At 63.3% G+C, this 55,606-nt stretch carries 56 protein-coding genes, 1 tRNA gene, 2 pseudogenes and 1 riboswitch (2 of these 60 cut by a window edge); of the genes and pseudogenes, 49 read left to right on the plus strand and 10 right to left on the minus strand.

Annotated features, from left to right (window positions below):
* From PCE31107_RS17575 to PCE31107_RS17595, 5 genes and pseudogenes are all read left to right on the plus strand, one after another.
* Window positions 1-634, plus strand: partial view of a PilN domain-containing protein gene (locus PCE31107_RS17575; protein WP_150610047.1) — the 3' portion only. The gene continues 26 nt to the left of window position 1, outside the view; only the last 634 of its 660 coding nucleotides appear in the window; its start codon lies beyond the left edge, outside the window; its stop codon occupies window positions 632-634.
* A complete protein-coding gene (gene pilQ, locus PCE31107_RS17580) occupies window positions 624-3,233 on the plus strand; it encodes a type IV pilus secretin PilQ (protein WP_174966711.1) in 2,610 nt (869 codons plus the stop codon). Before PCE31107_RS17575 ends, pilQ begins: the two co-directional genes overlap by 11 nt.
* Window positions 3,139-3,657, plus strand: a pseudogene (locus PCE31107_RS17585) (shikimate kinase); the annotation flags it as partial. The gene pilQ and the pseudogene PCE31107_RS17585, both read left to right, overlap by 95 nt.
* A 245-nt stretch (window positions 3,658-3,902) precedes the next feature.
* Window positions 3,903-4,979 carry a 3-dehydroquinate synthase gene (aroB, locus tag PCE31107_RS17590; protein ID WP_017235766.1) on the plus strand — a complete coding sequence of 359 codons (1,077 nt, stop codon included), beginning with the start codon at window positions 3,903-3,905 and terminating at the stop codon, window positions 4,977-4,979.
* 16 nt (window positions 4,980-4,995) lie between these two features.
* Window positions 4,996-6,132: a deoxyguanosinetriphosphate triphosphohydrolase gene (locus PCE31107_RS17595; RefSeq protein WP_150610051.1), complete on the plus strand. Its 1,137-nt coding sequence runs from the start codon at window positions 4,996-4,998 to the stop codon at window positions 6,130-6,132.
* Between the two features lie 144 nt (window positions 6,133-6,276).
* Here the strand turns inward: PCE31107_RS17595 and PCE31107_RS17600 are convergent, their stop codons facing one another.
* From PCE31107_RS17600 to PCE31107_RS17610, 3 genes are all read right to left on the minus strand, one after another.
* Window positions 6,277-6,654, minus strand: a complete 378-nt coding sequence (locus tag PCE31107_RS17600) for an ElaB/YgaM/YqjD family protein (RefSeq protein WP_174966712.1) — start codon at window positions 6,652-6,654, stop codon at window positions 6,277-6,279.
* Between the two features lie 317 nt (window positions 6,655-6,971).
* Window positions 6,972-7,721: an OmpW/AlkL family protein gene (locus PCE31107_RS17605; protein WP_150610054.1), complete on the minus strand. Its 750-nt coding sequence runs from the start codon at window positions 7,719-7,721 to the stop codon at window positions 6,972-6,974.
* A gap of 267 nt (window positions 7,722-7,988) precedes the next feature.
* Window positions 7,989-8,837 carry an OmpW/AlkL family protein gene (locus PCE31107_RS17610; RefSeq protein ID WP_150610055.1) on the minus strand — a complete coding sequence of 283 codons (849 nt, stop codon included), beginning with the start codon at window positions 8,835-8,837 and terminating at the stop codon, window positions 7,989-7,991.
* Window positions 8,838-9,035: 198 nt separating this feature from the next.
* Between PCE31107_RS17610 and PCE31107_RS17615 the strand changes: the two genes are divergently transcribed.
* The 5 genes from PCE31107_RS17615 to PCE31107_RS17635 all read left to right on the plus strand — a co-directional run bounded on the left by PCE31107_RS17615 (window position 9,036) and on the right by PCE31107_RS17635 (window position 18,634).
* Window positions 9,036-9,737 (plus strand): transposase, encoded by a 702-nt coding sequence (locus tag PCE31107_RS17615; RefSeq protein ID WP_150610057.1) that lies wholly within the window; start codon window positions 9,036-9,038, stop codon window positions 9,735-9,737.
* 381 nt (window positions 9,738-10,118) lie between these two features.
* Complete coding sequence (locus tag PCE31107_RS17620) at window positions 10,119-14,852, plus strand: glutamate synthase-related protein (protein ID WP_484549309.1); 4,734 nt, start codon at window positions 10,119-10,121, stop codon at window positions 14,850-14,852.
* Window positions 14,853-14,948: 96 nt separating this feature from the next.
* A complete protein-coding gene (locus tag PCE31107_RS17625; RefSeq protein ID WP_150610058.1) occupies window positions 14,949-16,415 on the plus strand; it encodes a glutamate synthase subunit beta in 1,467 nt (488 codons plus the stop codon).
* Between the two features lie 495 nt (window positions 16,416-16,910).
* Window positions 16,911-17,735 carry an NAD-dependent epimerase/dehydratase family protein gene (locus PCE31107_RS17630; RefSeq protein WP_150610059.1) on the plus strand — a complete coding sequence of 275 codons (825 nt, stop codon included), beginning with the start codon at window positions 16,911-16,913 and terminating at the stop codon, window positions 17,733-17,735.
* Window positions 17,732-18,634 carry an SMP-30/gluconolactonase/LRE family protein gene (locus tag PCE31107_RS17635; RefSeq protein ID WP_150610061.1) on the plus strand — a complete coding sequence of 301 codons (903 nt, stop codon included), beginning with the start codon at window positions 17,732-17,734 and terminating at the stop codon, window positions 18,632-18,634. The genes PCE31107_RS17630 and PCE31107_RS17635 overlap by 4 nt, the downstream gene beginning before the upstream one ends.
* On the opposite strand, the gene PCE31107_RS17640 is transcribed toward PCE31107_RS17635, so the two are convergent.
* On the minus strand, window positions 18,631-20,415 hold the full coding sequence (locus tag PCE31107_RS17640; RefSeq protein WP_150610062.1) for an ABC transporter ATP-binding protein/permease: 1,785 nt from the start codon (window positions 20,413-20,415) through the stop codon (window positions 18,631-18,633). The two genes, PCE31107_RS17635 and PCE31107_RS17640, sit on opposite strands and share 4 nt — an antisense overlap.
* A gap of 253 nt (window positions 20,416-20,668) precedes the next feature.
* A riboswitch (TPP riboswitch) is annotated at window positions 20,669-20,798 on the plus strand.
* 193 nt (window positions 20,799-20,991) lie between these two features.
* On the opposite strand from PCE31107_RS17640, the gene PCE31107_RS17645 reads away from it, so the two are divergent.
* The 4 genes from PCE31107_RS17645 to PCE31107_RS17660 all read left to right on the plus strand — a co-directional run bounded on the left by PCE31107_RS17645 (window position 20,992) and on the right by PCE31107_RS17660 (window position 24,440).
* Window positions 20,992-22,122, plus strand: coding sequence for an FAD-dependent oxidoreductase (locus PCE31107_RS17645; RefSeq protein WP_150610063.1), 1,131 nt, complete (start codon window positions 20,992-20,994; stop codon window positions 22,120-22,122).
* A 15-nt stretch (window positions 22,123-22,137) separates the two neighbouring features.
* The gene (gene thiS / locus PCE31107_RS17650) at window positions 22,138-22,335 is read left to right on the plus strand and encodes a sulfur carrier protein ThiS (RefSeq protein WP_130027405.1); all 198 of its coding nucleotides are present in this window, start codon (window positions 22,138-22,140) and stop codon (window positions 22,333-22,335) included.
* A 1-nt stretch (window position 22,336) separates the two neighbouring features.
* Entirely contained in the window at window positions 22,337-23,182 is an 846-nt protein-coding gene (locus PCE31107_RS17655) for a thiazole synthase (RefSeq protein WP_130027404.1), read from the plus strand.
* Window positions 23,183-23,246: 64 nt separating this feature from the next.
* Window positions 23,247-24,440, plus strand: a complete 1,194-nt coding sequence (locus tag PCE31107_RS17660) for a thiamine phosphate synthase (RefSeq protein ID WP_150610064.1) — start codon at window positions 23,247-23,249, stop codon at window positions 24,438-24,440.
* A 20-nt stretch (window positions 24,441-24,460) separates the two neighbouring features.
* On the opposite strand, the gene PCE31107_RS17665 is transcribed toward PCE31107_RS17660, so the two are convergent.
* Window positions 24,461-24,955: a GNAT family N-acetyltransferase gene (locus PCE31107_RS17665; protein ID WP_246181873.1), complete on the minus strand. Its 495-nt coding sequence runs from the start codon at window positions 24,953-24,955 to the stop codon at window positions 24,461-24,463.
* Between the two features lie 346 nt (window positions 24,956-25,301).
* Between PCE31107_RS17665 and PCE31107_RS17670 the strand changes: the two genes are divergently transcribed.
* The 26 genes from PCE31107_RS17670 to tatC all read left to right on the plus strand — a co-directional run bounded on the left by PCE31107_RS17670 (window position 25,302) and on the right by tatC (window position 44,127).
* Complete coding sequence (locus PCE31107_RS17670) at window positions 25,302-26,114, plus strand: ABC transporter ATP-binding protein (protein ID WP_130028001.1); 813 nt, start codon at window positions 25,302-25,304, stop codon at window positions 26,112-26,114.
* Entirely contained in the window at window positions 26,111-26,878 is a 768-nt protein-coding gene (gene mlaE, locus PCE31107_RS17675) for a lipid asymmetry maintenance ABC transporter permease subunit MlaE (protein ID WP_017231779.1), read from the plus strand. The genes PCE31107_RS17670 and mlaE overlap by 4 nt, the downstream gene beginning before the upstream one ends.
* A 49-nt stretch (window positions 26,879-26,927) precedes the next feature.
* Window positions 26,928-27,482, plus strand: a complete 555-nt coding sequence (mlaD, locus tag PCE31107_RS17680; RefSeq protein WP_130027401.1) for an outer membrane lipid asymmetry maintenance protein MlaD — start codon at window positions 26,928-26,930, stop codon at window positions 27,480-27,482.
* 4 nt (window positions 27,483-27,486) lie between these two features.
* A complete protein-coding gene (locus tag PCE31107_RS17685; protein WP_017231781.1) occupies window positions 27,487-28,353 on the plus strand; it encodes an MlaA family lipoprotein in 867 nt (288 codons plus the stop codon).
* Between the two features lie 188 nt (window positions 28,354-28,541).
* Window positions 28,542-29,162: an MlaC/ttg2D family ABC transporter substrate-binding protein gene (locus PCE31107_RS17690; protein WP_017231782.1), complete on the plus strand. Its 621-nt coding sequence runs from the start codon at window positions 28,542-28,544 to the stop codon at window positions 29,160-29,162.
* A 4-nt stretch (window positions 29,163-29,166) separates the two neighbouring features.
* Window positions 29,167-29,424 carry an STAS domain-containing protein gene (locus tag PCE31107_RS17695; protein ID WP_017231783.1) on the plus strand — a complete coding sequence of 86 codons (258 nt, stop codon included), beginning with the start codon at window positions 29,167-29,169 and terminating at the stop codon, window positions 29,422-29,424.
* A 351-nt stretch (window positions 29,425-29,775) separates the two neighbouring features.
* On the plus strand, window positions 29,776-30,702 hold the full coding sequence (locus tag PCE31107_RS17700; RefSeq protein WP_130027400.1) for an ABC transporter ATP-binding protein: 927 nt from the start codon (window positions 29,776-29,778) through the stop codon (window positions 30,700-30,702).
* A complete protein-coding gene (locus tag PCE31107_RS17705; RefSeq protein WP_130027399.1) occupies window positions 30,699-31,478 on the plus strand; it encodes an ABC transporter permease in 780 nt (259 codons plus the stop codon). Before PCE31107_RS17700 ends, PCE31107_RS17705 begins: the two co-directional genes overlap by 4 nt.
* 18 nt (window positions 31,479-31,496) lie before the next feature.
* Window positions 31,497-31,736: a BolA family protein gene (locus PCE31107_RS17710; protein WP_017231786.1), complete on the plus strand. Its 240-nt coding sequence runs from the start codon at window positions 31,497-31,499 to the stop codon at window positions 31,734-31,736.
* A gap of 59 nt (window positions 31,737-31,795) precedes the next feature.
* On the plus strand, window positions 31,796-33,073 hold the full coding sequence (gene murA / locus PCE31107_RS17715; RefSeq protein WP_246181877.1) for a UDP-N-acetylglucosamine 1-carboxyvinyltransferase: 1,278 nt from the start codon (window positions 31,796-31,798) through the stop codon (window positions 33,071-33,073).
* Window positions 33,070-33,750, plus strand: coding sequence for an ATP phosphoribosyltransferase (gene hisG / locus PCE31107_RS17720; protein ID WP_150610068.1), 681 nt, complete (start codon window positions 33,070-33,072; stop codon window positions 33,748-33,750). The genes murA and hisG overlap by 4 nt, the downstream gene beginning before the upstream one ends.
* Window positions 33,747-35,069 carry a histidinol dehydrogenase gene (hisD, locus tag PCE31107_RS17725; RefSeq protein ID WP_150610069.1) on the plus strand — a complete coding sequence of 441 codons (1,323 nt, stop codon included), beginning with the start codon at window positions 33,747-33,749 and terminating at the stop codon, window positions 35,067-35,069. The genes hisG and hisD overlap by 4 nt, the downstream gene beginning before the upstream one ends.
* 148 nt (window positions 35,070-35,217) lie before the next feature.
* Window positions 35,218-35,634 carry a hypothetical protein gene (locus tag PCE31107_RS17730; RefSeq protein ID WP_130027396.1) on the plus strand — a complete coding sequence of 139 codons (417 nt, stop codon included), beginning with the start codon at window positions 35,218-35,220 and terminating at the stop codon, window positions 35,632-35,634.
* 49 nt (window positions 35,635-35,683) lie between these two features.
* Window positions 35,684-36,748, plus strand: coding sequence for a histidinol-phosphate transaminase (gene hisC, locus PCE31107_RS17735; protein ID WP_150610071.1), 1,065 nt, complete (start codon window positions 35,684-35,686; stop codon window positions 36,746-36,748).
* Window positions 36,749-36,775: 27 nt separating this feature from the next.
* A complete protein-coding gene (hisB, locus tag PCE31107_RS17740) occupies window positions 36,776-37,363 on the plus strand; it encodes an imidazoleglycerol-phosphate dehydratase HisB (protein WP_017234571.1) in 588 nt (195 codons plus the stop codon).
* 113 nt (window positions 37,364-37,476) lie between these two features.
* Window positions 37,477-38,103, plus strand: a complete 627-nt coding sequence (locus PCE31107_RS17745; protein ID WP_130027394.1) for a MarC family protein — start codon at window positions 37,477-37,479, stop codon at window positions 38,101-38,103.
* Entirely contained in the window at window positions 38,100-38,738 is a 639-nt protein-coding gene (gene hisH, locus PCE31107_RS17750) for an imidazole glycerol phosphate synthase subunit HisH (RefSeq protein ID WP_017234573.1), read from the plus strand. Before PCE31107_RS17745 ends, hisH begins: the two co-directional genes overlap by 4 nt.
* Before the next feature lie 193 nt (window positions 38,739-38,931).
* Entirely contained in the window at window positions 38,932-39,681 is a 750-nt protein-coding gene (gene hisA, locus PCE31107_RS17755) for a 1-(5-phosphoribosyl)-5-[(5-phosphoribosylamino)methylideneamino]imidazole-4-carboxamide isomerase (RefSeq protein ID WP_017234574.1), read from the plus strand.
* A 38-nt stretch (window positions 39,682-39,719) separates the two neighbouring features.
* The gene (hisF, locus tag PCE31107_RS17760) at window positions 39,720-40,493 is read left to right on the plus strand and encodes an imidazole glycerol phosphate synthase subunit HisF (RefSeq protein WP_130027392.1); all 774 of its coding nucleotides are present in this window, start codon (window positions 39,720-39,722) and stop codon (window positions 40,491-40,493) included.
* 17 nt (window positions 40,494-40,510) lie between these two features.
* Window positions 40,511-40,909 carry a phosphoribosyl-AMP cyclohydrolase gene (gene hisI, locus PCE31107_RS17765; protein WP_017234576.1) on the plus strand — a complete coding sequence of 133 codons (399 nt, stop codon included), beginning with the start codon at window positions 40,511-40,513 and terminating at the stop codon, window positions 40,907-40,909.
* Window positions 40,910-40,914: 5 nt separating this feature from the next.
* Complete coding sequence (locus tag PCE31107_RS17770) at window positions 40,915-41,271, plus strand: phosphoribosyl-ATP diphosphatase (protein ID WP_130027390.1); 357 nt, start codon at window positions 40,915-40,917, stop codon at window positions 41,269-41,271.
* Between the two features lie 65 nt (window positions 41,272-41,336).
* Window positions 41,337-41,759, plus strand: coding sequence for a hypothetical protein (locus PCE31107_RS17775; protein WP_246181874.1), 423 nt, complete (start codon window positions 41,337-41,339; stop codon window positions 41,757-41,759).
* 55 nt (window positions 41,760-41,814) lie between these two features.
* Window positions 41,815-42,189, plus strand: a complete 375-nt coding sequence (locus PCE31107_RS17780; protein ID WP_017234579.1) for a histidine triad nucleotide-binding protein — start codon at window positions 41,815-41,817, stop codon at window positions 42,187-42,189.
* Between the two features lie 280 nt (window positions 42,190-42,469).
* The gene (tatA, locus tag PCE31107_RS17785; RefSeq protein WP_017234580.1) at window positions 42,470-42,715 is read left to right on the plus strand and encodes a Sec-independent protein translocase subunit TatA; all 246 of its coding nucleotides are present in this window, start codon (window positions 42,470-42,472) and stop codon (window positions 42,713-42,715) included.
* Window positions 42,716-42,727: 12 nt separating this feature from the next.
* Window positions 42,728-43,270 (plus strand): Sec-independent protein translocase protein TatB, encoded by a 543-nt coding sequence (tatB, locus tag PCE31107_RS17790; protein ID WP_017234581.1) that lies wholly within the window; start codon window positions 42,728-42,730, stop codon window positions 43,268-43,270.
* A gap of 65 nt (window positions 43,271-43,335) precedes the next feature.
* Window positions 43,336-44,127, plus strand: a complete 792-nt coding sequence (tatC, locus tag PCE31107_RS17795; protein ID WP_130027388.1) for a twin-arginine translocase subunit TatC — start codon at window positions 43,336-43,338, stop codon at window positions 44,125-44,127.
* Between the two features lie 243 nt (window positions 44,128-44,370).
* On the opposite strand, the gene PCE31107_RS17800 is transcribed toward tatC, so the two are convergent.
* A complete protein-coding gene (locus PCE31107_RS17800; RefSeq protein WP_150610072.1) occupies window positions 44,371-45,606 on the minus strand; it encodes a Do family serine endopeptidase in 1,236 nt (411 codons plus the stop codon).
* An 18-nt stretch (window positions 45,607-45,624) separates the two neighbouring features.
* Between PCE31107_RS17800 and PCE31107_RS17805 the strand changes: the two genes are divergently transcribed.
* Window positions 45,625-46,374, plus strand: coding sequence for a Nif3-like dinuclear metal center hexameric protein (locus PCE31107_RS17805; protein ID WP_130027384.1), 750 nt, complete (start codon window positions 45,625-45,627; stop codon window positions 46,372-46,374).
* A 44-nt stretch (window positions 46,375-46,418) separates the two neighbouring features.
* Here the strand turns inward: PCE31107_RS17805 and mscL are convergent, their stop codons facing one another.
* Window positions 46,419-46,865 carry a large conductance mechanosensitive channel protein MscL gene (mscL, locus tag PCE31107_RS17810; RefSeq protein ID WP_130027382.1) on the minus strand — a complete coding sequence of 149 codons (447 nt, stop codon included), beginning with the start codon at window positions 46,863-46,865 and terminating at the stop codon, window positions 46,419-46,421.
* 416 nt (window positions 46,866-47,281) lie between these two features.
* Between mscL and petA the strand changes: the two genes are divergently transcribed.
* The 7 genes and pseudogenes from petA (at window position 47,282) to PCE31107_RS17840 (ending at window position 51,464) form a co-directional block, all read left to right on the plus strand.
* Window positions 47,282-47,896 (plus strand): ubiquinol-cytochrome c reductase iron-sulfur subunit, encoded by a 615-nt coding sequence (gene petA, locus PCE31107_RS17815; protein ID WP_017234586.1) that lies wholly within the window; start codon window positions 47,282-47,284, stop codon window positions 47,894-47,896.
* 149 nt (window positions 47,897-48,045) lie between these two features.
* Window positions 48,046-49,140 (plus strand): annotated as a pseudogene (locus tag PCE31107_RS17820) (cytochrome b); the annotation flags it as partial.
* Window positions 49,080-49,316, plus strand: coding sequence for a Bbp19 family protein (locus PCE31107_RS23940; protein WP_484549310.1), 237 nt, complete (start codon window positions 49,080-49,082; stop codon window positions 49,314-49,316). The pseudogene PCE31107_RS17820 and the gene PCE31107_RS23940, both read left to right, overlap by 61 nt.
* Complete coding sequence (locus PCE31107_RS17825; RefSeq protein WP_130027378.1) at window positions 49,313-50,032, plus strand: cytochrome c1; 720 nt, start codon at window positions 49,313-49,315, stop codon at window positions 50,030-50,032. The genes PCE31107_RS23940 and PCE31107_RS17825 overlap by 4 nt, the downstream gene beginning before the upstream one ends.
* Before the next feature lie 83 nt (window positions 50,033-50,115).
* Window positions 50,116-50,727 (plus strand): glutathione S-transferase N-terminal domain-containing protein, encoded by a 612-nt coding sequence (locus tag PCE31107_RS17830; protein ID WP_023593906.1) that lies wholly within the window; start codon window positions 50,116-50,118, stop codon window positions 50,725-50,727.
* A 76-nt stretch (window positions 50,728-50,803) separates the two neighbouring features.
* Entirely contained in the window at window positions 50,804-51,262 is a 459-nt protein-coding gene (locus tag PCE31107_RS17835) for a ClpXP protease specificity-enhancing factor (protein ID WP_150610075.1), read from the plus strand.
* Between the two features lie 126 nt (window positions 51,263-51,388).
* Window positions 51,389-51,464: transfer RNA gene (locus tag PCE31107_RS17840), tRNA-Thr, on the plus strand.
* 205 nt (window positions 51,465-51,669) lie between these two features.
* Here the strand turns inward: PCE31107_RS17840 and PCE31107_RS17845 are convergent.
* From PCE31107_RS17845 to PCE31107_RS17855, 3 genes are all read right to left on the minus strand, one after another.
* Entirely contained in the window at window positions 51,670-52,722 is a 1,053-nt protein-coding gene (locus PCE31107_RS17845) for a sensor domain-containing diguanylate cyclase (protein WP_150610076.1), read from the minus strand.
* A 304-nt stretch (window positions 52,723-53,026) separates the two neighbouring features.
* Window positions 53,027-53,329, minus strand: coding sequence for a hypothetical protein (locus PCE31107_RS17850; RefSeq protein WP_150610077.1), 303 nt, complete (start codon window positions 53,327-53,329; stop codon window positions 53,027-53,029).
* A gap of 291 nt (window positions 53,330-53,620) precedes the next feature.
* A complete protein-coding gene (locus PCE31107_RS17855) occupies window positions 53,621-54,931 on the minus strand; it encodes a sigma-54 interaction domain-containing protein (RefSeq protein WP_130027372.1) in 1,311 nt (436 codons plus the stop codon).
* A 216-nt stretch (window positions 54,932-55,147) separates the two neighbouring features.
* Here PCE31107_RS17855 and PCE31107_RS17860 point away from each other — a divergent pair, with 216 nt between their 5' ends.
* Window positions 55,148-55,606, plus strand: the 5' portion of a protein-coding gene (locus PCE31107_RS17860; protein WP_130027370.1) for an MBL fold metallo-hydrolase. Its footprint extends 417 nt past the window's final position; the window shows 459 of its 876 coding nt (coding positions 1-459); it begins with the start codon at window positions 55,148-55,150; its stop codon lies beyond the right edge, outside the window.

Consider the following 55,606-nt stretch of genomic DNA (forward strand, 5'->3'; position numbering starts at 1 on the left):
CCCCACGCTCGCCCAGCGCCGGCAGCGCGAGTTTGGGCGGCAATGGCGCATATGGATGTGCGTGGCCGCGTGTGGTGGGCTCGCATCGCTCGCGCCGATGGCTCGCGACATCTCCCTGCGCCAGCAAACGCAGGCGCAAACGACGGCGCTACGTGCGGCAAGCGAGAAACTCGGCGGGCAGATCACTGCGTTCGAGACGGCCGGGCGCGCGTTGGCGGCCATGGATGCCCATCGCCGGGCGGCTGCGGCGTTGATCGAGCGTCGGCAGCCCGTCGCAAACCGATTGCTGGACATCATGCGCGCGTGCGCCGACGGCGTGCGATTGACATCCGTAAAAATCGGCGAGGATCAAGCGCGCGTCGAAGGCTATGCAACGACGCAATCACGAGTGCGCGAAACGCAGAAGCGATTGAGAACGCTGCCATGGGTGCGCAAAGTCGCGGAAGTCGAATCGAGCGTGGTCCCGGAGACCGTCAGGCGTCAGTGGGCCGGCGCAGCGACTCAGGCTTCCGTGCCGACCCTTCGCCGCTTCACATTGCGTATCGAACTCAAGCGCGCACCGAGGCCCGTTGCGCTTTCGGTCAACGCGGAGGTCGATGGGCTGCCGAGTGAGGAGGTGCCCGATGTACGGTGAACGCCCTCCGCCGGATGATGTCCGCGACATTTTTCGTGATGTAACAGACCGCTGGCGTGCGCGATGGACGGCGTGGACGTCGGTCTCGCCGGCCGAGTGGGCGCCGTCGGTGCGCTGGGGGCTGGCCATCATTGCCTGGCTGGTGGGGCTGCTGATGGCGTGGTCGGTCTGGTGGCTGGTCGGCCTGCCCGTAAGGGCAACCTTGCTGAGGGATCTTGACGCCGAGCAGCAGAGGTGGGATCGGGCGAACGACGCCGCGCGTCGCTTACCTGCGTTGATGGCAACGCTGCGTGACGCCGAGGCCGAGACGATGGCGTGGCATCGCCGGCTTCCGCTCGCTGCACAGATCGTGGGGGACGCGGTAGCTGAGACGAGCGAAGGCGCGGGCGCGTCGGCACAGCACCCGGCGGCATCCTCGCTACCGGACCTCGCTGACGACACGCGCTCGGCGTGGCGTGCCGATCTCGAGCGCCTTGCTGCACGTTCGGGCCTGACGCTGGAGGCAGCGCGGCCGGGGCCCGCCGCGTTGAGCGGAGACCTCGAAATCGAGCGTGCCGAAATGCGTGTCGGGGGGCGCGTCGCGAATCTGCTCGATTGGCTCGCCGAGGTCGACCGGATGCCTCGGCATCTATCGATCGAGCACCTGTCGCTTCAGGGCCCAGCGTTGGGAACTTCCGGTGCGACGGCAGTGGCGGAGGCCGAGGCGGGGGGCACGGTCATGGTGGCCGCCTACGCGTGGCGACGTCCCGCAGACCTCCCCGGTATGCCCGCTGGGCGGTCCTTGCCGGCGTTACCGCCGCCGGCCCCTCCTTGGCAGATGCCGGCGGACACGATCGACGTGTTTCGTACGCCACTGACGCGCCGCTCAGGACAGGACGCCGTGACGATGGCGGCCTCCGGCCCGCAGTCGCCGGTCGACGACGGCACGCCTGTCGGGTCGATGCGTGCGGGATCGCGTCGGGTCGTGCTTCACCGGACGTCGGCTGCCGGATTGGCGGCGACCTGGAGCGAAGGTCCGCCGCGACAGGGGCCGGCGGCGGAAGACTCCGACACGTTGAGCGTCGACGTAACGCTTCATGGCGTGGAGGCCGCCGATGCGCTACGGGCGTTCGCCCGTCTGACCGGGCGCAGCGTGGTGATTGGCGAGCGCGTCGTCGGGCGTCTCGACATGGAAGTGCAGCGCGTCTCGGCGGCCGTGGCGTTTGACGTCATGGTCCGGAGTGCTGGTCTCGGCGTTCAATCGTTGAGCGGCGTCGACTGGATTGCCCCGCGTGCCGATCTGCTGGCGGACGAGCAGACGCAACTCGAAGCGGCCGCCAAGCGCGAGGCGTTGCTGCCGCTGGCCAGCCGTCGCTTCACGCTGAACTACCCGCGTGCGTTGGCGCTGCGGGAGATCATCATGGGCGAGAAGGACCGCAAGGGGCAACGATTGTTGTCCGTGCGAGGCAGCCTGATTGCCGATCCGCGCACGAACCAATTGTTCGTGACCGATTTGCCGGAAAAGCTCGATGCGCTGGCTAAATTCATCGCACGAATCGACGTTCCGGTCCGTCAGGTGCTGATCGAGGCTCGCATTGTCGAGGCCGACGACCGCTTCAGCGAGTCGCTCGGTGTCAGGCTCACGGGACACCACGGTCGCGGCGAAGGCCAGCAAAAGCCCGGCGAGCGGCAGGCCGCGGAGGGTTCGCGGGGTGTCGGGGGCACGAATAACGGAGGTGGAACGCCATCGGGTAGTGTGCTCGACATTGGCTTGCCTGCGGCGGCGCTGGCCGGCGTGGTGCCGCCGAGCTTGGCGATCACGCTTTTTGGCCGCTCCGCCACGCGCTTCCTGCAACTGGAACTCTCGGCATTGGAGACAAGTGGGCGCGGTCGCGTCGTCTCCCGGCCTCGCGTGGTCACGGCAGACAAGGTTCAGGCACTCATTGAACAGGGCACGGAGCTGCCTTACCAGACGCAAAGTGGCCGCCGCAATGCAACGTCGATCCAATTCCGAAAGGCGACGTTGAGGCTCGAAGTGACACCGCTCATTACCCCGGACGGTCAGGTGATTCTGGATGTCGACGTGCGCAAGGACAGTGTCGGGCAGGCGGTGGCACAGGGATTCGCCGTGGATACCCGACATGTCAAGACGCAGGTGCAGGTCGAGGACGGAGGGACGGTGGCCATCGGCGGGATCTACCAGGAAGAACGGCGCGACAGTCGAGCCGGCGTGCCGTGGTTGAGCGATGTGCCGTTGCTGGGCGCGCTGTTTCGCAACCGCGCCAACGAAGACCGCCGTACGGAGCTGCTGGTGTTTCTGACGCCCAGTGTGGTGCCCGAGGGCCGGAAGGGCGGCGAGGCCGAGGATAAGGGGGCCTCCTCAGGCGCCTCGCCCGAGCCCTCGAAAAACGACCTGCCGTCCGGTCATCCCCGGCTCACCGGAGTGCGCTCCGAGTTGACGCGTTCCGCACGCCCGACGCATATCCCGGTATCATCGGGGGCTGGAACCCAAATATCAGCGATTTATGCTGGAAAACGTAATACTTGTCGGACTGATGGGGGCGGGCAAGACCACGGTTGGGCGCGCAGTGGCGCGACGTCTTGGGCGACAGTTCTATGACTCCGACCATGAGATTGAAGCGCGCACGGGTGTGCGCATTCCGATCATCTTCGAGCACGAAGGCGAGGACGGCTTCCGTCAGCGCGAAGCCCAGACCATCGACGAACTCACCCAACGCAGCGGAATCGTACTCGCCACCGGCGGGGGCGCTGTGCTGCGCGCGGAAAATCGCGAACACATCAAGTCGCGCGGCACGGTGGTCTATTTGCGCGCCAACCCGCATGACCTCTGGCTGCGCACACGTCGTGACAAGAACCGCCCGTTGCTGCAAACGGCCGATCCACGCGCGCGTCTCGAGCAGCTGTTCAAAGAGCGCGACGCGCTATATCGCGAGTGCGCTACCTTCGTCATCGAAACGGGGCGGCCGAGCGTGAATGCGCTCGTCAACATGGTGTTGATGCAACTGGAGGTCGCGGGAATCGTTCCCAGCAGCGCCGGTCTGCCATCCGATTCGCCTGACGATCGGCATGACAGCGTGCATGACAGCGTGCATGGCGACGAGCCGGACGGTGCGCACGGTGACGGTGAAGCCCCTCGGCCGGCCGGGGGCGACGCGAAGCTGGCGCATACCGACCGCGATGACGCATCGCAGACAACGTCCGTATCGCCTGCGCCCGACACCTTTCCTCGCTGATAGCGCCGATATCGCTGACCATGACAACAAGCGGCATGAAGACCCTCAAACTCGATCTGGGCGAGCGCGCCTATCCGATTCACATCGGCACCGATCTGCTCACGCAGGAGGCCTTGTTCGCGCCGCACGTGCGCGGCACGCACGCCGTGATCGTGACGAACACGACCGTCGCCCCGCTTTACGCCGAGCGCGTCGCGGCAACGCTCCAACGGCTCGGAAAGCGTGTGGTCACCGCTGTGCTGCCCGACGGCGAGGCGCACAAGAACTGGCAAACGCTCAACCTGATTTTCGACGAACTGCTTGGCGCTCAGGCGGACCGCAAGGCGACATTGATCGCACTGGGCGGCGGCGTCGTCGGCGACATGACCGGGTTTGCCGCGGCCTGCTACATGCGCGGTGTCCCGTTCGTGCAGGTGCCAACCACACTGCTTGCGCAAGTGGATTCGTCGGTCGGCGGCAAAACGGGGATCAACCACCCACTCGGCAAGAATATGATCGGAGCGTTCTGGCAGCCGAGCGCCGTGCTGGCCGACATCGGCACCTTGTCCACGTTGCCGGATCGCGAGCTGGCCGCCGGTCTGGCGGAAGTGATCAAACATGGCGCGATCGCCGATGAACAGTACTTCGACTGGATCGAAGCGAATATCGAAGCGTTGAATGCCCGCGATACGGCGGCACTTACCTACGCCGTGCAGCGCTCGTGCGAGATCAAGGCGCAGGTCGTCGCCAGCGACGAACGCGAACAAGGCCTGCGTGCCACGCTGAATTTCGGTCATACGTTTGGCCATGCCATTGAAGCGGGACTCGGGTATGGCGAATGGCTGCATGGCGAGGCGGTCGGGTGCGGCATGGTCATGGCGTCCGATCTGTCGGCGCGTCTGGGCTTTATCGACGCGGCGTTTGTCCCGCGAATCAAGGCGCTGATCGTGGCGGCCAAGCTGCCGGTCACGGGGCCGGATCTGGGAGAGGATCGCTACATCGATCTGATGCGCGTCGACAAGAAGGCGGAAGGCGGGGACATCCGCTTCGTACTACTCAATCGGCTGGGGCAGGCGTTCATGACGGGCGTTCCCGAGGCCGAGCTTCGCGCGACATTGCGCGCCAACATCTAGGAAAGGAGGGCTGGCGATGATTGATTACGAAGCGTCGCTTGCCTCCTACGCGGCGCGCTCGAGCGCGTCACGCGGACGGCGGTTTGCGGAACCTGCGCCTACGACGCGGACCGAATTTCAACGCGACCGCGACCGCATCATTCATTCGACGGCGTTCCGCCGGCTCGAATACAAGACGCAAGTGTTCGTGAATCACGAGGGCGACCTGTTCCGCACGCGCCTGACACACAGTCTGGAAGTGGCGCAGATCGGCCGGTCGATCGCGCGAAATCTGCGCGTCAGCGAGGATCTCGTCGAGGCGATCGCACTGGCGCACGACCTCGGTCACACGCCCTTCGGTCACGCCGGGCAGGACGCACTCAACGCCTGCATGCAAGACTACGGCGGCTTCGAGCACAATCTGCAGAGCCTTGTCGTTGTCGACGAACTCGAAGAGCATTACGGCGGCTTCGACGGGTTGAACCTTTGTTTCGAGACGCGCGAGGGCATTCTCAAGCACTGTTCGCGCGCGAATGCGAGAGGGCTGGGTGAGCTTGGCGAGCGATTTCTGAAGGGGCGGCAGCCTGGGATGGAAGCGCAGATCGCCAATCTTGCGGACGAGATCGCTTACAACAATCACGATATCGACGATGGTTTGCGCTCCGGCTTGTTGTCGCTCGATCAACTCGACGACGTGCCGCTCTGGAAACGCTATTGCGCCGAGGCGCGGCTTGCATGGCCGGAAATTTCCGGCCGGCGGCTGGTGCACGAAACGACGCGGCGGATTATCAATGCGCTGATCGTCGACCTGATCACGACCACGCGTCAACGCGTGGCCGACGCTTCGCCGTTCTCCATTGACGATGTGCGTGGCGCGGGACCGTTGGTGGCCTTTAGCGGCGAGATGCGCGAGCAGGCCGGGCGACTCAAGCGGTTTCTGTTCGAGAATCTATACCGGCACTATCTGGTGATGCGCATGGCGGCGAAAGCGCAGCGCATCGTTCAGGAGTTGTTCAACGCGTTTCTTGCCGATCCCCGCTTGCTGCCACCCAACTACCGCACCGAGCACGCCGCGGATCAGCCACGCTGGATCGCGCACTACATTGCCGGGATGACGGATCGCTACGCAATCAAGGAATACAGCCGTCTCTTTACCATCGAGCCGACGCTCTGACGCTTGCCTTGGGAGACGATGCGAAACAGCCGGCTTTCGCCGGCTGTTTCGCTATTGCCACCTCGCGTGTGACGATGAGGGCCGGTGTCCCGACGCGTCACGTCACATGTCTGCAGGTGCACAACGGCACCGCCGGCAAGTGAGTTAGCTGCGTCCGGCAATGAATCCGAGCACGAGCGCCACAGCCGCTACCGTGCCAACGGTCTGCCATGGGCGCTCGTGGACATAACCGTCGGCTTCTTCCCAGACCTCGTTGGCGCGACGGCGCAGGTTGGCGCGGGCATCGCCAAACTCGCTGCGCGCTTCACGAAGCTTGTCGCCGATCTCGGCGCGCAGAGCCTCAACATCCGATGCCGACTTCGCGTTGGACAGCGCGTGGTCCAGATCGTCGAGTAGATCGCGCACGCGTGACGAGACGTCCTGACTCGCCAGACGTGCTGCGCGTACGGTACGTCGGCCGGCAAAGCGCGCATCGTCGAGGCTGCTGTTGAGTACCGTTTCCGCTTTCGAGGCAATTCCCATTTTCAGACTCCCAAGAGGTGGTATTGAAATGCGGCGTCCGTCAGAGTCGGAGAACGACGACGCCGGTGGAACCCTGAGGCGAACGGCCATTATGGCGCGACCGTTCGCGTGCGTACACCTTCAGAGACTTGCGGGAAACGAAGAAAGTTGCGTCGCGTTGGCTGAAGATCGTGTAAGACGGGGCTGACATCGAGGCCGGAAATGCGAAAACGCCGCACGGGGCGGCGTTTTCTGAACAGCTTGAATCGATTTCGTTGCGCCGAGACAGACCGAATGCAAGCGCCGGCGCGAGCCGGAACGCTGGCTTGGCGCGGAACTTAGAAGCGGTAACCGAGCGACAGGAACGTGACCACCGGGTTCAGCTTGACCTTGGCTTCGCTGGTCGTAGTGATCGGACCGCGGGTGGTCGTCAGCTTGGCCGTGGTGCTGACCGGGATGTACGACACGGAGAATGCGAGCGTCCAGTGCTTGTCCATGTTGTAGTTGATACCCGCATTGAACACCGGCGCCCACGAATTGGTCAGCTTGGCCGTTGTGTTGCCGCCTGGGCCGCCCGTCAATGCATTGCTGGCCAGCGATTGGAAGCCCGGTGTCAGTTCAATGTTCGTGTACCAGAAGTAGCTGACGCCGAGGCCGACGAAGGGACGCCATGTGTCGTTTGCTTGTCCGAAGTAATACTTCAGCAACAAGGCAGGGCTCCACTGCTTGGCCGATGCCAGCGAACCGCCACCTGGCAGCGCGAGGTTGCCCTGTCCGTAGAGGCGGAACTTCGGCGCGAAGCCGGTGACGGCTTCCACGGCGATGTTGTCGGTAAAGAAGTGGGCAAACGTGAGGCCCGCGGTGTCGGCGTCGTCGACTTGAGCACCCGTATTGCCCAGTCGGCTGTTCACTGCTGCGGCCAGACCCGGAACGTTCGATCCGGTCACGTGCAGCGGATCGCTGGAAACCTGGGGCGAGAGGTGGAACCAGCCAAGGTTGACAACGTTATCGCCGGCTTGCTGTGCAAACGCGGCCCCGGACACCGTGAGCGTGGCCACGGCAGCCATCGTCAAATGCTTCAACTTCATCGATTCGTCTCCTGCTCAAGATTCTTTATTGTCGAGAATTTCGGTAAATGAAATTCAGGGCCATTATGCCGACGGGGCATAGCAGCGGAAAGCAAGAGTCTGGAGTGCGCGCTCTAAAGGTGTTGTTTCCATGCATCGACTCATGGAATGCCCCTAGAAAAATGCGCTGGACGGGCGAAAAGCGTGCCCTGACGCCCAGGGCACGCCTTTAGGATTTCACTGCGGAGTCCGATATGTCGAACGCATTATGCGTCCCGCACGCTGAGTCTAGAACTTGTAGCCGAGCGAGACGAAGGTGACAATCGGGTTCAGTTTGATCTCGGCGTCGGAGGAGGAGAGGACCGTTCCGTCCTGTGCCTTGATCTTGATGTTCGCGGTGGTCTTGAGGGGAACGTAAGAAACTGAGGCGCTGGCGACCCAGTGTTTGTCGAAGGCATAGGACACGCCGGCATTGAAAACGGGTTGCCACGACGCCGACGATTTCGCTTCGACGGTGGTCGGCCCGTTATGCCCGGAAGTGAACGCGAGCACGCTGCCGAAATTCTGATTCAACGCCGCTTCGAAATTCGGATTGAGATTGACGTTCGTGAAGAACGTATAACTCACGCCGACCCCCAGAAACGGGCGCCAGGTGGAATTCGCCTGGCCGAAGTAATACTGGAACACAAGCGCCGGACTCCATTGACGAACGCTCTGCACAATCGGATTGTTTTGTGGCGCGCCAAGGTCGATACTCGTGAGCGCGCCGGCGAGTCCCGGGGGAGCGATCACGCCTTGTCCGGTAAGCTTGAACTTGGCGGGAATGCCGGCAACCGTCTGCACGGCAATGTTGTCGGTGACAAAGTGGGTGATGACGAGGCCGAGCGTGTCGGCGTTACTGACCTTCGCGCCGCTGCCGGGGGACGTGAAGCTCGACGGCACCAGGCTGGGGGTCAGCCCTTCCTGGGTGACGCGAGTGGTCATCGGCTTGCTGGAGTCTTGCGGCGCGATGTGAAACCATCCGAGATTGACGACGTTGTCGCCGGCTTGTTGTGCAATGGCGCGGGTAGGCGCCAGGGAAACGAAGAGTCCGAGCGCGCACAAGCACGCCACGGACCGATAGGCCCGAGTTGTCATTTGTCTATCCTCCCAAGATTATTTATTTATTTTTCGATGCATTATGCGCTTGGGATTTCACGGCGCAATCGCCGTATCTAGAGCTTTTGTACGAATCAACGGGGTTTGGCTAGATATCAGTATTTAAAGGGGTTTTTTATGATGAAAGTCCCTCGACGATCGTGATATCGAGCTTTAAAGAATTACATTTGAATCCGCATGGCCCGATTACCGCGACTTTTCATTCCACGCCAACCGCAGCATGTGATTCTGCGCGGCAATAACCGGCAGGCGATCTTCGTCGACGACGAGGACCGGCGTGTATTTCACGACCGGTTGCGCGACGCCGCGCGCGCCAACGGACTGGCGATTCACGCCTGGTGCATGATGCCGAACCACGTGCATCTGGTTGCCACGCCCGCCGACGAGCGCAGCCTTCCGGCCACGCTTCAGGCCGTTGGTCGCTACTACGTGTTGTACTTCAACCGGCGTCACCAGCGCACCGGCACGCTTTGGGAGGGCCGGTATCGCGCCACGGTCATCGAAGCGGAACACTATCTGCTGCTTGCCAGCCGGTACGTCGAGCTCAACCCGGTGCGCGCGGGGCTGGCAGATGCCCCCGGGAATTACCGATGGTCGAGTTACCTCCATCACGTCGGCCTCACGGTCGATAGTCTGGTAACGGACCACGCGCTGTATTGGGCGCTCGGCAATACGCCGTTCGAACGTCAACGTGCCTACGCCGAGGGGTTCTCGATCCCGCTGCCGGCACGTGAGATTGACGCATTGCGTACGGCAACGCAGAAAGGATGGCTGCTCGGCGGGCCCGATTATCAGGCTCGCATGTCACTTGCCGCCAACCGGCGCGTGAGTCCTCTCACGCGCGGTCGTCCACGCAAAGCGATCTCGGACGCCCTCTGACGCTTGCTGGCCGCAGGCCCGTCCCGGTCTGCTTCGCTTTCTCTAGCTATTTGAAATCACAGAATTTTTTCGTGGGCACAGGTCGGGCGAAATTAATCTGACCCTAATAAAAAGCAATCTTCGGTCGGCGCGGTTTTTAATGCGAATCTGACCCTATTAAAATGTTTTGTCTTTGTGAATTCCTTGGCGTATATTCCAACTTCGGCCGATTGGTGCGATGCGCAAAAGCGTGCGCGCTGAGTTGGCTCCCTGTGGCGACGCCCAAGAACGACCTTCGACGCGCGCGAATCCGCAGTCCTGGCCCACCCGGCCACCCCCACTTAACCCGGTCGAGCGCGACGAGCATGCGCGCGGCGACCTCGCCAAGAGACGGTGTAACTCGTGGAAAAGAAACAGCAACCGATTGCAGCGGCCGTAGCGATGCCGGGTGAGGCGTACTTGGCGCCGGACGCTCAGGGCATGTACGACCCGGCCAACGAACATGACGCCTGCGGCGTCGGCTTCGTGGCCCACATCAAGGGCGTGAAGAGTCATGCCATCGTCGAGCAGGGCCTGAAGATTCTCGAAAACCTCGATCACCGGGGCGCCGTGGGCGCCGACCCGTTGATGGGCGACGGGGCCGGCATCCTGCTCCAGATCCCCGATCAGTTCTACCGCGAAGAGATGGCCCGGCAAGGCGTGACCCTGCCGCCGGCCGGCGAATACGGTGTCGGCATGATCTTTCTGCCGAAGGAACACGCGTCGCGTCTGGCCTGCGAACAGGAACTCGAGCGGACCGTGAAGGCCGAGGGGCAAGTCGTGCTGGGCTGGCGCGACGTCGCGATCGATCGCGACATGCCGATGTCGCCCAACGTGAAGGCGACGGAACCGGTGATTCGTCAGATCTTCATCGGCCGTGGGCAGGACATCATGGTGACGGATGCCCTCGAGCGTAAGCTCTACGTCATTCGCAAGACGGCAAGCCATCGCATTCAGGCGCTCAAGCTCAAGCACGGCAAGGAATACTTCGTGCCGTCGATGTCGGCACGCACGATCGTCTACAAGGGGCTGCTGCTGTGCGATCAGGTGGGGCGCTACTACCGCGACCTGGCCGATCCGCGCACCGTCTCCGCGCTCGCCCTCGTTCACCAGCGTTTCTCGACCAACACGTTCCCCGCATGGGAACTGGCGCACCCGTACCGCATGGTCGCGCACAACGGTGAAATCAACACCGTCAAGGGCAACGTCAACTGGATCAACGCCCGCACGGGCGCGATCTCGTCGGCCGTGCTCGGCGACGATCTGCAGAAGCTGTGGCCGCTGATCTACCCGGGCCAGTCGGACACCGCATCGTTCGACAACTGCCTCGAAATGCTCACGATGGCCGGTTATCCGCTTGCCCACGCCGTGATGATGATGATCCCGGAAGCCTGGGAGCAGCACACACTGATGGACGACAATCGCCGCGCGTTCTACGAGTATCACGCCGCGATGATGGAGCCGTGGGACGGCCCCGCCGCCATCGCCTTCACCGACGGTCGTCAGATCGGCGCGACGCTCGACCGTAACGGTCTGCGTCCGGCGCGCTTCGTGATTACCGACGACGACATGGTCATCCTGGCCTCGGAATCGGGCGTGCTGCCGATTCCCGAGTCGAAGATCGTCAAGAAGTGGCGCCTGCAGCCGGGCAAGATGTTCCTGATCGACATGGAGCAGGGCCGCATCATCGACGACAAGGAACTCAAGGACAACCTCGCCAACGCGAAGCCGTACAAGAGCTGGATCGACGCCGTGCGCATCAAGCTCGACGAGATCGAGCCGAAGGTCGAAGAGGCCAGCGCGCATCACGATTCGGCCACGCCGCTGCTCGACTTGCAGCAGGCGTTCGGCTACACGCAGGAAGAAGTGAAGCTGCTGATGACGCCGATGGCGATCAACGGCGAAGAAGCCGTGGGCTCGATGGGCAACGACAGCCCGCTCGCGGTCATGAGCAACAAGAGCAAGACGCTCTATCATTACTTCCGCCAGTTGTTCGCCCAGGTGACGAACCCGCCGATCGATCCGATCCGCGAGAACATGGTGATGTCGCTGGTGTCGTTCATCGGCCCGAAGCCGAACCTGCTCGACACGAACAACATCAACCCGCCGATGCGTCTTGAAGTGTCGCAGCCGGTGCTGGACTTCAAGGAAATCGCGAAGATCCGTCACATCGACAAGTACACCGGGGGCAAATTCCGCTCGTACGAGCTGAACATCTGCTATCCGGTCGCGTGGGGCAAGGAAGGCATTGAAGCGCGCCTCGCGTCGCTGTGCGCCGAAGCCGTTGACGCGGTGAAGTCGGGCTACAACATCCTCATCGTGTCGGACCGCCTGACGAATCGCGAACAAGTCGCCATCCCGGCGTTGCTCGCGACCTCGGCCGTGCACCAGCATCTGGTCGCGCAAGGTCTGCGCACGAGCACCGGCCTCGTGGTCGAAACCGGTTCGGCGCGCGAAGTGCACCACTTCGCATTGCTCGCGGGCTACGGCGCGGAAGCCGTTCACCCGTACCTCGCGATGGAGACGCTCGCACAGATCGCCCGCAAGCAAGGCGGCGACCTCACGCCCGAGAAGGCGGTCAAGCACTTCGTCAAGGCGGTCGGCAAGGGCCTGCACAAGGTCATGTCGAAGATGGGCATCTCGACGTACATGTCGTACACCGGCGCGCAGATCTTCGAAGCCATCGGCTTGTCGCAGGAACTGGTCAAGAAGTACTTCCAGGGCACGGCGTCGAACGTCGGCGGTATCGGCATTTTCGAAGTGGCCGAGGAAGCGGTGCGTCTGCATCGCGACGCCTTCAGCGACAACCCGGTGCTCGCAAATATGCTCGACGCCGGTGGCGAGTACGCGTTCCGCATTCGTGGCGAAGACCATATGTGGACGCCGGACGCCATCGCCAAGCTCCAGCACTCGACCCGTTCGAACTCGTACCAGACGTACAAGGAATACGCGAACCTCATCAACGACCAGAGCAAGCGTCACATGACGTTGCGCGGTCTGTTCGAGTTCCGCGTCGATCCGCAGCGCGCGATTCCGCTCGATCAGGTTGAGTCGGCCAAGGACATCGTGAAGCGTTTCGCCACCGGTGCCATGTCGCTCGGCTCGATCTCGACCGAAGCGCACGCCACGCTGGCCGTTGCCATGAACCGTATCGGCGGCAAGTCGAACACGGGCGAGGGCGGCGAAGATGCGCGCCGTTATCGCAACGAGCTGAAGGGAATTCCGATCAAGAAGGGCGAATCGCTCGCATCGATCGTGGGGCACGACGTCATCGAGGCCGATATCGAACTCCAGGACGGCGATTCGCTGCGCTCGAAGATCAAGCAGGTGGCCTCGGGCCGCTTCGGCGTGACGGCCGACTATCTGGTCTCGGCCGATCAGATCCAGATCAAGATGGCGCAGGGTGCGAAGCCGGGCGAAGGCGGTCAGTTGCCGGGTCACAAGGTGACCGAATACATCGGCAAGCTGCGTTACTCGGTGCCGGGCGTCGGCCTGATTTCGCCGCCCCCGCACCACGACATCTACTCGATTGAAGATCTGGCGCAACTCATCCACGATCTGAAGAACGTGAACGCCTCGTCGTCGATCTCGGTGAAGCTCGTGTCCGAGGTGGGCGTGGGGACGGTCGCCGCCGGTGTCGCGAAGGCCAAGGCCGATCACGTGGTGATCGCCGGTCACGACGGTGGCACGGGCGCTTCGCCGCTGTCGTCGGTGAAGTACGCCGGCACGCCGTGGGAGCTGGGCCTGGCCGAGACGCAACAGACGCTGGTGCTCAATCGCTTGCGCGGTCGTATCCGTGTGCAGGCCGACGGTCAGATGAAGACCGGTCGCGACGTGGTGATCGGCGCACTGCTGGGTGCCGACGAATTCGGCTTCGCGACGGCGCCGCTCGTCGTCGAGGGCTGCATCATGATGCGCAAGTGCCACCTGAACACCTGCCCGGTGGGCGTGGCGACGCAAGACCCGGTGTTGCGCAAGAAATTCCAGGGCAAGCCGGAGCACGTGGTCAATTACTTCTTCTTCGTGGCCGAAGAAGTGCGCGAAATCATGGCGCAACTGGGCATCTCGAAGTTCGACGATCTGATCGGGCGCGCTGACCTGCTCAACACCCGAGCGGGCGTGGAACACTGGAAGGCGAAGGGCCTGGACTTCGCGCGCATCTTCCATCTGCCGGAAATGGAAGCGGACGTGCCGCGTCTGCATGTCGAAACGCAAGATCACGGTCTGGCCGCCGCACTCGATCACGCGCTCATCGAAAAGGCGCTGCCGGCGCTCGAGAAGGGCGAGCATGTCTCGTTCATTCAGCCGGTGCGCAACCGTAACCGTACGGTCGGTGCGATGCTTTCGGGCGAAGTGGCCAGGCGTTACGGCCATGACGGCCTGCCGGACGACACGATCCACGTGCAGTTGAAGGGCACGGCCGGCCAGAGCTTCGGGGCGTTCCTCGCACGCGGCATCACGCTCGATCTGGTAGGCGACGGCAACGACTATGTGGGCAAGGGCCTGTCTGGCGGGCGCATCATCGTGCGTCCGACCAACGACTTCCGCGGCAACGCCGAAGACAACATCATCGTGGGCAACACCGTGATGATCGGTGCCATCGAAGGCGAAGCCTTCTTCAATGGCGTGGCAGGCGAACGCTTCTGCGTGCGGAACTCGGGCGCCACCGCCGTGGTGGAAGGCTCGGGCGATCACGGTTGCGAATACATGACCGGCGGTACGGTGGTCGTGTTGGGTGAGACCGGGCGTAACTTCGCGGCGGGGATGTCGGGCGGTGTGGCCTACGTGTACGACGCTGACGGCACGTTCGCCGCCAAGTGCAACACCGCGATGGTCGCGCTCGACCCGGTGCTGCCGCACGGCGAGCAGGAGCGCACGGTGAGCCAGGGATTGTGGCATCGCGGCCAGACCGACGAGGCGCAACTGCGTGAGCTGATCGAGCGTCACTTCCAGTTCACGGGCTCAACGCGTGCCAAGGCGCTGCTCGAAGACTGGGACGGCGCGCGCCGCAAGTTCGTGAAGGTGTTCCCGAGCGAATACAAGCGGGCCCTCGGCGATATGGCCAAGGCCAACGAAAAACAAGCACTGGCGGCCTGAACTCGCTAGCGCGGCGGCGCCACGGGGTGAGGGCCCCGATGGCGTGCCGCGCGCGGGTGAGGCACGGTAACCACAAAACTTTCCGACTGAAGAAACATGGGCAAGGTCACAGGTTTTCTCGAATTCGAGCGCCAGGGCGAGTCTTACGAAGCACCGCTGGCACGCGTAAAGCATTACAAGGAGTTCGTGCTCGCACTCTCCGACGAGCAGGCAAAGGTGCAGGGCGCGCGCTGCATGGACTGCGGCATTCCGTTCTGCACCAACGGTTGCCCGGTCAACAACATCATTCCCGACTTCAACGACCTGGTGTATCGCCAGGATTGGAAGTCGGCCATCTCGGTGCTGCACTCGACGAACAACTTCCCCGAGTTCACGGGCCGTATCTGCCCGGCGCCGTGTGAAGCCGCCTGTACGCTGAATATCAACAGCGACGCGGTGGGCATCAAGTCGATCGAACACGCGATCATCGACAAGGCGTGGAGCGAAGGTTGGGTCGAGCCGCAGCCGGCGAAGCACAAGACCGGCAAGACGGTCGCCGTCGTCGGCTCGGGCCCGGCGGGCATGGCCGTGGCGCAGCAACTTGCGCGTGCCGGTCACGACGTCACCGTGTTCGAAAAGAACGACCGTGTGGGCGGACTGCTGCGCTACGGCATTCCCGACTTCAAACTGGAGAAGTGGCTGATCGATCGCCGCATGCGTCAGATGGAAGCCGAGGGCGTGACGTTCCGCACGGGTGTCTACGTCGGCAAGGACGCGCCGGAAGCGCACGTCAACAACTTCTCCAAAGAGACGATCTCGCCGGAGCAGTTGCAGGCGCAGTTCGACGCCGTGGTGATCGCGGGCGGTGCAGAACAGCCGCGTGATCTGCCGGTGCCGGGGCGCGAGCTGGAAGGCATCCATTTCGCGATGGAATTCCTGCCGCAGCAAAACAAGGTCAATGCGGGCGACAAGCTGGCCAATCAGTTGCTGGCCACGGGCAAGCACGTGATCGTGATCGGCGGTGGCGACACCGGCTCCGATTGCGTGGGCACGTCGAACCGTCACGGCGCAAAGAGCGTGACGCAGTTCGAACTGCTGCCGCAGCCGCCCGAGCAGGAAAATAAGCCGATGGTATGGCCGTACTGGCCGACCAAGCTGCGTACATCTTCGAGCCACGAAGAGGGTTGCGAGCGCGACTGGTCGGTGGCAACGAAGCGCTTCGAAGGCAAAAACGGCAAGGTCGAGAAGCTGATCGCCGTGCGTCTCGAATGGAAGGACGGCAAGATGCAGGAAGTACCGGGCTCGGAATTCGAGCTCAAGGCCGATCTGGTGTTGCTCGCGATGGGCTTTGTGTCGCCGTTGCAGACCGTGCTCGACGCGTTCGGCGTGGACAAGGACGCGCGCGGCAACGTGCGTGCCTCGACCGAAGGCGAGCGCGCCTACACGACGAACCTGCCGAAGGTGTTCGCGGCCGGCGACGTGCGTCGCGGTCAGTCGCTGGTGGTGTGGGCGATTCGCGAAGGCCGTCAGTGCGCCCGTGCGGTGGACGAGTTCCTCATGGGCTACTCGGAACTGCCGCGCTGAGCGCGTGAGAGGGTAATGCCTGCCAAAACCACAAATACGGGGTTGAGAGGAGGGGCGCGGAGGTAGGTCTCTGCGTTGCCGTGAAGAAACCGTCCGGGCGACAACGTCCGGGCGGTTTTTTCTTGCCCGATCGCTTTGCATGTCTTCGTTTGCACGGTATTCGGGCGGCCGGGAAATGCACAAGATCGATAAATATAGGATGTCGTATGACACGGTCGATCTTGCATTATTGGCCTTCAGGAAAACATTCCTGGCATTGGTGGGTGCCAATGAATACAAGGCTTATAACGTCGATAAGAGGCATCGAGCGAAATACTAGGGATTCTCCGTAAACCGACCAATTGACCATTGTCATCGTACATCGTCTGACGTAGGATGCCTCTCCATGCGACCCCCACGTTCGCGATGAGCGTCGAGCGCGCCGACGCGGCGCCGGGTTTGTTGTGGCAAGGCGTCGTCGCATGCCCTGCGATCTACCGATGAACAAGGACTGATATGAGCCAGACATCCGGCAAACCCTTCCGTCGTCTGCTGCTGACCGGCGCAGCGGGCAATCTTGGCAAACAACTGCGCGGCAAGCTCGCCGAGTGGGCGGATATCGTGCGCGTGAGCGACATCGTGCCGCTCACGGCCGATGCGCCGCACGAAGAAGCCATGCAGGTCGACCTCGCGGACCGCGCCGCCGTGCACGCGCTGCTCGAAGGCGTCGACGCGCTGGTGCACCTGGGCGGCATCTCCGTCGAGGCGCCGTTCGACGACATCATGCAAGCCAATATTCTAGGCATGTACAACGTCTATAGCGCGGCGCAGAAGCAGGGGGTGAAGCGCATCGTCTACGCCAGCTCGAATCATGCGGTGGGTTTCCATCCCGTGACGGAAGTGCTCGATGTCGACGCGCCGCACCGTCCGGACAGCATGTACGGTATCTCGAAATGTTTCGGTGAAGACCTGTCCCGCTACTACTTCGATCGCTTCGGTCTGGAGACCGTGTGCCTGCGCATCGGCTCGTCGTTCGAGCAGCCGAAGAATCCGCGCATGATGGTGACATACCTGAGCTATCGCGATTTCGTCGAACTCGTGCGCTGCTCGTTGTTCACGAATCGCGTGGGCCATGCCATCGTCTACGGCGTGTCGAACAACCCGACGCTGTGGGTCGACAATACGAAGGCCGCGTTTCTTGGCTTCCGAGCGCAAGACAGCTCGGCGGAATTCGCCGGCCTGTTTCCGGCGCAGGCGCCCGATCCGCGCATGGACGATGTGACGCAGCGCTACCAAGGCGGACCGTTCGTACTGCTGGGTCCGATGGAACCCAAGGCATGACGGTATCGATCGAACGGCTTGAGCCGTCGCGACAGGCGCCTCATGCCGTTGGCGAGAGCCCATTGTGGCGCGCCGACGAGCAGGCGCTCTACTGGGTGGACATCCCCGCGAAGCAACTGCATCGCGTAACGCCCGCCGACGGCGATCATCGGCAATGGACATTCCCCGAGCAGATCGCGTGCTTTACCTTCGACGCCTCGGGCATGTTGCTGGCGGGCTGCGAAACCGGGCTGTTCGCGGCGCGACTGGGGCTGCCGGGCACGCTTGCACCATCTGATTGGCAGCGACTGGCCGCGCCGGTGTTCCCGTTGCCGGGCATGCGCTTCAACGACGGACGCTGCGATCGGCAGGGCCGCTTCTGGGCCGGCACCATGGTGCAGGACATGTCGCTCGCGAGCGACGCAGGCGCGCTCTTCTGTTTCGACGCGCAGGGCCGTCTGTCGGCGCCGCTCGTCGAGGGCCTGGTGACGCAGAACGGTTTGGGCTTCTCGCCGGACAGCCGCACGATGTACCTGAGCGATTCGCATCCGACGCGCCGTCGCGTGTGGGCGTTCGACTTCGACGCCGATAGCGGGGCGATCAGCGGGCAGCGGCTGTTCGTCGACATGCATGACTATCCGGGCCGCCCAGACGGCGCGGCCGTCGATGCCGACGGCGCTTACTGGACGTGCGCCAACGACGGCAGCCGCTTGCTACGCTTCACGCCCGCGGGCGTGCTGGACCGCGAGATCGTGTTGCCGGTGTCGAAGCCGTCGATGTGCGCGTTCGGCGGGCGCGATTTCGACACGTTGTTTGTTACGTCGATTCGTCCGGCAACCGGCGCGACCGAACACGACGGCCATGTGTTGGCCGTGCGTTGCGGTGTGCAGGGATTGCCGGAGGTGCCTTATGCCGGCTAGGCCGCGTCGACCACCCGTGGCGGCGCGACGTCGCCCGCGGCATGCAGCGTCATGGTGTGTTGATGGAAGCGGCCGAGCGTTTCCCGATGGGCCACGCTGACCATCGTGGTGCTCGGTAGGCGCGCATGCAGCGCTTCATACACCGCCTCCTCGGTTTCCACGTCGAGCGCACTGGTCGCTTCGTCGAGGAACAGATAATTCGGCTTTTGCAGCAAGGCGCGCGCGGTGGCGAGTCGTTGTTGCTCGCCGCCGGACAAGCGGCGAGCCCAGTGAGCGACGGTCAATAACTCGTCACGATACTGCCCGAGGTTGACGGCACTCAGCACGTCTCGGCATTCGTCGTCGGTAAAAGTATCGGCATGCGAAGGAAAGGCCAGGGCCGCCTTCAGTGTGTCGATCGGCAAATAGCTTTGTTGCGACAGGAACAGCACGCGGGCGTCGGCGGGAACTTCGATGCGTCCGCTGCCGAACGGCCACAGGCCGGCAAACGCGCGCAGCATGGTGCTCTTGCCGCAGCCTGAGCGGCCACGGATGAGCCAGCGCGAGCCAGGCGCGAAGGCAAACGACCCGGCGACCGCGAGCGGCGCACCGTCAGGGAGCGCGAGGCGAAGATCGGTGGCCGTGAAGGCTGCCGAGGGCGAATGGGCGGCCTTCACGAGCGCAATGCCACCGGTGCTCGGTGCTTGCGGCGGTGCGTCGATGACGCGCGTGAATTCGCGCAGCCGGTTGATCGTCGCTTTCCAGTCGGCCAACGTCGAGAAGCTGTTCACGAACCACGAAAAACCGTCGCTCACTTGCCCGAACGCACCGATGATCTGCATGAGCACGCCGAGCGTGAACGCCCCGGCGAAATAGCGCGGCGCGGCCGCCATGATCGGGAACACGATGGCGATCTGCCCGTAGATCGAATTCGCGAAGATCAGCCGTTTCGTCACGACCATGATCTGCCACCAGTTGTCGCGCACGGCCCCGAAGGCCGACGTCAGTCGCGACAATTCAGCCCCTTCGCCGCGATAGAGCGCGACCTGCTCCGCCGACTCGCGCAGACGCACCAGCAGAAAGCGGAAATCCGCTTCCACCTGCTGCTGCCGATAGCTCAGCCCCACGAGCGGCCGGCCGACCTTGAAGATGAAGAACGATCCCACCAGGGCGTAGAGCGCCGCGACCCAGACCATGTAGCCGGGAATCGTCACGTTCATGCCGCCCAGCACAAATGACACGGCGCCCGAGATCGTCCAGAGAATGGTGATGAACGAAAACAGCGAGACCAGCGTCGTGAGCAAATCGAGCGACAGCGCCAGCGATGAGCTGACCAGCGTGCGGATGTCTTCCGAAATACGTTGGTCCGGGTTGTCCGCCAGATGGTCGCGCTCAATGCGGTAATAGGCCTGATGCGAGAACCACTTCGACAGGTTGGCATCGGTCACCCACTGCCGCCAGCGGATTTCGAGCATCTGGCGAAAGTAGGTACGGAAGGTCGCGATAACGATGAAACTGAACGCGAGTACCGCGAATTCGAGCAGCGACGACTTGAAGACAGGCCAATCGCGCTTGTCGAGGGCGTCATAAAAGCCGGCGTTCCACGCATTCAGTCGTACGTTGATGAACACCACGGCAAGATTGAGCGCCACGACGAGTGCGAGCAACCGACGGCCCTCCCAGCGCTTCTCCGACGCCCAGTAGGGCCGGATCAACTGCCATGCGGTGGGGTGCTTCGGTGGCTTGGGGGCCGGGGCGGCCGTGTTGCCGGGAGACGGCGCCTCGGGAGGCGGTGAAGACATCGGCGTGTGGGCCATGATCGTCTGGCGGGGTTGCCGCGGAAATGCAACGTGTTATTAGGATCGACGGCCCATTTGACCGCAGTTCCGGCGGGTGCGTTGCACGATTTCCGGATCGGGGCGCTTGTCACGTCGGTTTTCAGTTTACGTGGGGTTACACGGCTCGGGGGATTCATCAAAAAACGAGACGCATCGCGCGTGCAACCGTCCGGGGCTCCTGCTTGCACGGGCGTCGGCATCTATGTTGTAATGGCTGCGGGCGAAACAGGGGTGCTCCGTGTCGAACGCAGGCGTTGACCATGCGTAACCATTCGACGTGGGGCTGAGAGAGACCCTTTGCACCCGACCCGGGTAATACCGGCGTGGGAAGTTTCCGACTCCTCCAGTGGGGTAAGGTGTTCAACACCGTTTCGTCCTTTTGCTTTCATGAGGAAAGGACCCCATGCGCTGCCTTCCGCAGATTCCTGCGCTTGTCCCTGCGGTTTTCGCCGCAACGACTTCCGAGATTCCGCTCGCGAGTCTATCGTTGCCTGCTTTCGAGTGCCTGCGCGCCGTCCCGGCTTGCGCGGCAAAACGCGTATGAGCGCTTGCGCTTCGCGTCCCGACGTCGCGGTGCTCGGCGGTGGCCTGGCCGGGCGTCTTCTGGCGTGGCAACTGATTCGTGCCGGCGCACGCGTGGCGCTCTACGAGCGTGGCGATGCCGACGGGTCGTCGGCTGCCGGATGGGTGGCAGCGGCCATGCTCGCGCCCTTGGCCGAAGCCGCCGTGGCCGAGCCGAGCATCGTCGAGATGGGCGCCGTCGGCCTGGGGCGCTGGCCGGCATTGATCGACGGCCTGCCCGAACACGTCTTCTTCCAACGCAACGGCACGCTGATCGTGTGGCACCAGCCCGATCGCGCCGAGGCGGTGATGTTCGACCGACGCATGCGCGCCAATGCCCCGCCGGCCTTGCTGCGCGAGGGTGTGCGCCGCGTGTCGGGCGCGCAATTGGCCGAGGTCGAGCCGGCGCTGGCCGGACGCTTTCAGGAAGGCTGGTGGCTGCCGAACGAGGGCCAGCTCGACAACCGGCAACTGTTGCGCGCGCTGGCGGCGGGTCTTGCGAAGGCGGGGGCGGCGCTGCATTGGCATACCGAGATCGCCGAGGGCGCGTATCCGGACGCCGGTCTGGTCATCGATTGCCGCGGGCTGGGTGCGCGCACCGCGCTCACGCAATTGCGCGGTGTGCGGGGTGAGGTGGTGCGAATTCACGCGCCGGGCATTGGGCTGCGCCGGCCGGTGCGGTTGCTGCATCCGCGCTATCCGATCTATATCGCGCCCAAGGAAAACGACCTGTATGTGATCGGCGCGACCGAACTCGAGTCGGAAGATATGTCGCCGATGACCGTGCGCTCCGCGCTCGAACTGCTCTCGGCGGCCCATTCGCTGAACCCGGCGTTCGGCGAGGCGCGCATTGTCGAGCTCAATGTCAACTGCCGTCCGGCATTGCCCGACCATCTGCCGCGCGTCCAGTGGGACGGTGCACGGGTGCTGCGCGTGAACGGTTTGTACCGGCACGGTTATTTGCTCGCGCCGGCGGTCACGGGAGAGGCGTGCGCGCTGGCGCAGGCATTGATGCAAGCGACGAGCGCGCGAGTGGGCCTTGGGCACGCGTTCGACTGGGAGATGTGGCGAGCCAGCCGGCCGTGGCCGGACCTGTTCCGTCAGGCATGAGAGGGGAGGGACACAATGGACATTCATATCAATCAACAGACACTGAGCGTGGCCGAGGCGTCGACGCTGGCCGAGGCGCTCGCCGCCTACGGCGCCAAGCCGCCGTTCGCCGCGGCGATCAACGGGCAGTTCGTGCCCAAGACGCAATATGCCGCCCGCGCGCTCGCGCATGGCGACAAAATCGATGTAGTGCAACCGGTGGCCGGAGGCTGACATGAACGCATTCACCGAATCGGCCAACGTGGCCGCAGGCAGCGTGCGCGACGCGCTCACGCTGTATGACACGCGCTTCGGCAGTCGCTTCCTGCTCGGCACGGCGCGCTACCCGTCGCTGCAGGCGCTCAATGATTCCATCGACGCCGCCCGCCCGGGCATGGTGACGGTGGCGTTGCGCCGACAACTCTCGGGCACCGGGGCGCAGGCGTCGGAAGGCCATTTCTGGGACACGCTGCGCCGTCTCGCGGTGCCGGTGCTGCCCAATACAGCGGGTTGCCACTCGGTGCAGGAAGCGGTGACCACGGCGCAAATGGCGCGCGAAGTCTTCGAGACCGACTGGATCAAGCTCGAACTGATTGGCGACGACTACACGCTCCAGCCCGACCCGTTCGGTCTGGTGACGGCCGCCGAACAACTGATTCGCGACGGCTTCAAGGTGCTGCCGTATTGCACGGAAGACCTGGTGCTGTGCCGTCGCTTGCTCGACGTCGGCTGTCAGGCGCTGATGCCCTGGGGGGCACCGATCGGCACTGGCAAGGGCGTGATCAATCCGTACGGCCTGCGACTGCTGCGCGACCGTCTGCCGGATACGCCGCTCATCGTCGATGCCGGCCTCGGTCTGCCGTCGCACGCGTGTCAGGTGATGGAGTGGGGCTTCGACGGCGTGTTGCTCAACACGGCCGTGGCGCTTGCGGCCCAGCCGGTGGAGATGGCCGGCGCGTTCGCCGCCGCGATCAAGGCGGGCCGCGCGGCGTGGCTCGCCGGACCGATGGCCGAGCGCGAGAGCGCCGAAGCCAGCACCCCGGTCGTCGGGGTGCCGTTCTGGCATCAGACGGGCGCGTGACCCCCGAGGAGACGCGCTTGAATTCCACCGCAACCTCGCACCGCCTGACCCACCGGGAATCTTCATGACGACGCATAGCGGCGGCGCCACCCTGTCTCACGTGCAATGCCTGCCGGCTGACGCACCCCTCGCCACGGCATGGCAACAGGCCGCCGTCGGCATCCGCGCGCGCCTCGCGCCGTGGCCGGACGACCCCGCTACGCCAAGTTGGCGTGTGCACGCGCAGACGCCGGACCGCGCGGGGGCAGGGGACGTGGTCTGGTGGCCGCTCTCGCCGCAGGGCGCTCCCGGAACCGAAGCCGCCGTGCAGATCGACGCATGGCGGGCGGCGCACGCCGTTGTCCTTTGCTCGCGGGCGTTGCCGGCGGGGCAGGTGGAAGACACCTTGTACACGCACGACGCCGTTTATCGTGTCGCGGGCGCGGACGATCCGGCCTTCTTCCCCGCGTTCGCCGCGTTCCTCGACTGCGGATTCGCCCCGCACGACGCGCTCGTGCTCGCGCGCGCATGGCGCACTGACGGCAGCCACGCGCGCGCGGCCGATGCCGACACCCTCGGGGCATGGCCGACGGTGCTCGAAACCTTCCCGGTCGTGCTCGGCCAAGTGTCGTCACCCGGCCGGTTCCCGGCCTGCCCGTCACGCCTCGGTCTGTATCCGGTGCTGCCAGATGCCGGCGCTTGCGAGCGCATGGCCGATCTTCAGGTCGGCACCGTGCAGCTGCGGATCAAGGATCCCGCGGATCCGACGCTGCGCTCGGAGATCGAACGGACGGTGGCGGCGGCGCGGCGCGTGATGCACGACAGTGCCTGGTTCATCAACGACCATTGGCGCGAAGCCGTGCAAGCGGGTGCCTATGGCGTGCACCTTGGACAAGAGGATATGGCGGCGCTTTCCGCCGACGAGGTCGCGGCGCTGTTTGCGACCGGCATGCGCCTGGGCATCAGCACGCACGGCTATTACGAGATGCTGGCGGCGCATCACTTCCGGCCTAGCTATCTGGCCGTGGGGGCCGTGTTTCCGACAACCACCAAAGTGATCGCGACCGCCCCGCAGGGACTCGCGAAGTTGGCGCGGTACGTGAAGCTCATCGCGCCGCACTATCCGCTTGTCGCCATTGGCGGCATCGATGCGGACAACCTCGCGCAAGTGCTGGACACCGGGGTGACCAGCGCGGCCGTGGTGCGAGCCGTCACGCAGGCCGTCGATGTGGCGGCGGCGGTGAAGGGAATGCAGCAGGCGTTCGCGCAACGCGCGTGATGTCTGCCGCGCGCGGCCCGTTATAGCGCGCGCGTCATGAACATGGCGCCGTCGCCATATCCGGACAACTTCGCGGCCATCTGCGGCGAGACGTCGCTCGTTGCGGCATAACCGAAGCTTGCCCAGAACCCCTGCGATTGCTGCACCGCCACGAGGGCCGACGCGCGCAATCCCGACGACCGTGCCACCGCCAGGGCCGCCGCGTAGAGTTGGCGAGCCACGCCCGCGCCGCGCGTGCGTGGGGCCAGCGCCATGTCGTGCACGTACCAGCAATCGGCCGTGTCAGGCAGGGCCTTGAGGACGGTATCCAGTGGCGGCGGGGCGGCCATGCGCCACGGGTGCGTCAGTAGATAGCCGACCACGGACGTATCCGTCGGCCCTGTGCCCTCCGCAACCCAACACGTTGACGGCGACAGCGCATGACGTGAGGCCAATGTGGCCTCCGACTCACGCATCGGACCGCGATACGCTGCTGCCTGTACCGTCAGGACTTGGGGAATATCGCAGGATTGCATCGGACGAATCCGAAATTCGATCTTCTCCGTATCTTGCGGCAGAAGGGGACGGAAAGGCGTTTGGGTGGTGCGCGGCATCGGGGTCAACGATTTGTTGCGTGAAACGGCGTATTGTAGCAACGGCGCAACACCCGGCACCCCGAGGTCTCGATAAGTCCTTGCTGGCGTTACGTTTTTTGTTCGTTGTGCCGGTCGGCGCGCGACAAGGCGAATGGACGCCGGCCCTGTAGAATGCCGCGGGGCAGCGCCAATCCTCGATTTCGTCCATCGCCGTTGGGCGGCATCAATCGGCATTCCCCCCTATAATTGGCGTTTTGCGCCGCACTATAAGACCCGAAACGTGCCTATCCCGAATCCGGAAAATTTGCTCGAATTGCGCGACGTCAGCTTTGGTTATGGCGAACGATTGGTGCTTTCCGGGTTGAATATGCGGTTCCCCCGCGGCAAGGTCGTTGGGGTGATGGGGGGATCCGGCTGCGGCAAGACGACCGTGCTGCGCCTGATCGGCGGGCTCGTCCATGCCAGCCGTGGCACCGTCGAATTCGACGGGACGGATGTCGCATCGCTCGATCACGCTGGCTGGTACCGCCTGCGGCGTCGCATGGGCATGTTGTTCCAGTTCGGTGCGCTCTTTACCGACATGACGGTGTTCGACAACGTGGCGTTTCCGCTGCGCGAACACACCCGGCTCGACGATGCGCTCATTCGCGACCTCGTGCTGATGAAGCTCAACGCCGTGGGCCTGCGCGGCGCACGCGACATGAAGCCGGCCGAGATTTCGGGGGGCATGGCGCGACGTGTGGCGCTGGCACGCACGATGGCGCTGGACCCGGACCTCATCATGTACGACGAGCCGTTCACGGGGCTCGACCCGATCTCGTTGGGCATCACCGCGAATCTGATCCGTAAGCTCAACGACGCGCTGGGCGCCACGTCCATTATTGTGTCGCATGATGTGACGGAGACCTTTGCCATCGCCGACTACATCTATTTCATTAGTGAGGGGCGCATCGGTGCCGAGGGGACGCCGGAGGCGCTGCGAGCCTCGAATGACCCGACGGTGCGCCAGTTCATCGATGCGCAACCGGACGGGCCCGTAAAATTTCAGTATCCCGCGCCGCCGCTTGCGGACGATTTTGGGATGGGAGCGCGTGCATGATCACGACCCTCGGCAGTTTTGTTCGCGGTCACGTAGAGCGCCTGGGGTACGGTGCGCGAATGTTTTGGCGCGTGCTCGCGTCGAGCGGGGCGATGCTGCGCCGGCCGCGTCTGGTGACCGACCAGATCCATTTCGTCGGCAACTATTCGTTCGTCATCATTGCGGTCTCGGGCCTGTTCGTCGGCTTCGTGCTGGGCCTGCAAGGCTATTACACGCTGAACCGGTACGGATCCGAACAGGCGCTGGGTCTGCTCGTGGCGCTGTCGCTGGTGCGTGAGTTGGGGCCGGTGGTCACCGCACTGCTGTTCGCGGGACGCGCCGGAACCTCGCTCACCGCCGAAATCGGTTTGATGAAGGCGGGGGAGCAATTGACCGCCATGGAGATGATGGCGATCGATCCGATCGCGCGCGTGGTGGCCCCCCGCTTCTGGGCAGGCGTGATCGCCATGCCGATTCTCGCGGCCATCTTCTCGGCGGTGGGTGTGTTTGGCGGTTACCTGGTCGGCGTGAAGTTGATCGGCGTGGACCCCGGCGCGTTCTGGTCGCAGATGCAAGGCGGCGTGGACGTGTGGTCGGACGTCGCCAACGGCGTCATCAAAAGCGTAGTGTTCGGGATTGCCGTCACCTTTATCGCCCTGTATCAGGGGTTCGAGGCGCAGCCGACACCAGAGGGCGTGTCGCGTGCGACTACCCGTACGGTGGTGCAGGCGTCGCTCGCGGTACTCGGTCTCGACTTCCTGCTCACGGCCCTCATGTTCAGCTAACGGGCCTGCGTGCCCGCCAAGACATAGATAGATTGCGCACACTGACACAATGAAAAAACACCCCCTCGACTTCTGGGTTGGCCTGTTCGTCGTTCTCGGCTTCGCAGCGCTGCTGTTCCTCGCGCTCAAGGTGGGCAACATGAGTTCGCTGTCGTTCTCGAGTTCGTATCCGGTGACGGTGCGCTTCGACAACATCGGCGGCCTCAAGCCGCGAGCGCCTGTCAAGAGCGCGGGCGTCGTGGTCGGACGCGTGGCGTCGATCAACTTCGACGACAAGCGGTACGTGGCCGACGTGACGCTCAACATCGATTCGCAATATCACTTCCCGAAGGACTCGTCGGCGAAGATCCTGACGTCGGGGCTGCTCGGCGAGCAATACATCGGGCTTGAGGCGGGCGGCGACGATCAAATGCTCAAGGCCGGTGATACGATCACGCTCACGCAATCCGCAATCGTGCTGGAAAATCTGATCGGCCAGTTCCTGTACAACAAGGCGGCAGATGCCGGGGGCGCCCAACCGGGCGGGGCATCGGCCGCACCGGTATCGACCGCACCCGCTGCTTTGCCGGCGTCTGGGGCGGCCACGGCAACCCAAGGAAAATAAAAAGATGACCCGCTTCCGTACTTCGGCAGTGCTGGCCGCCGGCGCGATGGCGCTGGCAGGGTGCGCCACTGTCACGAATCCGAGTCCCGCCGACCCCATCGAAGGGTTCAACCGTTCGATGTACACGTTCAATGACACGCTCGACAAGACGGTCATGACGCCCGTGGCCAAGGGCTACCGCTTCGCCGTGCCGCAACCGGCGCGCGACATGGTCACGAACTTCTTCTCGAACGTGGGCGATGTGTACAACTTCGCCAACAACCTGTTGCAACTGGAAGTCACGGCTGCCGTGCAGGATCTGATGCGCCTGACGATCAACACCTTCCTCGGTGTGGGCGGTCTGGTCGACTTCGCCACGCCGGCCGGCTTGCCCAAGCACAGCCAGGACTTCGGTGTGACGCTCGGCAAGTGGGGCCTGCCTGACGGCCCGTACCTCGTGCTGCCGGTGCTCGGCCCGAGCACGGTGCGCGACAGCGTCGGCATGGCCGGCAACATGTTCATCGACCCGACGTCGTATATCAATCCGACTTGGGTCAGTTACTCGATCTTCGGCGTTCGCATCGTGAATACGCGAGCGAACCTGCTCGACGCATCGAACCTTCTCGAAGCCGCCGCCCTCGATCCATACTCGTTCACGCGCGATGCCTATCTGGCACGACGCAAGTATTTGATCAATGGCGGGGCCGCGGGCAACGCGGCGTTGCCGAATTACGAAGAGGAAGACGGCGCTGGCGGCACGAACGCGCAGCCGATGCCTGCCTCAGGCGTTCAAGCCGAACCTGCCTCGGGCGTCAAAGCCGAACCGGACGCGCCGCAAGGTTCGCCCGTACCGGGCAAGATCGTGCCGGGCGGATTGCCGTTCCGCCGGTGATCGGCGCGAGTCGCCTGCCGCAAGGCATCGATGCCTCCTGATGACAGGGCGCCCCGCCTTACGGGGCGCCGTTGGCAGGCCTGTCGGGCAACAGTTTGTTACACGACACTGCCGGTATTTCGCGAACTCCAGACACAACACGGGTATCCAATCCCGCAACACCCGTCACTCGAAAGAGGAAGTCCACAATGAAGAAGTTCTGGCTCATTCCCGTCATGGCTTTGATGACGTACACCGCCGCCGGCGCCGCCGTGGCCCAGGCGCAAGCCCCTGACGTTCTGGTCAAGCAGACCGTGAACGAAGTGATGGCCGCCGCCAAGTCCGATCCGAACATCCAGAAGGGTGATCTGAACAGCATCACCAAGCTGGTCGAGCAGAAGATCTTGCCGCACGCCGACTTCGCGAAGACAACGCAGCTGGCGACTGGCGCCGCATGGCGCACCGCCACGCCGCAGCAACGGCAGCAGCTGACCGAGCAGTTCAAGACGCTGCTGCTGCGTACGTACGCGGGCGCCATCGCGCAGATTCGTGACCAGCAGGTCAACTACAAGCCGTTCCGTGGTCAGCCGGGCGACACCGACGCCGTGGTCTATACCGATGTGCTCAACAACGGTCAGCAGATCGAGCTCGACTATCGTCTGTACAAGTCGGCCAGCGGCGAATGGAAACTGTATGACCTGAACGTGCTGGGCGCCTGGCTCATCCAGACGTACCGCAATCAGTTTGCCGAGCAGGTGAACAAGTCGGGCGTCGACGGTTTGATTCAGTTCCTGACGCAGCGCAACCAGCAACTGGCCGGCGGCAAGTAAGCGCATGCTCGCGTTGCAGACCGACCTCACGCACGACACCGCCGGCGACGTCCTCGCGCAGGCCATCGATCGCATCGACGCGGGCGAAACCCAGATCGATTGCGCCGGGCTGAAGCAGTTCGACTCATCGGCGCTCGCCGTGTTGCTGGCCCTGCGCCGCCACGCGGTCCGGCGTGGTGCGACGTTGGCGTTCACTAACCTGCCAGCGGGACTGGCCAGCCTTGCGCTGGTGTACGGCGTCGACCAGTTGCTCTCGATCTGATTCGCCTGGCCGGGCCGCCGTCCCGCAGGAAAGCGCCGTCTCGCAACGGCGCTTTTTTTATGTGCAATGCGGTGACGCCGGCCGAGCGCGACGCATACCCGGCCCGAAGGGGCTTGCGGGCGTCGCGCGCGTGATCGACGTTTCCCTGGGTGCGCTGGACCGGGCGTGAGCACGGCCGCCACCGGCTTCCTTTATAATCAGGGGTTTTCTGCCGACTTTTGGGCAGTTACCCTCATCCGGGCACCCACGCCGCCGATATGGCTGCTGCCGCGATCCCCGCGGTTGCGCCGACGCGCGGGCGTGGCCGGAGAATCTATATGGCGCGCTCGCCAAGGCGGGTGCGTGCAGTCCATGGCCGCCATCGAAATCCGTAACGTCAAGAAACGCTATCAGGCATTGCAGGCGCTCAAAGGCGTCAGCTTTTCGATCGAAGAAGGGGAATTCTTCGGTCTGCTCGGTCCCAACGGTGCCGGCAAAACCACGCTGATCAGCATTCTCGCCGGCCTCGCGCGCGCGGATGCGGGCAGCGTCAGTGTGCTTGGCCACGACGTGGTGCGCGACTACCGCAATGCTCGCCGCAAGCTCGGCGTGGTGCCACAGGAACTCGTCTTCGATCCGTTCTTCTCCGTTCGCGAAACGCTGCGTATCCAGTCCGGCTACTTCGGCCTGACGCGCAACGACGACTGGATCGACGAAGTCATGGCGAACCTCGACCTGACCGACAAGGCCGGCGCGAACATGCGCCAGCTCTCGGGCGGCATGAAGCGGCGCGTACTCGTCGCGCAGGCGCTCGTGCATCGCCCGCCGGTGATCGTGCTTGACGAGCCGACCGCCGGGGTCGACGTCGAACTGCGCCAGACGCTCTGGAAATTCATCTCGCGTCTGAACCGTGAAGGCCACACCATCGTGCTGACCACGCACTATCTCGAAGAAGCGGAAGCGCTGTGCGACCGCATCGCCATGCTCAAGCGCGGCGAAGTCGTGGCGCTCGAGCGCACCGCCTCGCTGCTGCAGCGTTTCGCGGGCACGCGTCTCGTGCTGCGCTTCAAGCACGGCACGCTGCCCGACGCACTACGCCCGTTGCTGGTCGACCCGCAGGATACGAACGGACCTCAGTTCGCGCTGCGTCTGGCGGGCTGCGATGAAGTCGAATCGATTCTCGCCACCTGCCGGGCGGCGGGCTGCATCGTTGAGGACATCGACATCCAGAAGGCCGATCTCGAGGACGTGTTCGTGCAGATCATGTCCGGTTCGCGCGCGCAGGAGGTGGCAGCATGATCGGCGGATGGGTTGGCGGATGGGTCGGATTCCGCACGCTGTTCTACAAGGAAGTGTTGCGTTTCTGGAAGGTCAGCTTCCAGACCGTGGCCGCGCCCGTGCTCACCGCGCTGCTGTACCTGATGATCTTCGGCCACGTGCTCGAAGACCGCGTGAAGGTCTATGACCAGATCACGTACACATCTTTCCTCGTGCCGGGCCTGGTGATGATGAGCGTGTTGCAGAACGCGTTCGCGAACAGCTCGTCGTCGCTGATCCAGTCCAAGATCACGGGCAACCTCGTGTTCGTGCTGTTGCCGCCGCTGTCGCATTGGGAGATGTACGGCGCGTACGTGCTCGCCGCCGTCGTGCGTGGGTTGTGCGTGGGCGCGGGCGTCTTCGCGGTCACGGTCACGTTCACGCATCTGACGTTCGCCGCGCCGCTGTGGATCGTCGGCTTCGCGTTCCTTGGGGCGGCGATTCTCGGCACGTTGGGTCTGATCGCAGGCATTTGGGCGGAGAAGTTCGACCAACTCGCGGCGTTCCAGAACTTCCTGATCATGCCGGCAACGTTCCTGGCGGGCGTGTTTTACTCGATTCACTCGCTGCCGCCGCTGTGGCAGGCTGTCTCGCACTTCAATCCGTTCTTCTACATGATCGACGGGTTCCGTTACGGCTTCTTCGGTGTGTCCGACGTTGCCCCGCAGACCAGCCTTGCCGTTGTGGGTGCGACTTTTCTGATACTCGCAACCGTGGCGCTGACTTTGCTGCGCCGTGGTTATAAATTGCGTCACTGAACTTCTCTAGGATCGGCCATGCTGCCTACCCCCGAACAAATCAAACAGTACATCGAAGCCGGTCTGGCTTGCGAGCACGTGGCCGTCGAAGGCGATGGCCAGCACTTTTACGCGACCATCGTGAGCGAGCAGTTCGACGGCAAGCGTCTCATCGCCCGCCATCAACTCGTGTACGCCGCGCTGGGCGATCGCATGAAGGCTGAAATTCACGCGTTGTCCATGAAGACCCTCACGCCTGCGGAGTATCGGGCGCAATGAGGATTACGCAAGAAAGCGCCGGCGTCGCCGGCAACGGCGAGACCGCCCCCGGCGAGCGCATGGCCGCAGACCACCTGGTGATCGAGGGCGGCGAGCGGCTGGCGGGAGAGATTACCGTATCGGGCGCCAAGAACGCGGCGCTGCCGATCCTGTGTGCGTGCCTGCTGACGGCCGAGCCGGTGGTGCTCGGTAACGTGCCCGATCTGCACGACGTGCGCACCATGCTGACGCTGCTCGCACGCATGGGCGTGAAGGTCGAGCGTCACGGCGAATCCGTGACGCTCGATGCGTCGCAGATCACCGAGCCGGCGGCCCCCTACGAGCTCGTAAAGACCATGCGCGCGTCGATTCTCGTGCTCGGCCCCCTGCTGGCCCGTTGCGGCGAGGCGCGCGTGTCGCTGCCGGGCGGGTGTGCGATCGGGGCGCGACCTGTCGATCAGCACATCAAGGGCCTGCAGAAGATGGGCGCCGAAATCACGCTGACGCACGGCGACATCGTCGCCAAGGCAACACGTCTGCGTGGCGAGACGCTCGTGACCGACATGATCACCGTCACTGGCACCGAAAACCTGCTCATGGCGGCCACGCTGGCCGACGGCGTTACGGTGCTGGCCAACGCCGCCCGCGAACCCGAAGTGACGGACCTTGCCGAGCTGCTCGTGAAGATGGGCGCGAAGATCGACGGCATCGGCACCGATCGTCTGGTCGTGACGGGCGTGCCGCGCCTGTCGGGCGCGACACACGATGTTGTGCCCGATCGGATCGAAGCCGGCACGTTCCTATGCGCGGCGGTGGCGACGCGTGGCGATATCACGCTGCATCGCGTTGTGCCGGGCACCCTCGACGCGGTGATCGAGAAGTTGCGCGAAACCGGCGCAAACGTGACGGCCGGCGCGGATTGGCTGCGCGTGACGATGGATCGGCGCGCGCGGGCGGTCAGTTTCCGAACGTCGGAATATCCGGCGTTCCCGACCGACATGCAGGCCCAGTTCATGGCGTTGAATTGCGTTGCCGAAGGGGCGTCGCAGGTCGTCGAAACGATCTTCGAGAACCGCTTCATGCACGTGCAGGAGTTAACGCGTCTGGGCGCGAACATTGGCATCGACGGCAACACGGCGCGGATTTCCGGCGTGAATCGCCTGTCGGGTGCGCATGTGATGGCGACCGACCTGCGCGCTTCCGCCAGCCTGATCGTCGCGGGTCTGACGGCCGAGGGCCGCACGCTCGTCGACCGTATTCATCACCTCGATCGCGGCTATCATCGCATCGAGGCCAAGTTGTGCGCCGTGGGCGCGCAAATCCGGCGCGTCGAATCGCGCCAGGGAGAGATTGCATGAGTTCCGCCAAGCCCGTCCAGCCGCTCGCTCAACCGCTGACGCTGGCGCTCTCGAAAGGGCGTATCTTTACCGAGACGCTGCCGTTGCTGGCGGCCGCCGGTATCGAAGTCACGGAAGACCCCGAGACCTCCCGCAAGCTGATTCTGCCGACGACGGATCCGAACCTGCAGGTCATCATCGTGCGCGCGACCGACGTGCCGACCTACGTGCAATATGGTGCCGCCGACTTCGGCGTGGCCGGCAAGGACGTGCTCATCGAACACGGCGGCGGCGGTCTGTATCAGCCAATCGATTTGAACATTGCGCGTTGCCGCATGTCTGTTGCTGTACCGAAGGGCTTCGATTACGCGAATGCCGTACGTCAAGGGGCACGTTTGCGCGTGGCGACCAAGTACGTGCAGACGGCGCGCGAGCACTTTGCGGCCAAGGGTGTGCACGTCGACTTGATCAAGCTGTACGGCTCGATGGAGCTGGGCCCGCTCGTGGGTCTGGCCGACGCGATTGTCGATCTGGTGAGCACCGGCGGCACGCTGCGGGCCAACAATCTGGTGGAAGTGGAAGAGATCATGGAGATCTCCTCCCGCCTCGTGATCAATCAGGCTGCACTCAAGTTGAAGCGCGAGTCGTTGCAGCCTATTCTGGATGCCTTCGAGCGGGCGTCCCGGCAAACAGCATGAAACTCGATATTCGCAAACTCGATTCCTCCGCCGAAGGCTTCGCGGCGCAGCTTCGCGATGTTCTGGCGTTCGAGGCGAGCGAAGACGCCGCCATCGATCGTGCGGCGGCCGACATTCTCGCCGACGTGAAGGCGCGCGGCGATGCGGCCGTCATCGAATACACCAACAAGTTCGACCGACTGAGCGCACCCGGCATGGCGGCGCTGGAGCTGCCCATTGAAGCGCTGGCGGCGGCGCTCGAGAGCCTCGAGCCGAAGCGTCGCGCGGCGCTCGAAGCCGCGGCCGCCCGCGTGCGTGCCTATCACGAGAAGCAGCGCATCGAGTGCGGCAGCCATAGCTGGCAGTACACCGAGCCGGACGGCACGGTGCTGGGCCAGAAGGTTACGCCGCTCGATCGCGTGGGCATCTATGTGCCGGGCGGCAAGGCGGCTTATCCGTCGTCGGTGCTGATGAACGCCATTCCGGCGCGCGTGGCGGGGGTGAAAGAGATCGTTATGGTGGTGCCCACGCCGGATGGCGTGCAGAACCCGCTGGTGCTTGCCGCTGCGCAAATCGCCGGGGTGGACCGCGTGTTCACTATCGGCGGCGCACAGGCGGTCGCCGCGCTGGCCTATGGCACCGCGACGGTGCCGGCCGTCGACAAGATCGTCGGCCCGGGCAACGCTTTCGTGGCCGCCGCCAAGCGCCGCGTGTTTGGCACCGTCGGCATCGACATGATCGCCGGGCCGTCCGAAATCCTCGTCATCTGCGACGGCACGACCGATCCCGACTGGGTCGCCATGGACCTGTTCTCGCAGGCCGAACACGACGAACTCGCGCAGTCGATTCTGCTGTGCCCGGACGCCGCTTATATCGCGCGCGTGCACGCCTCGCTGGAGCGCCAGATCGACGAGATGCCGCGCCGCGAAGTGATTGCCGCCTCGTTGCGAGGCCGTGGCGCGCTGATCAAGGTGCGCGACATGACCGAAGCGTGCGAAATCGCCAACGTGATCGCACCGGAGCACCTCGAGATTTCGGCCGAAACCCCGCAGCAGTGGGGCGACAAGATTCGCCATGCCGGCGCGATCTTCCTCGGCAAGTTCACGAGCGAGAGCCTGGGCGATTACTGCGCCGGTCCCAACCATGTGCTGCCTACGTCGCGCACGGCGCGGTTCTCGTCGCCGCTGGGCGTGTACGACTTCATCAAGCGTTCCAGCCTGATCGAAGTGAGCGAGGGCGGGGCCCGCATGCTTGGCGAGATCGCCGCGGAATTGGCCTACGGCGAAGGACTGCAGGCGCACGCGCGCAGCGCCGAATACCGTCTGCATCGCGAGTCCTGACATGCGCGACGACGCCCTGCGGCCCGCGTATTGTCCAACGACGTCGGCCACCGCTCGGCGTCGGCCCCGCACCATCGCGCCGTCCCCGGGGTCATTGTCGTGGCCGCTGCCGGCACGCCTCGCGCGCGCTGTGCGCAGAGTGGCTGTCGTGTGCGCCCTCGCGGCCGCGAGCAGTCCCTCGGCCTACGCCGCCGGTCAGTATTGCCAGCACGCCACCTTCGAGGGCACGTCGGTCGAGCGTATGACCGTGTGCGTGAGTCGTCAGGCGTTCGACAACGATATTTACGTGCTGCGACTCGGCGGCAAGACCGCGCTGCGCGGCACGGACGACGAAGTGGCCCACGGCGTGTTCGGCCGCGTTGGCAACCGCCTGGTCGCGATGCGTTGCGAGGCGGATGCCGCGCGCGCGCATGTGAGCCCGGCGGCGGCGCAGGCGCTGTCCTGGCAGACCGGTGTGCGGTTGCAGCGCATTACCGATGCCCTCGGCAGTGTGGAAACCGGCCGGCGCTGCGTCGTCAAGATCGACGGTGCCGACGCCGGACGGCTGACATTCGCCTTCAACTGATCCTTTATCAATGATTCCGCGCGATGTCGCGCGATCCTCCTCTACTGCCATGTCCGTCGACTCAGTGATCCGCTCCGATGTGCTCGCCATGAGTTCCTACGCCGTCCCTGACGCCAGCGGTTTCCTCAAGCTCGACGCGATGGAGAATCCGTACGGTCTGCCGCCGGCGTTGCGCACTGCGCTGGGGCAGCGACTGGCCGACGTGGCGCTCAATCGGTACCCGGCGCCGCGTCCGCGGGTGTTGCTTGAGACGCTCGCCCGCACGATGGGTGTGCCGGCCGGGGCCAAGTTGTTGCTGGGCAACGGCTCGGACGAGATCATCAGCATGATCGCAATGGCCACCGCTCGGCCGGGGGCCACGGTGATTGCGCCGATGCCGGGCTTCGTCATGTATGAGATGTCGGCGCGCCTGGCGGGCATCGAGTTCGTCGGTGTGCCGCTGCGCGCCGATTTCTCGCTCGACATGCCGGCCATGCTGGGCGCTATTGCGTCGCATCCGGGCGCGGTGGTGTACCTGGCCTATCCGAACAATCCGACGGGAAATCTGTTCGCCGACGACGACATCGAGACGCTGGTGCGTGCCGCCAGCCGCGGCCTTGTGGTGATCGATGAGGCGTACCAGCCGTTTGCCGGGAAGACCTGGATGCCGCGTCTGCCGGAGTTCCCTCAACTGCTGGTCATGCGCACCGTCTCGAAGCTCGGGCTGGCGGGCATCCGGCTGGGCTACGTGGCGGGCAGCGCCCAATGGCTCGACCAGATCGACAAGGTGCGTCCGCCCTATAACATCAATGTGCTCACGCAGGCATGCGCCGAATTCATGCTCGATCACCTTGGCGTGCTCGACGCCCAGGCGGCCGAATTGCGCGCCGAACGCACGCGGCTGGCCGCCGCCGTGGCGGCGCTGCCCGGGGTGAGCGTGTTCCCGAGCGACGCGAATTTCCTGCTCGTTCGCGTGCCGGATGCCGACAAAACCCACGCGGGCCTGCTCGCACACAAGGTGTTGATCAAAAACGTGGGTAAAATGCACGTATTGCTGGCCAATTGCCTGAGATTGACGGTCGGCACCCCCACGGAGAATGCGGCAATGGTGAAAGCCCTGGCCGCATCACTCTAACAAGCCATACGACGAGAACTCACCACCATGCGCATTGCGGAAGTCGTTCGCGATACCAGCGAAACGCAAATACGCGTCAAGATCGACCTGGACGGCACCGGCCGCAAGGCCCTCGATACCGGCGTGCCGTTCCTGGACCACATGCTCGACCAGATCGCGCGCCACGGCCTTATCGACATGGATGTCGAAGCCCGCGGCGATACCTTTATCGACGATCACCACACGGTGGAAGACGTCGGCATCACGCTGGGCATGGCGGTGGCCAAGGCGATCGGCGACCGTAAGGGTATCGTGCGCTACGGCCACAGCTACGTGCCGCTCGACGAAGCGCTGTCGCGCGTTGTGATCGATTTCTCGGGTCGTCCCGGTCTCGAATTCCACGTGCCGTTCACGCGGGCGCGTGTCGGCAATTTCGATGTGGATCTGACCATCGAGTTTTTCCGTGGCTTCGTCAATCATGCGGGCGTCACGTTGCATATCGACAATCTGCGCGGCATCAACGCCCACCACCAGTGCGAAACGGTGTTCAAGGCGTTCGGTCGCGCGCTGCGCATGGCGGTTGAGATCGATCCGCGCGCAGCGGGTGTCGTGCCGTCCACGAAGGGAAGCCTGTAACGCGAGACGGGTCGGCGCAGCCGGCCCGGTAGCCCGATAGCCCGCCGGCCCGCAAGGCCGGCGCCCCTGCGACGATTCATCGACCGGCCGGCCGCCGGCGCCGCGTGCCCCCTATGACGCTCGACGCCTTCAAGTTCTTCATCTCGCTGCTGGCCCTGATCAATCCGCTCGGGGCGATCCCGCTTTTCATCAGCTTGACGTCCACCCAGACGCGCGATGAGAAGCGCCGTACGATCAATGTCGCGGCGATTGCGGTCGCGCTGGTGGTCGCGGGCTCGGGGCTGTTCGGTGAAGCCATCATCCGCTTCTTCGGTATTTCGATCGCGTCGCTTGAAGTTGGCGGCGGCATCATCATGTTGCTCATGGCAGTGAACATGATCAACGCGCAGACCGGGAACACACGCTCGACGGCCGAAGAGCGCGACGAAGCGGAGGAGCGGCCGAACATCGCCGTGGTGCCGCTCGCAATCCCGCTGCTCACTGGCCCGGGCACGATCAGTACCGTGATCATCTACTCCGGGCGTGCACACGGCTGGGCGCAGATCCTGATGCTCCTGGCGATCGGCGTGGGCCTGGGCGCGGTGTGCTGGGTGGCGCTGCGCAGCGCCGGGCGCCTTGAAGGCTGGCTCGGGCGTACGGGCATCAATATCGGCACGCGTCTGATGGGGTTGATCCTCTCGGCGCTGGCCGTGGAATTCATTATCGATGGTTTGAAAATACTGCTGCCGGGTTTGAGATGAATAAGATTGCGATTGTCGACTACGGAATGGGCAACCTGCGCTCGGTCTATCAGGCGCTGCGTGCCGCCGCGCCGGAGGCCGATGTGAGCATCAGCAGCGACGCCGCCGAGATTCGCGCCGCCGACCGCGTGGTGCTGCCGGGGCAGGGCGCGATGCGCGACTGCATGGGCTGCCTGAACGAGTCGGGCCTGCGCGACGCGGTCGTCGAGGCCGCCGCCACCAAGCCGATGTTCGGTGTGTGCGTGGGCGAGCAGATGCTGTTCGACATGTCGGACGAGGGCAACACGCCGGCGCTCGGCCTGCTGCCGGGCCGCGTAGTGCGCTTCGACCTCGAGGGCCAGTTGCAGGACGACGGCTCGCGCTTCAAGGTGCCGCAGATGGGCTGGAACCGCGTGCGTGAGACGCGGCCTCACCCGATCTGGGCCGGCGTGCCCGATGACAGCTATTTTTACTTCGTGCACAGCTATTACGTTGTGCCTGCAAGGCCCGAGTTGACCGTCGGCGAGACGGTCTACGGGGTGCCCTTTACCTGTGCGGTGGCCCAAGATAATATCTTTGCCACCCAGTTCCACCCGGAAAAGAGCGCTCAGGCGGGCCTTACCCTTTATCGCAATTTTGCGCAGTGGAAGCCTTGAGCGTGACCCGTCTGGCGCATTCGCGCCCGGATGTCACTCGGAGCATGCCCTGCGTCACGGCTTATACTGTGTGTCATGTTGATGAATCCGATCCCGACGTGCCGATGCCCGGCAAGGCAGGGGTCGGTTTTGTATTGTCCGCGTAATTTGCGAATTTCTTTTACCTCCCTCTAGCGACGTTTCACGATTGCCTATGCTGCTCATTCCGGCCATCGACCTTAAAGACGGTCAGTGTGTTCGCCTCAAACAAGGCGACATGGATCAAGCCACCGTATTCTCGGAGGACCCCGCCGCCATGGCTCGACATTGGGTCGAGCAAGGCGCCCGCCGCCTCCATCTGGTGGACTTGAACGGCGCATTCGTCGGCAAGCCGCGCAACGAAGCGGCCATTCGCGCCATCATTCAGGAAGTCGGCGCCGATATCCCCGTGCAACTGGGCGGCGGCATTCGCGACCTGGCCACCATCGAGCGCTATCTCGACGACGGTTTGTCGTACGTCATCATCGGGACGGCGGCGGTGAAGAATCCCGGGTTCCTCCGGGACGCATGCACGGCATTCGGCGGGCACATCATCGTCGGTCTCGACGCCAAGGACGGCAAGGTCGCCACCGACGGCTGGAGCAAGCTCACCGGCCACGAAGTCGTGGATCTGGCGCGCAAGTTCGAGGACTACGGCGTCGAATCGATCATCTACACCGATATCGGCCGCGACGGCATGCTCCAGGGCATCAATATCGACGCGACCGTGCGCCTCGCGCAGGCCGTGACCGTGCCGGTGATTGCCAGCGGCGGCCTGTCGAACCTGGGCGATATCGACGCGCTGTGCCAGGTTGAGCGGGAAGGCGTCGAAGGCGTCATCTGCGGCCGCGCGATCTACTCGGGCGACTTGAATTTCTCGGCGGCGCAAACGCGTGCGGACGAGCTTTCCGGAGGAGCGGCATAAGCGAGACCACGGCTTCGGCCGCCTCGCCTGCCAACATCATGGCTCTCGCTAAACGCATCATCCCGTGTCTGGACGTGACGGCCGGCCGCGTGGTCAAGGGTGTCAATTTTGTCGAACTTCGCGACGCGGGCGACCCCGTCGAGATCGCCCGCCGCTATGACGAGCAGGGCGCCGACGAATTGACGTTCCTCGACATCACGGCGACCTCCGACGGGCGCGACCTCATTCTGCCGATCATCGAGGCGGTGGCCGCGCAAGTCTTCATTCCGCTGACCGTGGGCGGTGGCGTGCGCGAAGTGGCCGACGTGCGCCGCCTGCTCAACGCCGGTGCCGACAAGGTCAGCATGAACTCGTCGGCCGTGGCCAATCCGCAACTGGTGGCCGACGCGGCCGCCAAGTACGGCGCGCAGTGCATCGTCGTGGCAATCGACGCCAAGCGTGTGTCCGCCGACGGCGAAACGCCGCGCTGGGAAGTCTTCACGCACGGTGGCCGCAAAGCCACGGGCCTCGACGCCGTGGCCTGGGCCAAGCGGATCGAGGCCCTGGGCGCGGGCGAAATCCTGCTCACCAGCATGGACCGCGACGGCACCAAGAGCGGCTTCGACCTCGCGCTCACGCGCGCTGTGTCAGATGCCGTGAGCATCCCCGTGATCGCCTCGGGCGGGGTGGGGTCGCTGGCCGATCTGGCCAACGGCGTGACCGAAGGCCATGCGGATGCCGTGCTCGCCGCGAGTATCTTCCACTACGGCGAGCACACGGTCGGTGAAGCGAAGCGCTTCATGGCCGAGAAGGGCATTTCGGTGCGGCTCTGAACGGAATTCCACGGATCATGACGCAAGATTGGCTGGACAAGGTAGCTTGGGACGCGCAGGGCCTCGTGCCCGTGATCGCGCAGGAACTCGGCAGCAACGATGTGCTGATGTTCGCGTGGATGAATCGCGAGGCGCTCGCGCGCACCGTCGAGACCGGCGAGGCCGTTTATTATTCGCGCTCGCGCAAGCGCCTGTGGCACAAGGGCGAGGAGTCGGGCCACGTACAGAAGGTGCATGAGATTCGTCTCGATTGCGACGAAGACGTGGTGCTGATCAAGGTCGAGCAGATCGATGGCATTGCCTGCCACACCGGTCGCCATTCCTGTTTCTTCCAGAAGTTCGAGGGCAGCGTCGAGGATGGCCATTGGGCATCCGTCGAACCGGTGCTCAAGGACCCGCACAAGATCTACAAGTGAGCACCATGAACGATACGCTGGAGCGTGTGGCCGAGGTCATCGCCTCGCGCAAGGGAGCCGACCCCGACAAGTCGTACGTTGCCCGTCTGTTCCACAAGGGTGACGACGCCATCTGCAAGAAGATCGGCGAAGAAGCCACCGAAGTGGTGCTCGCGGCGAAGGATATTCGCATTGGCGGGGCCGACAACCTGCGCCAGAAGCTCGTCAACGAGACGGCCGACCTGTGGTTTCATTGCATGGTACTGCTCGCGCATCACGACCTGAGCCCGAACGAAGTGCTCGCCGAACTGGCGCGCCGCGAAGGGTTGTCGGGTCTCGTCGAAAAGGCGCAGCGCGGCATCCGCGGCGAACACGCGGACTGATTTCCGTTGGCCTCCATGGCCGTGATCATCGATATGCCGCGCTGGCTCACGCGAGGAGACGCTTCATGAACGATTCGCAGCCCCCGGGCGCGACCGGATCGCCCGGCAGCCCCGGCAATCCTTACCTCGCGACACCCCCGGGTGCGCCCAGCGCCGAGCAGGAGCGCGCGTTGCGCAAGCTCACGCACGTGCTTTATGCGCTCTATGCGCTGTTCTGGCTCACGGGCGGCGTGACCGCCATCGTGGCGATCATCATCAACTACATCAAGCGCGATGACGCCGCCGGCACGCTCTACGCCTCGCATTTCACGTGGCAGATCCGCACGTTCTGGTGGTCGGTGGTCTGGGGGGTACTCGGCGTGGCGCTTGCCATCGTGATGGTCGGCTTCGCGATTCTCTGGGTGCTGGGCATTTGGGCGCTGTATCGGATCGTCAAGGGCTGGCTCTACCTGAACGACAACAAGCCCATGTACGCCGCGCGCGCCTGAACGATACCGAGCGGCACCTAAGCTCCCTACACGCATTCGAGAGGAAGACACACGCATGACGCACGACAACTGTATCTTCTGCAAGATCATTGCCGGGCAGATCCCGAGCGCGCAGGTCCATGCCGACGACGATGTCGTGGTGTTCAAAGACATCAATCCGGCGGCCGACCTGCACCTGCTCATGGTGCCGCGCAAGCACATCGCCACATTGCAGGACTGTCAGCCGGAAGATCAGGCGCTGCTGGGCAAGATGATGCTGCTCGCGCCGAAGCTGGCCGCCGAGCAAGGCTATCGTTTCGACGGCGATGCGTCGAACATCGAAGGCAACGGATTCCGCGTTGTGATGAACACCGGGCCGGGTGGCGGTCAGGAGGTTTATCATCTTCATATGCACATTCTGGCCGGACCGCGGCCGTGGAAGCGCATGTGAATGCCGCCGGCGGCACGACGCGACGCTTTGCCGCGCTGTGCTGCCGGAGCGTGCAAGTGTTCCGCATCGACGACGGTTTCACGAAACATTTATTTCTACCCGGTGTCCGACCCGGTTACGATGCAGGACGTGCCGCGCAATGTGCCACAATGGGGCACGTTGCTGCGGGCACAGCGGCAAACATGGAGCGATTGTTCGTGGCTGGCACGCCCCGGGCAACCGTGCACGACAAGATCCCGTCGCGACGCGGCAGGGGTGGGGAAACGCAAGGAGAGTGGTCATGGGTTCGTTGAGTATTTGGCACTGGCTGATCGTGCTGGTGATCGTGATGATGGTTTTCGGTACCAAGAAGCTGCGCAACATCGGCACCGATCTGGGAGGGGCCGTCAAGGGGTTCAAGGACGGCATGAAGGAGGGCGAAGGTGCCCCGGCCGCCAAGGATGACCCGGCGACTGCCAAGGAACTGCGCGACTCGACCACGATCGACGTGCAGGCCAAGGACACGAGCGATCGCAAGCAAGGCTAAGCCGGCGTCGACATGATCGATCTCGGTCTTTCCAAACTGATGTTGATCGGCGTTGTTGCGCTGGTCGTGATCGGGCCCGAGCGCTTGCCTAAAGTGGCGCGCACGGCGGGCGCGCTCTTTGGCCGCGCACAGCGCTATATCAACGATGTGAAGGCTGAGGTGAGCCGCGAAATGGAACTCGACGAGTTGCGCAACATGCGCACACAGTTCGAGGACGCGGCCCGCAGCGCCCAGAACACCATTCAGAAGCAACTGCACGAGCAGGAGGCGTCGCTCAACGACGCCTGGGCGAGTGCCACGGGTACGTCGTCCGGCGAGATCGCCGGCGGCGGTACGGATGCGGCGACCGGGTATTCCGACAGCTACCTTTCCGAACCCGTCGTGACGTCCGGTATCCGCGCATCGACCAAGCGCCGCAACTGGCGCGTACGCCGGACTGCTACGCCGATCTGGTTCAAGCAGGCCAGCGCCACGCGCACGCAGGTGCAGTCGGGGGCGGCGCGTGTGGCGCGTCACACACCGGCCAAGCTGCGCCGGCCCGTCAAGTTCTTCTGAGGCGCTTGCGCACCGAACTTCCCGCCATCTGGCACTGTGCCGGCTTCATTCCTGGATAAGTCGACGTGAGCGACGACAAGCAAATCCCCGACGGGGGCTCCGAAGAGACCTTCATCTCGCATCTGATCGAGTTGCGCAATCGCATCATTCGCGCGGGCGCGGCGGTGATCGTGGCGTTCCTCTCGCTGGTCTACTGGGCACCGGACATCTTCCGCCTGCTCTCCCGCCCGCTGATGCAAGCGCTGCCCGCGGGCGGCAAGATGATCGTCACCGATATTACCGGCTCGTTCTTCGTACCGATGAAGGTCACGATGATGGTGGCGTTCGTCATCGCGCTGCCCGTTGTGCTTTACCAGGCCTGGGCGTTCGTGGCGCCAGGGTTGTATCAGCACGAGAAGAAGCTGGTGATGCCGTTGGTTGTGAGCAGCTACACGCTGTTCCTGTTGGGCATGTCGTTCGCCTACTTCCTGGTGTTCCCGACCGTGTTCCACTTCATGGCGCATTACAACGCGCCATTGGGCGCGGAGATGAATACCGATATCGACAATTACCTGAGTTTTGTTCTCACGATGTTCCTATGCTTCGGGGTGACCTTCGAAGTGCCGGTGGTCGTCGTGGTGCTCGCGCGCATGGGCGTGGTGAGCATCGAGAAGCTCAAGCAGATTCGGCCGTACGTGGTGGTGGGTGCCTTTGTGCTGGCCGCCGTCGTGACGCCGCCGGACATGCTCTCGCAACTGATGTTGGCGATCCCGCTCTGTATCCTTTATGAGTTGGGCCTGATCGCGGCGCGGCTGTTCGTCAAACAGGGTCATCGGCAAGACGAAGGCAGCGAGGGGAACGGCGAGGCGACGCCGTAACCTTGGCGTGACTTGCCGCGGCACAGTCGGCTCGCGACATCGAGAATGCAGATACAGGAAAGCACGGGTCTCATGGCCCGTGCTTTTTTTGTGGGCGATCGCCGCGGGTAAGGGCTGAAGACGCGCGAGGGCAGGCGTGACGATGAGCGAGGCCCGTCGCGGCGATGAAAATGAAAACGGCCGCGCCCAAGCGCAGCCGTTGTGTCCTTCCACTTCCAGGCCGTCCTACGTGGTCCGGTGCCCTCAGTCGGCGCTGTTCCCGTCGGTGCCATCGCCGCCGTCGGTACCGTCTCCACCGTCCTGCGCCGGTCGCTTGGGCGGCGGTGGGCGCTTGCCGATCGTCACGGTAAGATCCATCGCTTTCTTCTTGCGCGTGACGTTCAGCTTGGCCTGCGTGCCCGGCTTGATCTGGGCGATGACGTTGAGCAATTCGGTGGTGTCGCGAATCGATGCGTCGTTCACCTTTGTCAGGATGTCGCCCGGCTGGACGCCGGCCTTGTCGGCGGGGCCACCCTGCACGACGCCGGCGATGATGACGCCCGAATCCTGCTGCAGGCCAAACGACTCGGCGATATCCGAGGTGATGTCCTGCGGCTCGACCCCGACCCAGCCGCGCGTGACCGAACCGGTGGTGATGATGCTCTCGAGCACCGAGCGCGCCGTCGATACGGGGATCGCGAAGCCGATGCCCATGTTGCCGCCGCTACGCGAGTAGATCGCCGTGTTGATGCCGAGCAGGTTGCCGTTTGCGTCGACCAGCGCGCCGCCCGAATTGCCGGGGTTGATGGCGGCGTCCGTCTGGATGAAGTTCTCGAACGTGCTGATATCGAGGTGATTGCGCCCCAGCGCGCTGATGATGCCCATCGTAACGGTCTGGCCGACGCCGAACGGGTTGCCGATGGCGAGGACCACGTCACCCACGCGCACCTGTTCCATGCGGCCCAGCGTGATGGCGGGAAGGTTGTCGAGCGTGATCTTGAGCACCGCGAGGTCGGTCTCGGGGTCGCTGCCGACCAGCTTGGCGCGGGCCTTGCGGCCGTCGGCCAGGGCGACTTCGATCTCGTCGGCCCCGTCCACCACGTGATGATTCGTGAGAATATAGCCTTCGCTGCTCACAATCACGCCCGAGCCGAGGCTCGAGACCGGGTCTTGCCGCATTGTGCCGCCGCCGTCGCCAAAGAAATACCGGAACAACGGATCATCGAGGCGCGGATCGCGATTCTGCTTTTGTTCCTTGCTGGAAAAAATGCTGACGACCGCGGGCATCGCCTTTTGTGCGCCATCGGCGTACGAGCCGGTCGACGGCTTCTCGGACAGACTCGGCGCGACTTCCTGCAGGGCGATGATGGGATTGGCCAGTTGCTTGCCGAACGAACCCTGGCGTTGCAGCCACTGAGGCTTGAGGGTGGCGACGATGAAGAGCAACGCAAGCAGCACGGTGACCGCTTGCGCGAACAGTAGCCAGAAGCGTCTGAGCATGAAAGAGCGAGACCTTATATGAATCGTGTTGAACTCGAATTGTATCTGAACGATACCCTGCAAATCGCGCAATTTCGCGATTACTGCCCGAATGGCCTACAGGTCGAAGGGCGCGGCGAAATTCAGAAAATCGCCAGTGGCGTGACCGCCAGCCTGGCTTTTCTCGAAGCCGCCCGCGACTGGGGCGCCGATGCCGTCCTCGTTCACCATGGTTACTTCTGGAAGAGCGAAGATGCCAGAATTACCGGGATGAAGCGACGTCGTTTGGGGGTGTTGATCGGTCACGACATCAATCTGTTCGCCTACCACCTACCGCTCGACGCCCATCCCGAACTGGGCAACAACGCGCAACTCGGCAAGTTGCTGGGTTTCACCGACGACGGCGGTCGTTTTGGCCCGGATCAGCTTGGATGGCTTGGCGCGCCCGCCGCGCCGACGACATTGGCGGCGCTTGCGGCGCACGTTGAAGCACGGCTGGGGCGCGCGCCTCTGTTGCTGGGCGACCCGAACCGCGAGGTGCGCCGTATCGCGTGGTGCACCGGCGGGGCGCAGGGCTTCTTCGAGGCCGCCATCGGGGCGGGTGCGGATGTCTATATCAGCGGCGAAGTCTCCGAGCCCACCCAGCATCTCGCGCTCGAGAGCGGCGTGGGCTATCTGGCGGCGGGTCATCATGCGACCGAGCGTGGCGGTGCCAAGGCGGTTGGCGAGCACATCGCGGCGCGGTTCGGGCTCACGCATCGATTCTTCGATATGCCGAACCCGGCCTGACCTGAGGCGCCTTCCGGGGCGGCGCGTGGCCGCCCTGCGCGGCCTTACCCGTTCTGCTTCTTGAGGCTGTCGCGGATTTCGCGCAGCAGAACGATGTCTTCCGGCGTGGCTGCGGGGGCCGCCGGGGCTTCCGGCGCCGGACGCTTGAGCCGGTTGATCTGCTTGACCATCAGGAAAATGATGACGGCCAGGATCAGGAAGTTCAGGGCCACGGTGATGAAGTTGCCGTAACCGAAGACGGCCACGCCGGCTTTGGTCAGATCGGCGTAGGACGTCGGGTTGCCCTTGAACTCGGGCGGGATGGTGCCGAGCAGAATGAACTTGCTCGAGAAATCTAGGCCACCGAAGATTGCACCGACGATCGGCATGATCAGGTCTTTGACGACCGAATCGACGATCTTGCCGAAGGCCCCGCCGATGATCACGCCGACGGCCAGATCGATCACATTGCCCTTGACGGCAAATTCCTTGAATTCCGACATGAAGCTCATGCCATTTCTCCCTGTTATGTTGAGTGACCCGGGGAGCATCGCGCTACACCGGCACTCACGAACTGGCATTGATTGACCGGTAATTCCATGCGGGCCGCACGGCTGCGGCGGGGGTCGCGTCAAATAATGTCACGCGAATGCCACAGGCCGCGCACGATGTCACCGGGACGAGACAGGGAAAATGATGACTAAATGTCGTGCACGCGTCAACGAAAGCGGCGATCATGACGGTTCTCGTGCAGCATCCCAGAAGCGAAACCCCGGGTGAGCGCTGGCCACCCGCAGGGTACGTTAATCCTTTGAAAATACGCGAAAACCACTAGGAGGCTGGGGCGTTTTGCCGTTGTTTCAGGCATTCACGCTCGCGTATGATTTAAGGTTGACGGAAATACCAATTCAACCGTGTGGGGCTTGTGATGAGTGACAATCAAGAAAAGGCCGTCGACAGTAGCCGTCGGAATCTGTTGATTGCAACGTCCGTAGCGGGAGGCGTGGGCGGCGTTGCAACGTTGGTTCCCTTTGTCAGTTCGCTCGAACCCTCGGAGCGCGCCAAGGCGGGCGGGGCGCCGGTCGAGGCAGACATCAGCAATCTCAAGCCGGGCGACAAGATGACCGTGTCCTGGCGCGGCTTGCCCGTGTGGATCGTGCGTCGCACGCCTGACGAGATGGCTTCGCTGTCCAAAGTGACGGCGGAGTTGGCTGATCCGGACTCCAAGGAAACGTTTTCCTATCCGATGCCCGACTATTGCAAGAACGCGTTCCGTGCGCGTGTCGAGCACAAGGATCTGCTTGTGGTCGTCGGCATCTGCACTCACCTCGGTTGCATCCCTTCCGGCCCTTACCAGGCGAACGCCAACGCCGCGCTGGGCCCCGATCCGGGCTTCCTGTGCCCGTGCCACGGGTCGACCTACGATATGTCTGGCCGTGTCTTCAAGAACAAGCCGGCGCCAAAGAATCTCGACGTTCCCCGGTTCATGTTCGTGAACGACACCAAGCTCGTGATCGGTAAAGACGAAAAAGGAGAAGCGTAATCATGGCCGCCGACAAACAGGTCGACACGACGGGCTTGCTGGGCTGGATCGATCGCCGGTTTCCGCTCAGCCAGCTCTGGAGGGAGCACGCGTCCGAGTATTACGCGCCCAAGAATTTCAACTTCTGGTATTTCTTCGGATCGCTGGCCATGCTGGTGCTGGTGATTCAGATCCTCACCGGTATTTTCCTGGTGATGAACTACAAGCCCGACGCCAACCTCGCGTTCGCGTCGGTCGAGTACATCATGCGCGAAGTGCCGTGGGGCTGGCTCATTCGCTATATGCACTCGACGGGCGCATCGATGTTCTTCGTCGTGGTGTATCTGCACATGTTCCGCGGGCTGTTGTACGGTTCCTACCGCAAGCCGCGTGAGCTGGTGTGGGTGTTCGGGTGTTTGATCTTTCTGTGCCTGATGGCTGAAGCGTTCATGGGCTATCTGCTGCCGTGGGGGCAGATGTCGTACTGGGGCGCGCAGGTGATCGTGAATCTGTTCTCGGCGATTCCGTTCATCGGTCCGGACCTGTCGCTGTGGATTCGCGGCGACTACGTGGTGTCGGATGCCACGCTCAACCGCTTCTTCGCGTTCCACGTAATCGCCGTTCCGCTGGTGCTTATCGGGTTGATCGTCGCGCACATCATCGCGCTGCATGAAGTCGGGTCCAACAACCCCGACGGCATCGAGATCAAGGACAAAAAAGACGCCAATGGCCGGCCGCTCGATGGCATTCCGTTCCATCCGTACTACACGGTGCACGACATCATGGGCGTGGGCGTGTTCCTGATGGTGTTCTCGGCGATCGTGTTCTTCGCGCCGACGATGGGCGGTTACTTCCTTGAAGCGAATAACTTCATTCCGTCCGACTCGCTCAAGACGCCGCCGCACATTGCGCCGGTGTGGTACTTCACGCCGTTCTACTCGATGCTGCGTGCCACGACCGACGACTTCAAGCATTTGTTGATGGGGCTGGCGGTGATCGTCACGGCGATCTGGTGGATCAAGGGCAAAGCGGCCGCGACCACGAAGGTGGCGGCGTCTGGCGGTGTCGTGTTGCTGCTGCTGGCGATGTATCTGACCGAGGCCAAGTTCTGGGGCGTGGTGGTGATGGGCGGCGCGGTGGTCACGCTGTTCTTCCTGCCGTGGCTGGACCATAGCCCGGTGAAATCGATTCGTTACCGTCCCGGATTCCACAAAGTGTTGTTGGGCATTCTCGTCGTCGTTTTTGCGGTGCTGGGGTATCTGGGCATTCAGGAACCGACGCCCATGAAGACCGCGATTTCGCAGGTCGGCGCGCTGTACTACTTCGGATTCTTCTGGCTGATGCCGCTGTGGAGCAAACGCGGCACGTTCAAGCCGGTGCCGGATCGCGTGACCTTCGCGGCGCATTGAGCGCCCGCCAACGACTAGGGATATCACGATGAGAAAACTGTTGCTTGTCCTGGCGCTCCTGAGTGGTTTCGCGGCGCCGGTCTTGGCTGAAGAAAGTATGGCGCTGGATACGGCGCCCAATCGGATCGACGACCTGGCCTCGCTGCAGCGAGGCGCGAAGCTGTTCGTGAACTACTGCCTGAACTGCCATTCGGCGGCGTCGATGCGGTATTCGCGCCTGAAGGATCTGGGATTGTCGGATGCAGAGATCAAGAACAATCTGCTTTTCACGACGGACAAGATTGGCGACACGATGACCGTGGCCATGCGTGCGGCGGATGCCAAGGAGTGGTTTGGTGCACCGCCGCCGGATCTGTCGGTCGAGGCGCGGGCGCGGGGGACGGACTGGTTGTATACCTACTTGCGTACGTTCTATCGGGACGATGCGCGGCCGACGGGGTGGAACAACCTGGCGTTCCCGAATGTGGGTATGCCAAACCCGCTCTGGCAGTTGCAGGGACAGCGGGGATTGAAGCATGGGGAGGGGGCGGAGCATGGTCCGGCCCAGTTCGTGCAGATCACGCAGGGGACGATGAAACCGGTGGAATTCGATGCTGCCGTGGCCGATCTGGTATCTTATCTGGATTGGATGTCGGAACCGGCGCAACGCACACGCCGGCAGTTGGGTGTCTGGGTTTTGTTGTTCTTGGGACTCTTTACGGTACTTGCCTGGCGCCTGAATGCGGCCTATTGGAAGGACGTGAAGTAAAATAACGTCTGTACGACGGGGCCAGGGTTTGGGGAGCGTCGATTTCCCGCCCCGGCCCCGTTGGTTTTTAAGGAAGACGCGCTATGATGGTTTTGTACTCGGGCACTACGTGCCCCTTCTCCCAGCGTTGCCGGCTGGTTCTGTTCGAAAAAGGCATGGATTTCGAAATCCGTGACGTCGATCTGTTCAACAAGCCGGAAGACATTGCGGTGATGAATCCGTACGGTCAGGTGCCGATTCTTGTTGAACGCGACTTGATTCTGTACGAATCGAACATCATCAATGAGTACATTGACGAACGATTCCCGCATCCGCAGTTGATGCCGGCCGATCCGGTGCAGCGTGCGCGTGCGCGGTTGTTCCTGTTCAATTTCGAGAAAGAGCTGTTCGTGCATGTGAGCGCGCTCGAGAACGAAAAGGGCAAGGCGGCGGAGAAGACGCATGAGAAGGCGCGTGCGTCGATTCGCGATCGTCTGACGCAGCTTGCGCCGATCTTCGTGAAGAACAAGTACATGTTGGGCGAGGAGTTCTCGATGCTCGACGTGGCGATTGCGCCGTTGTTGTGGCGTCTGGATCACTACGGCATCGAGTTGTCGAAGAATGCCGCGCCGTTGATGAAGTATGCCGAGCGGATTTTCAGCCGTCCGGCGTACATTGAAGCGCTGACGCCGTCCGAAAAGGTCATGCGTCGCTGATGCGTTGATTGAACCGCTGGCGAGGCTGGCCTGCCGAGTGCGGTGGGCGGGTTTCGCGGCGGGATGAGTTGGTCATATGCCTGAAACGTCTACCAAGCCTTACCTTTTGCGCGCGCTGTACGAGTGGTGTACCGACAACGGGTACACACCGTATTTGGCCGTGCATGTCGATGCCAGGACGCGAGTACCGCGCGAGTTTGTGAAAGATGGCGAGATCGTGCTGAACATCAGCTTCGATGCCACGAGCGGATTGCAGATGGGCAACGACTGGATTGAATTCAGTGCCCGCTTCGGCGGCATCTCGCAGAAAGTGGAAGTGCAGGTGCCGAACGTGCTGGCGATTTATGCTCGTGAGAATGGACAGGGGATGGCGTTCCCGGTCGACAAGCAGGCGTCTGCGGAAGAGGGGGCCGAGTTGGAAGCGGTGCCGTCGATGCAGGCCCCGGGCGATGACGATTCGGATCCGACGCGCCCGGGCGGCAATGGCGCGGCGGGCGGCAGTGCTGGACGCGCTCGCCTGAAGGTGGTGAAGTAATTCGCGAGGGTAGGTGTGCGGGGTGAGCGCTTTGTGCGCATTACCCCAATCGCTAGCGTCCACGAACAATTTTGCCCTGACAGGGAGTCGTCAGTGACCGATGAATCGGTTACAATACACGACTTCGCCGGCTTAGCTCATCTGGTAGAGCAGTTGATTTGTAATCATCAGGTGGCGGGTTCGAGTCCTGCAGCCGGCACCAATCAATTCGAAGGGCCACGTGATTTTCACGTGGCCCTTCGACGTTTTCAATAGTTCCCGCGCTGCCAGTGTGCCGCTTGAGACGGCTCACTAACGTTCCCGGTGCAGGTCGCCGCAGTGACGCCCGACGACGCTCAGTCGCGAGGATCAGCCCGGCGAAGCAAATAACGCCACGCCAAAACAATCGCCGCACCCAAACCAGCGGATCAACGCGACTGCCGCTTGTATCCTTCGCCGCCGATGCGTGCTCGGTCTACCGCCGCAATTCGGTTGCGTCCCTGGTCTTTTGCCTGATAGAGCTGCGCATCAGCCAGATTGATAAATGCGGTGACATCGATGTCTCCGGTCGGCACGACGGTGGCTACCCCGAAGCTTGCCGTGACTCGCTGACCGTGCGGGGAGCGCAGGTGAGCGATGGCTTCCTCCGCGATCAGCGCGCGGCAACGCTCCGCGACACGCACGGCGTCATCGGCATTCGTATCTGCGAGCACGAGTATGAATTCTTCCCCGCCAAACCTGCCCAGGAACGCATTCGGCCCAACTGCCTCTTCGAGCACGCGCGCAAGGCGTTTCAGACATTCGTCGCCTTGAAGATGACCGTAATAATCGTTGTACGATTTGAAGAAATCGATGTCGATCATCACGAGCGAAAGCGGGTTGCCCGATGCCGCCGCGCTCGCCCATTCGCGGGCAATGACCGTGTCGAACATGCGACGGTTGCCGACCCCGGTCAAACTGTCTGACAACGAGAGCCGCTCCAGTTCGCGCTGGAGTTCAGCGAGCCGAGCCTCGGTGCGCTTACGTTCACTGATGTCGAACATAAAGCCGATCAGCGCGTCAACGTCACCGTTCTCTTTGCGCACGACGTGGACAACGTCGCGAATCCACACATACCCGCCGTCCGCAGTCAGCGCACGATAGTCCGCCTCATGATCGGCGCCCGCTTGCGACTGTGCGACGCAAAATTCCACAACCGCCTCCCGGTCCTCCGGATGCATCCGCGAGGCCCAGTCCTCGACCGTTCTCCATGTCGACGGCGCGTAGCCGAGCAGTTCCTCAATCTGCGGGCCGATATAGGTGAACTGCATGGTCGCCCAGTCGATCTTCCAGGGGATCGCTCGGGTTGACTCGAGCAACGTGCGATAAACCGCGGGGTTGTCCTCGCCGGGCTGGTGTCCGGACGATACCAGGCTGTCCTCGTGGCGCAGGAATGCGGCTTGAAGCGAGCTGGGTGCTAAATCCTTTTCTTCGTGACTCATCGTGATCTTCCAATACCCTGTAAACCCATTATCGGCAGGTCCGGCAGAGCCTTGAGCACAGCGCGAAGATTGAGCGCCCGCAGACCTGTGACCTGTCCGGAAAATCTCCTACCAACCGAATCTAGAGATTACGGCTCCTCAGCTCATGCGTGGTGAACGTTGGGGAGATCATGGTGGAGACGTGAATCACCGAAGCCGACCATCGCGCCAATATCGGCGTCCAATCCCCCGGCGCACGAGACTCACCATCAAACTCGAAGGGGCGTGAAGCGAGGCCGCCGACATCGACGGGCCTCCGTCATCGTTACCCCCTCACTTTCGGCGGCAGCCCCTTGCCCGGCGAGTAGAGGATCAGACTCGGGCTAATCAATTTGTCCGACGCGACCACGGCATGTGCCAAGGTGTCGAAATAGATGGCGTGCTCCGGGTCGGCAACCGGGGACTTTTTGATTTCCCTTGCCAGTTCGTCCCACTCGAAGCCGAGGTATTTCCTGTGTTCGTAGAACCAGACGACGTGTCCTTCCCTTGCGAGCGACTTCGGGATGTCGCGTCCGTCATCTCCTCCATCTGCACCGCCCTTTCCGTTGTCATTGTCTGAAGTACTCATCAAGGCCTCCTGTGATGTGCGCGGGTTCAGCCGAGCTATCGGCCAAGCGCATCATCGCAGCAGTGTCGAGCCTTGAGTTTCAGTAACTTCTGAATAACTTCGCCGATGTGTCGACACTCGAAACGTATCGGCCACCGACAAAAACGCTCGCGACGTACGACCGGTTGAAAATACGGATGCGTCACTCCCTCGCGGCTTCCCGCTCCCGCCGCCGGTTTCCCGCTTCTCCGCGAAGCCGGACGTCGCGTTCGATGCGCACCCGCGCGGCGCAAACGGCGGGCGATGCCGGTGTCACGCCAATCCTTCGGCTTTCAGACGCCGATACAAGGTGCGCTCGCTCAACCCCAGATGGGCCGCCAATGCCTTGCGCGTGCCCTGGAAATTGCGAACCACCGTGGCGAGATCGGCTTCGCCGCCAGCCGTGCGCATCGCCGTCTGGCGGGTTGTCGCCACGTCGAGTGCGAGGTGCTCGGGCCTGATCACGCCGTCGTCGGCGAACAGACGTGCGCGCTCAAGCACGTTTCGCAATTCCCGGATGTTGCCTGGCCAATCGTATCGAACGAGTTGCGCCATGGCCTCCGGCGAAGTATGCAGTCGTTGATCGGGTTCTTTGCCCCCTCGCTGGAGCAGCGACTCCACGAGCAGGGGAATATCGTCGCGCCGCTCCCGTAACGCGGGCAGGTGAATGGGGAAAGCGCTGATCCGGTAATAGAGATCCTGACGAAACGCGCCTTCGGCCACCATCGTTTGCAGCGGCTTGTGGGTGGCGGCGACCAAACGGAAATCTGCCTGTTGCGTGTCGACGGAACCGACCCGGCGGTAGGTGCCCGACTCGATCAACCGCAACAGCTTGACCTGCATCCCCAGCGGTACGTCACCGATTTCGTCGAGGAAAATGGTGCCGCCTTTTGCCGTCTCGACGAGTCCAGCCTTGCGCGTATGCGCGCCGGTGAATGCCCCCTTCTCGTAGCCGAACAGTTCGCTCTCGAACAGGGTTTCGGTCAGCCCCGAGCAGTCGACCACCACAAACGGGCCGCGCGAGCGCTGGCTCGCCTCATGCAATGCGCGCGCAAACAACTCCTTGCCGCTGCCCGACTCTCCCAACAGCAGCACCGGCAATTCGGCAGTCGCCACCCGCTGCAGTTCGCCGAGGGCGCGATTGAACGCGGGCGACTTGCCGACCAGCCCCTGACGACTGGCTTGCACCGACGCGTGTCGTACGGTTTGCAACCGCTCGACGAATCCAACGACTTGATGATGGCTGTCCACGATCGGCCGGAGTTCAACGTCGACATGCTCCGGACCCCGCGGCGTGTGGTGGATGTGGAGAACGCGATCCGGCCCCTTGCTGATCAGCGCGCTTTGCATAGGGCAATGCTCGCCGGCCTGATCGCAGGGCACCGCGTAATGGTGCGACATCGCATAGCACTTGTGGCCGACGTACGGCTTTCCTGCCGTCGCGAACTGGCGCTTGTAGGCCGTATTGGCCGCCAGGATCTCGTAATCGGTGTTCATCACGATCATGGGCGCGGATTCGTGATCGAGATAGGAAATCAGGGCCTGGACCTGGAAGGCCTGAAGCACTTCGGGAACGGGGTGCATAGCGGATGCTCGCGATAGTTGAATGACGACGACTGCCAGTACTGCCATTTGGCAGTATGCCACTGCCAAATGGCACTGTCACGAGCGACAGAAATCGCTCAGTCCCATCCGAGATCAAAATTTTTATTATTTGAATCATTGAGTTAACGGAATTTCGCGAGTTGGCACGAATTTTGATAGGTATCGGACATTCGACTGATTCATGAGGAGGAGATCATGGAGAACCTGTATATCGAGGGCAACTTCGACCCGGCGACCAGCACCATCAGCTATATCGTGCTGGATCGCGCCACAAACCACTGCGCGTTGCTCGACACTGTGCTCGATTACGACCCGAAGTCCGGCCGGACCTCGACACACAGCGCCGACCACCTGATCGAGCGGGTTCAGGCGCTGGGCGCGACGGTGCAGTGGATTCTGGAGACCCACGCTCACGCCGACCATTTGTCGGCCGCGCCCTATCTCAAGCAGAAGCTGGGCGGTCGTATCGGCATTGGCGAGCATATCCGCCAGGTGCAGGATGTGTTCGGCAAACTGTTCAATGCGGGCAGCGAATTCGCGCACGACGGAAGTCAGTTCGATCACCTGTTCGCGCACGGCGAGCATTTCCAGATCGGCGATCTGAAAGCCCGCGTCATGCATACGCCGGGGCATACCCCCGCGTGCATCACATAC

The organism is Pandoraea cepalis (assembly GCF_902459625.1).
In the GTDB taxonomy this organism is placed as follows: domain Bacteria; phylum Pseudomonadota; class Gammaproteobacteria; order Burkholderiales; family Burkholderiaceae; genus Pandoraea; species Pandoraea cepalis.

What these genes read in the sequence shown, in the direction of transcription:
- pilQ (WP_174966711.1), top strand. Translation starts at nt 624, where the DNA reads ATGTACGGTGAACGCCCTCCGCCGGATGATGTCCGCGACATTTTTCGT.
- aroB (WP_017235766.1), top strand. Translation starts at nt 3,903, where the DNA reads ATGAAGACCCTCAAACTCGATCTGGGCGAGCGCGCCTATCCGATTCAC.
- PCE31107_RS17595 (WP_150610051.1), top strand. Translation starts at nt 4,996, where the DNA reads ATGATTGATTACGAAGCGTCGCTTGCCTCCTACGCGGCGCGCTCGAGC.
- PCE31107_RS17600 (WP_174966712.1), bottom strand. Translation starts at nt 6,654, where the DNA reads ATGGGAATTGCCTCGAAAGCGGAAACGGTACTCAACAGCAGCCTCGAC.
- PCE31107_RS17605 (WP_150610054.1), bottom strand. Translation starts at nt 7,721, where the DNA reads ATGAAGTTGAAGCATTTGACGATGGCTGCCGTGGCCACGCTCACGGTG.
- PCE31107_RS17610 (WP_150610055.1), bottom strand. Translation starts at nt 8,837, where the DNA reads ATGACAACTCGGGCCTATCGGTCCGTGGCGTGCTTGTGCGCGCTCGGA.
- PCE31107_RS17615 (WP_150610057.1), top strand. Translation starts at nt 9,036, where the DNA reads ATGGCCCGATTACCGCGACTTTTCATTCCACGCCAACCGCAGCATGTG.
- PCE31107_RS17625 (WP_150610058.1), top strand. Translation starts at nt 14,949, where the DNA reads ATGGGCAAGGTCACAGGTTTTCTCGAATTCGAGCGCCAGGGCGAGTCT.
- PCE31107_RS17630 (WP_150610059.1), top strand. Translation starts at nt 16,911, where the DNA reads ATGAGCCAGACATCCGGCAAACCCTTCCGTCGTCTGCTGCTGACCGGC.
- PCE31107_RS17635 (WP_150610061.1), top strand. Translation starts at nt 17,732, where the DNA reads ATGACGGTATCGATCGAACGGCTTGAGCCGTCGCGACAGGCGCCTCAT.
- PCE31107_RS17640 (WP_150610062.1), bottom strand. Translation starts at nt 20,415, where the DNA reads ATGTCTTCACCGCCTCCCGAGGCGCCGTCTCCCGGCAACACGGCCGCC.
- PCE31107_RS17645 (WP_150610063.1), top strand. Translation starts at nt 20,992, where the DNA reads ATGAGCGCTTGCGCTTCGCGTCCCGACGTCGCGGTGCTCGGCGGTGGC.
- thiS (WP_130027405.1), top strand. Translation starts at nt 22,138, where the DNA reads ATGGACATTCATATCAATCAACAGACACTGAGCGTGGCCGAGGCGTCG.
- PCE31107_RS17655 (WP_130027404.1), top strand. Translation starts at nt 22,337, where the DNA reads ATGAACGCATTCACCGAATCGGCCAACGTGGCCGCAGGCAGCGTGCGC.
- PCE31107_RS17660 (WP_150610064.1), top strand. Translation starts at nt 23,247, where the DNA reads ATGACGACGCATAGCGGCGGCGCCACCCTGTCTCACGTGCAATGCCTG.
- PCE31107_RS17665 (WP_246181873.1), bottom strand. Translation starts at nt 24,955, where the DNA reads ATGCAATCCTGCGATATTCCCCAAGTCCTGACGGTACAGGCAGCAGCG.
- mlaE (WP_017231779.1), top strand. Translation starts at nt 26,111, where the DNA reads ATGATCACGACCCTCGGCAGTTTTGTTCGCGGTCACGTAGAGCGCCTG.
- mlaD (WP_130027401.1), top strand. Translation starts at nt 26,928, where the DNA reads ATGAAAAAACACCCCCTCGACTTCTGGGTTGGCCTGTTCGTCGTTCTC.
- PCE31107_RS17685 (WP_017231781.1), top strand. Translation starts at nt 27,487, where the DNA reads ATGACCCGCTTCCGTACTTCGGCAGTGCTGGCCGCCGGCGCGATGGCG.
- PCE31107_RS17690 (WP_017231782.1), top strand. Translation starts at nt 28,542, where the DNA reads ATGAAGAAGTTCTGGCTCATTCCCGTCATGGCTTTGATGACGTACACC.
- PCE31107_RS17695 (WP_017231783.1), top strand. Translation starts at nt 29,167, where the DNA reads ATGCTCGCGTTGCAGACCGACCTCACGCACGACACCGCCGGCGACGTC.
- PCE31107_RS17700 (WP_130027400.1), top strand. Translation starts at nt 29,776, where the DNA reads ATGGCCGCCATCGAAATCCGTAACGTCAAGAAACGCTATCAGGCATTG.
- PCE31107_RS17705 (WP_130027399.1), top strand. Translation starts at nt 30,699, where the DNA reads ATGATCGGCGGATGGGTTGGCGGATGGGTCGGATTCCGCACGCTGTTC.
- PCE31107_RS17710 (WP_017231786.1), top strand. Translation starts at nt 31,497, where the DNA reads ATGCTGCCTACCCCCGAACAAATCAAACAGTACATCGAAGCCGGTCTG.
- murA (WP_246181877.1), top strand. Translation starts at nt 31,796, where the DNA reads ATGGCCGCAGACCACCTGGTGATCGAGGGCGGCGAGCGGCTGGCGGGA.
- hisG (WP_150610068.1), top strand. Translation starts at nt 33,070, where the DNA reads ATGAGTTCCGCCAAGCCCGTCCAGCCGCTCGCTCAACCGCTGACGCTG.
- hisD (WP_150610069.1), top strand. Translation starts at nt 33,747, where the DNA reads ATGAAACTCGATATTCGCAAACTCGATTCCTCCGCCGAAGGCTTCGCG.
- hisC (WP_150610071.1), top strand. Translation starts at nt 35,684, where the DNA reads ATGTCCGTCGACTCAGTGATCCGCTCCGATGTGCTCGCCATGAGTTCC.
- hisB (WP_017234571.1), top strand. Translation starts at nt 36,776, where the DNA reads ATGCGCATTGCGGAAGTCGTTCGCGATACCAGCGAAACGCAAATACGC.
- PCE31107_RS17745 (WP_130027394.1), top strand. Translation starts at nt 37,477, where the DNA reads ATGACGCTCGACGCCTTCAAGTTCTTCATCTCGCTGCTGGCCCTGATC.
- hisH (WP_017234573.1), top strand. Translation starts at nt 38,100, where the DNA reads ATGAATAAGATTGCGATTGTCGACTACGGAATGGGCAACCTGCGCTCG.
- hisA (WP_017234574.1), top strand. Translation starts at nt 38,932, where the DNA reads ATGCTGCTCATTCCGGCCATCGACCTTAAAGACGGTCAGTGTGTTCGC.
- hisF (WP_130027392.1), top strand. Translation starts at nt 39,720, where the DNA reads ATGGCTCTCGCTAAACGCATCATCCCGTGTCTGGACGTGACGGCCGGC.
- hisI (WP_017234576.1), top strand. Translation starts at nt 40,511, where the DNA reads ATGACGCAAGATTGGCTGGACAAGGTAGCTTGGGACGCGCAGGGCCTC.
- PCE31107_RS17770 (WP_130027390.1), top strand. Translation starts at nt 40,915, where the DNA reads ATGAACGATACGCTGGAGCGTGTGGCCGAGGTCATCGCCTCGCGCAAG.
- PCE31107_RS17775 (WP_246181874.1), top strand. Translation starts at nt 41,337, where the DNA reads ATGAACGATTCGCAGCCCCCGGGCGCGACCGGATCGCCCGGCAGCCCC.
- PCE31107_RS17780 (WP_017234579.1), top strand. Translation starts at nt 41,815, where the DNA reads ATGACGCACGACAACTGTATCTTCTGCAAGATCATTGCCGGGCAGATC.
- tatA (WP_017234580.1), top strand. Translation starts at nt 42,470, where the DNA reads ATGGGTTCGTTGAGTATTTGGCACTGGCTGATCGTGCTGGTGATCGTG.
- tatB (WP_017234581.1), top strand. Translation starts at nt 42,728, where the DNA reads ATGATCGATCTCGGTCTTTCCAAACTGATGTTGATCGGCGTTGTTGCG.
- PCE31107_RS17800 (WP_150610072.1), bottom strand. Translation starts at nt 45,606, where the DNA reads ATGCTCAGACGCTTCTGGCTACTGTTCGCGCAAGCGGTCACCGTGCTG.
- PCE31107_RS17805 (WP_130027384.1), top strand. Translation starts at nt 45,625, where the DNA reads ATGAATCGTGTTGAACTCGAATTGTATCTGAACGATACCCTGCAAATC.
- mscL (WP_130027382.1), bottom strand. Translation starts at nt 46,865, where the DNA reads ATGAGCTTCATGTCGGAATTCAAGGAATTTGCCGTCAAGGGCAATGTG.
- petA (WP_017234586.1), top strand. Translation starts at nt 47,282, where the DNA reads ATGAGTGACAATCAAGAAAAGGCCGTCGACAGTAGCCGTCGGAATCTG.
- PCE31107_RS17825 (WP_130027378.1), top strand. Translation starts at nt 49,313, where the DNA reads ATGAGAAAACTGTTGCTTGTCCTGGCGCTCCTGAGTGGTTTCGCGGCG.
- PCE31107_RS17830 (WP_023593906.1), top strand. Translation starts at nt 50,116, where the DNA reads ATGATGGTTTTGTACTCGGGCACTACGTGCCCCTTCTCCCAGCGTTGC.
- PCE31107_RS17835 (WP_150610075.1), top strand. Translation starts at nt 50,804, where the DNA reads ATGCCTGAAACGTCTACCAAGCCTTACCTTTTGCGCGCGCTGTACGAG.
- PCE31107_RS17845 (WP_150610076.1), bottom strand. Translation starts at nt 52,722, where the DNA reads ATGAGTCACGAAGAAAAGGATTTAGCACCCAGCTCGCTTCAAGCCGCA.
- PCE31107_RS17850 (WP_150610077.1), bottom strand. Translation starts at nt 53,329, where the DNA reads ATGAGTACTTCAGACAATGACAACGGAAAGGGCGGTGCAGATGGAGGA.
- PCE31107_RS17855 (WP_130027372.1), bottom strand. Translation starts at nt 54,931, where the DNA reads ATGCACCCCGTTCCCGAAGTGCTTCAGGCCTTCCAGGTCCAGGCCCTG.